We start from the raw sequence: 56,140 nt of genomic DNA, 5'->3' as shown, positions 1-56,140 counted from the left end.
GTCGAAGCAGCCAGAATGGCCGAAGCGGCCGGCTACGGCAGTTTGTGGACGTACGAACGGCTGCTCTTCCCGGTGCCCTGTGCCCTGATGCAGCTCGGTGTGCGTACCGAGCGGCGACGCTTCATTGCCGTGCCCGCCGAACCTGGGAGAACAATGCAGAGCAGACCGCCTTTGCAGGCGACTAGGGCACCGAGCGGATGGCGGGGCTACCGATGGGTGACCCTGTGGTCCGTGCCGATCGTGGCGGTTCCGGTGGCCGACTGGTTCCTGCCGCCGGACATCCACCTCGCCCATCTGCTGGTCATCCCGCTCGCGCTCGCCGCCGCCTTCGCCGATACCCGCCGTACTGCCGTCACCGCTCTGCTCGCCCTGGCGGCGCTGGTCGTCGCGGGAGCCGAGCGCAGCACGCTGACCACCGAGAACGTACTCGTGCAGATGCTGTCCATGGTGCTGTTCTCGGTGCTGCTCCTGACCGCCACCCGTCTGCGCGAGCAGCATCAGCGCCAGCTGGCCATTGTGCGCCAGGTCTCGGAAGCCGCGCAGTCCGTGCTGCTGCGGCCACTGCCGCGACGCGCGGGAGCGGTGTCCCTGGCGTCGACGTACGTGGCCGCCGAGGCCGAAGCCCGTATCGGTGGAGACCTGTACGCACTGGTCCGCGCGCCTGGCGCCACCCGGCTGATCATCGGGGATGCGCGCGGCAAGGGGCTCGGGGCCATCGGGGACATCGGGACCGTCCTCGGTGCCTTCCGCTTCAACGCGCACCGGCACTCCACACTGTCCGGGCTCGCGTCCGCCCTGGAGTCCGATGTGCGCTGGGACCTGGGCCAGGCACACTGCGGGGATCCTGACGAATGGCTCGGTGAACGCTTCGTCACGGCGGCCGTGCTGGAGATCCCGGACGACCAGCCCTGTGCCCGTCTGATCAGTTTCGGCCATCTGCCGCCGCTCCTGCTGCACGGGGGGCACGTCACGCCCCTGGAAGTCAGCGCTCCCGCTCCCCCGCTGGGTCTTGGCGCCCTGACGGAGACCGAGTACGCCCCATTGGCCTTCCGTTTCGCCCCGGGCGACCGGCTGGTGCTGTACACGGACGGAGTCACTGAGGCCCGGGACTGCATGGGCAGCTTCTACCCCCTCGTGGAGCGGGTGACGGCTTGGGCCGATCAGCGTCCGGATGCGCTCGTGCGCCGGATCGGCGCGGACCTGCGGGCGCATACGGGCGGGCCCCTCGCCGACGACATGGCCCTGATCGTGCTGCAGCGCGAGAGGGCGCGTGTCCGGGCCCGGCTCTCCGAGAACCGGTGGGTTTCGTGACGAAGGTGCGGCCCGTTTGAGGAAAAGTGGCGACGGCGCCTGGTCACCCGGCGGCCACAGGATCAAAGCGGAACTCGCGGAGAAGACCTGGGTATGCTGGGGTTCTGCGACCCGTCGATGGCCAGGCCGTCACGATGTCGCTTCCTCCGGCAGCAGGGCCTTCTACCAGCAGTTCCTGCAACAGATCGAGGATGCCAACCCGGGCGAGATCTGGGTCGTCACCGACAACCTGTCCAGTCGTAGCAGCATGTCCACGCGGGCCTGGCTCGAGGGCCGTTCCCGTATCCACCACGCCTTCGTCCCCGTCGGTGCGTGCTGGCTCAACCTGCAGGAAGGCTGGTGGCGCATCTTCCGCGAAGCCGCCCTCGCCGGCCGATCATTCGCCAACCGCGACGACATCACCTATGCCACCGCCCTGGCAAGCAACCAACTCAACTCCCGTGCGCACCCATGGATCTGGGGCAGACCCACACCACCAACTCGCCCATTACGGCGCCGATATGTGTACTCCGTTTGGGGAATCCAGCACTAACCGCCAAGCCACGCGGTGGGGGCAGGCCTCCCGAGCCCGGGAGGCCTGCCCCCACCCCCTTCCACGGCAGCCACACCATCCGCACACTTCCCTCCGGGCCGGTCCTGGGAATCGTGCCTGGCGCCGAGTACCTCGAGGAGACCTTCACTTTGGAAGAGGGCACCGCGCTGGTCATGGTCACCGATGGTGTGGTCGAAGGGCCGCGCCTGACCCTGGAAGCCGGACTGGAGCGAGCGGGAGCGCTGGCCGGTGGAGCCCTCCAGGACCGGCTCGGCGTCGAGGCGACCGCAGACCGGATACTCGACGCGGTGGCCGCGGTGGACCACCTCGACGACGTGGCCGTGCTGGTCATCCGACGCGCATGAGACTCGATGCGCCTCCGTGGGAGGGAAGCCGCCCTCCGGCCCGAAACGCCGGGTGGCCAAGCCTGTCTCACCCCTCCAGGGCGAAGCTGGCGAGCGCTCGGTGGGTTGCCGGGATGCTTCGAGCGGCCCGCCCGGCCCCGAGGTCCGAGAACGGAGGCCGACGCTCCTGCCCTCTTCCACAACGAGCAGAAGCGGCCGTTCTCGTCGACGGACCATGTGCCCTCTGTCTTGATGTCCGCCTTCGACGTAGCGGGTGGCTCCGTCGGGGGCGAAGAACTATCTCGCGCCGTCGCTGTAGACGAGGCTTCCAGCGGTGACAGCGGTCGGTATCTGCTCTGGTGGCGCCGGTGCGCCGTCTTCAGCGGACCGAGGTTCGTGAGCACTCTATGGTTCTCCTGTCGCGGCCCAGCACGCGGGGAGGGACGTTGGGCTCGTGCGGAGGGCGTTCGGGACCGACAGCGCTGCTGCCACACAGCTCGTGCGCGACGCCGGTACCTCCGCTCCCTGCCGGCCTTACTCTTCACGGGTGGGCCACTGGGTCAGCGAGACCCTGCCGGCGCTCGAGGCGACGCGCCGCCGAGGCTTCCGCGTCATGCCACGGTTTTAAGGGACCTTGGGCAGCCGCCATTCCGGGCGGATGCGGTGGCAGGTGTACCCGTACGGATAGCGCTGCAGATAGTCCTGGTGCTCTGGCTCCGCCTTCCAGAAGGCGCCGGCGGGCGTCACCTCCGTGACGACCTTCCGCGGCCACAGGCCGGAGGCGTCGACCTCGGCGATCGTGGCGTCTGCGACGCGCCGCTGCTCATCATCGAGATAGAAGATGGCCGACCGGTAACTCAAGCCGGCGTCATTGCCCTGCCGGTTCAGCGTGGTGGGGTCATGTACCTGGAAGAAGAACTCGAGGAGGGCCCGGTAGTCCGTCCGTGCCGGGTCGTAGGTGATCTCGATGGCCTCCGCATGGCTGCCGTGGTTGCGGTAGGTCGGGTTCGCCGTCTCGCCCCCCGTATAGCCGACACGACCAACGCTCGATCGGAACACCTATCGGGCTGAGGATGGGTTCACCAACGCCGATGTCGCGCTGGCCGTCGTCGCCAACGTTCAGCAGCAGACGGCCCAGCATGAGCAGGCCGAGGCTGGCGATCGCGGTGAGCCGTCGGCCCAGATGCTTGGACAGTTAGCAGGGCTCCCGTACCGGGCTCGGGCGGGTGTCCACCAGGGTGGGCGCATGTCGGGCACACAGTTTGGGCCGTCTCCCACGGGGCGCGACGTGGACCCGAGGTCTGACGAGGTCCGACAACGACCCGGGCTTCTTGGACCGGAGCGCCTATTCTGGGAATACAACGGATACAGCCTCTACGGAGATCTCTCGCAAGAAGAGCGAGAGGGTAGGCCTCATCCCGGGAATCAGGCGAACCCGGACGTGTACCGTCCCTCGAACGTCCCCCCGCGATTCACCGCCGGCGACATCGCCTTGGCACCTGTGAGCCGCGAGACGTCGTAGGTGGCACGGTAGGTGGGCGGGCAGAAAGACCAAAACCGCCCTTGATCGTCTACTCCCCCCTCTCTGGACGATTGGCTCCCTTTCTCGACGTAGGTGGTGCGCCCGTCGTGAGTGAACACCTGTGTTGTCCCGTCGGTGTAGGTGAATGGTGCTCTCGTCACCGCTTCCGCGATGTCGGCTGCATTGATGCGGTCGCCGTGGCTTACCGCAGGTCCCTCAGTCCTAGACATGACAGGCTCCAATCGGGAGGTGCGTCGCCCAGGAGCAGACAGGTGCAACGTTGACGACTTCAGACCCAGGGCGCGCTTCGCGCTGCTCGCACTGTCGAACCCTGCCGACCAGCGCCGCAACACAGGATCATCCGCTGATGCTTGTCGAACGGTGCTCCGCCATCCTAACGTGGACGCGATCGTCCAGTTCCGTCGGCTTCAAGCAGTGGCGCATCCATCGGCGCCACAGGGCGGAGCGCGCGGCAGCGAGCGGCGGTTGCAGGACGCGAGTGAGAAGCAAGAAACCCAAGTCTGCACAGGCCTTTCTCGTCGCGGACGGGGCGGGGTCGGCGTCGCGCGTAGATGCATCGGGGCTGTGGCCGGGCAAGTCTCTAACGACGATCAAGCCCGCCGGCCCGACCTGCCGGGCGACATGGCTCCGTTCTAATGTGGACTTGAAGGTCCAGTTACGACCGGACCGTGCATGCCGCGCTGGCAAAGACTGGATGCAGGGAGGTGCCGAATGAAGGCGATTGTGGTGACGGACCAGGCCGCGGGAACGGCCGGGATGATGCTGGAAGAGCGCCCGGAGCCGGAGGCTGGCGGGAATGACGTTCTCGTTGAGGCTCACGCGTCGGGATTCACCCCCGGTGAGCTGACGTGGCCCGGGACCTGGACCGATCGGCTCGGCCGTGACCGGACGCCGTCGATCCCTGGGCACGAGGTTGCAGGGGTGGTCAGCGCTCTTGGCTATGGCACGAGGGGCCTGTCGGTGGGACAGCGGGTGTTCGGGCTCGCGGAGTGGACTCGCGACGGCACCCTGGCGGAGTACGTGGCCGTCGAGGCGCGTAACCTCGCGCCGCTGCCGGGGGATGTCGACTTCACCGTGGGCGCGAGCCTGCCGATCTCGGGTCTGACCGCGTGGCAGGGGCTGTTCGTGCACGGCCGATTTGAGGTGGGGCAGAGCGTCCTCGTGCACGGCGCGGCCGGTGGCGTCGGCTCGATGGTGACGCAGCTCGCCCGTGAGGCCGGTGCCTACGTCATCGGCACCGGACGTGCTGCCGATCGGCAGACCGCCCTCGACTTCGGCGCGAAGGAATTCGTCGATCTCGACAACGAGGCACTGGAAGGCATCGGTGGAGTCGATCTGGTCTTCGACGTGATCGGCGGTGACATCGGCAAGCGGTCAACAGGCCTGGTCCGAGCCGGAGGGAAGCTGGTGACGATCGCCGGCCCGCCCGAGGTGCAGCCGAAGGAAGGCCTGGCGGTCGACTTCGTCGTCGAGGCCGATCGAACGCAGTTGGGTGAGATCGTCCAGCGGGTCCGGGATGGTCGGTTGCAGACGAACATCGCCCAGGTCGCGGACCTCGACGAGGCCGTTGCCGCTTTCAACCCCACCGAGCGGGTCAAGGGGAAGACGATCATCCGTGTTCGCCCGTAAGCGCACGGCGTACCCCCGAACCGGCAAGCAACGAAGGCACACGCCCATGACCGAGCCAACCGAACGGACCCGCTACGCCATCGAGTACCCCGACGAGGCCGGACACCCCGACGAGAAGGGCACCCTCGGTCAGGACCAGGTCGTCCTCGTCGACGAGGTGATCGATCATCCCCACGCCCCCGCGTTCGACTTCTACGTCGTCAACGACGAGAAAGCCGGTATCTACGAGGCCATCGTCGGCGACACCGAGATCGCCGGCCTGCCCTACAACGTCGCCGGCGACGACCGACTCGTGCTCATGGCCACCTCAGTGCTCCCCGAGTACCGCAGACAGGGCGTCGCCACCGAGCTGATCCGACGCGTCCTCGACGACGTGCGCGCGCGAGGAATGACAGTCACCATCACGTGTCCGATCGTGCGCACCTTCATCGAGCACAACCCCGAGTATGCGGACCTCATCGACCCTCAGCGCCCGGCGGCGACCACAGGGTCGCACCAGTCCTGAACCAACCCGCTGGGCTCCGCTGACAGAAGGTGTTCGACAGTGACGACCAACATCGAGGCCGAGGCGGCCTTTCGTGAAGAGAACAACGCGGCCCTCATCGCTGCTCTGGACGAGACCGGTCTCCGTGAGGCCGAGTCCGCCTGGGAGGTCGATATCGCCAACGACGCGGAGCGCGGTCGCTGGACCGCGTCCCTCGGTCCCGAAGCGATCGCAGAACTCCAATATCGGTTCGTCGGCGGCCGCGTCGTACTGTTGACGACCTGGGTCGACCCCGCCTACCGCCACAAGCGGGTAGCCACGGAGCTCATCGCTCGCGTGCTGAACGAGATCCGCGAGAGCGGAAAGAAGATCACCATCATCTGCCCGGTTGTGGGCGAGTTTATTGCCCGCCACCCGCAATACCTCGATCTCATCGACAAGGTTCATCCGGGCTCCGGCGCCCACCCACACGAACCCGCAGACGGGCTGGACCACCAGCACGGTCCCGCGGGCGGGCCGGACGACGAGAGGCAGATCGCCGCGCTCGAGCACGACTGGATGTAGCCGTCCGTCTTTCAAACGTGCTTCGAGTCGTCCAGCGAGTCCGGAGATGGCCGGCGCGGACGAGCATCGTCAGCGCCACGATCGCGCCGATGCCGTCGGCGCCTTCAACCCGACTGAACGAAATAAGGGCAAGGAAAACCATCCGGGTTCGTCCACCTGGACGCGGAGAGAACAGAGATCCCCCGTTATCTCGTGCAGGAGGTAAACGAGGGCTGTTACGGAGAGAGGTATTCAAATGAAAGCGATCGTGGTGACCGACCGTGCCGCGGGAACGGCAGGGATGAAGCTGGTGGAGCGACCCGATCCGGACACGGCGCGGCTCGCTAGTCTTGAAGGCGCGAACTACGGCGATGTCGTCATTGAGGTTCATGCGTCAGCATTCACTGGGGATGAGCTGGAGTGGCCCTCGACCTGGATCGATCGCCTCGGCCGTGACCGCACGCCGTCAATCCCGGGCCACGAGGTGGCCGGTGTAGTCACCGCCCTCAGCTATGGAACGGCGGGGCTGTCGGTCGGACAGCGGGTTTTCGGCCTCACCGACTGGACCCGCGACGGGACCCTAGCAGAGTTTGTCGTCGTCGAGGCGCGCAACCTTGCGCCGTTGCCTGGCGACGTCGACTTCACGGTAGGGGCGGGCGTCGCGATGACCGGCCTGACCGCGTGGCAGGGGCTGTTCGAGCACGGCCACCTCGGGGTGGGGCAGAGCGTCCTTGTGCACGGTGCGGCCGGCGCGGTCGGCTCGATGGTGACACAGCTGGCACGTGAGGCCGGCGCCTACGTCATCGGTACCGGACGCGCTGCCCATCGTCAGCTGGCGCTCGACTTCGGCGCACGGGAGTTCGTCGACCTTGAGAACGACGCGCTGGAAGATGTCGGCGGCGTCGATCTGGTATTCGATGTCTTCGGCGGTGCCATCGGGAAGCGGTCCGCGGGTCTGGTGCGAGCCGAGGGAATGCTGGTGACCGTCGCCGGGCCGCCCGAGGCGCGGCCGGCCAACGGTCGGGCGGTCGACTTCGTTGTCGTGTCCGATCGCGCGCAACTGAGTGAGATCGCGCGGCGCGTGAAGAACGGACAGCTACGGACGAACATCGGCCAAATCGCAACCCTCGACGATGCTGTCGCTGCCTTCAACCCTACCGAGCGGATCAATGGGAAGACGATCATCCGCGTTCGTCGGTGAGGTGGGTCCAGAGGCAGCGACCGTCCTTCCTCAGGTACGGCGCTTCGGCGATCTTCCCTACGTGCCCGCTCGTAGGGGAGATCGCGCACGTACTCGCTTCGGGGCGTGGCGGAGGACGTGAGCGCGCGGCAGCGCCGCAGGGCCGACCACCTCGGCTACGAGGCCGGCGATAGGTGTTGTCCCCGGCCCTGGTGTCGAAGATCACCGATGTGGTGGCCGATGAGATAACTGGCTGGCAGAACCGGCCCGTTGACGAGGTACTCCAACCGGAACGGACACGCCGAGCGGTTCGTGTGCTGGGCAGGCCCTCACCCGCGGCCCCTGCACCCCTGCGACACAGTAAGAGTCCGGGCGAGGCATGACGCGAATAGGGTAGAAGGGACACTCCAGCACGGTCTGGGAGGTAGTCATGCCGGAGTACAGCAAGAGCCCACAGCGCATCTCACAGCTCACCGACCAGCAGTATCGTGTGACCCAGCGAGACGAGACGGAGCCCTCGTTCTCCAACGCCTACTGGGACAACAAGGCACCCGGTATCTATGTGGACATCGTGTCCGGGGAGCCCCTCTTCGCCTCGGTCGACAAGTACGACAGCAGGACCGGCTGGCCCAGCTTCACGAGGCCTCTGGAGTCCGGCCACGTCGTCGAGAGGTCCGATACCAGCCACGGCATGGTCCGTGTCGAAGTACGGTCGGCTCAAGGGGACAGCCACCTCGGGCACCTGTTCCCGGACGGGCCCGACGACCGCGGAGGACTGCGGTACTGCATCAACTCCGCCTCACTGCGCTTCGTCCCCCGGCAGGATCTGGAGCAGGAGGGCTACGGCCAGTACCTGAGCGTCTTCGAGACGAGGGAAGAGGACGCCGCCGAGAGCCGATGACCGGCAACCAGGGCAGGGCCCCGGAGCCCGAACAGCATGGCGGCTCGGCGCCCCGTCCTGTGGCTCGGGGCCCAGCAGGGCCCCAGCCGATACCCGTGTACAGCAGTACGGAAAACGCTCATGTGCTGCGGCGCTCAAGGGGTCGGGTCACCTCCACGGAGCGGAGGCGGCCAGGGCAGTAGAGCAGACCCCCTCCCATGAGGTCATCTTCCGCCGCGCTGAGCCAGAAGACGCCCGCCGGACCTCACGAGCAACGGAACCGTCGGGCCCGGAAGAAGGACCGCACAGTGACCAGGAACATCGACAGCCTGCAACCAGAAGACGGCGCCACCGTGCAGCCTGAGCAGATCCCCACCGCTGTCACCGCAGGCCGCCTGGCCTACGGCGATGGCACGACCCAGATCTTCCAACCCGACGGGAGCACGTCCTACTTCGAGGCAGGACGCCAGACGGAGGGCACCTGGTCCGTCGACGAGAATGGGCGCTTCTGCTCCTTCTGGCCGCCCTCCTACCAAGCGTCCTACGATCTGCGCTGGGTGGTGGAAGGGGGAGCAGTCGTCGGCCTTCGGTTCTCCGACCTGAGGAGCGGTACCTGCTTCGACGGCCGTTTCCAGTAGCCCCAGGTACCGCTTGATGTGGCAGACGCGAGCGGTGGCCCACCAGCTTCCAGCGGCCCCGCCATCCGGTCGTGGCGGGCACCACCGAGCGGAAGGGATGGCCGTTCTTGCCGCCCCGACGGCGGCGACGGCGTGCCATCCGCGGGGGAGGCCTCTCTCACCGTAGGGACTTGTCAATGCCCCGGGCCCCGGTGCTCTGGGTCGATCAGGCGCTTGCACCGGGGTTCTCGTCGATGAACCGGTCGGCCACTGGGCGGTGGGAGGAGTTTTGCGGCCGCGGGCAGGCCCTGATCCGTCACGCCGTCGATGACCTCGAGGCCAATGGCTCGAAGATCACCGCCCGCACCGTCGTATGGGGTCAGGACACCGCGTGAGCGATCTCCTCGCACACGAGGATGCCCGCTGCCTCGCCATCGCAGCGGACCTCGTAGAACCGGCTGTCCGCATTGTTCACGGCCTCCTCACCCCTATGCGGGGCGAACTGCGACGGGCCGACGGCGTGGCGGGCGCACGTCGCCCCGAACTGGCATGGGGCCCGAAAGCCCCACTGCGGTCGGCCTCTCGTCACAGACTGCATGCCAGGCGGACGTCCGCAGACACCGGTCGGCGTCGGTCCGCGGCCAGGACCGCACCGGGCGAGGAGAGGGCGACCAGTCCGAGCACAGTGCCCGGCTCGGCCGGGAGCCGGGTCTCGTAGTACTTCTCGTGGGGCCGGCCGAGCCCAGGCCCGTGCATCCCGTGCAGGACCTGGGAGGTCGCTCCCGGGGCTGCGGCGACCGGCGGGCAGTGGACCGGCGCTCGCGAAGGCGATGTCGGCCATGATCGGGTCGTAGACGAGGTGCAGGCAGGTGCTGGTGACGGGCTCCCGGTCGTCCTGTGTGGCGGGCGCAAGGTCGGCGTCGAGGTCGTTGAGCCCGGTCGCAGCTCCTGGGGGGAGGTCTCCAGTCGGCCAGCGCCCGTACCGCCGAGCAGGGGTATGACGTCGTACCACCGGCCGTCGGCGCCGGGCGGGTCGAATCCGTGGCGCACCTCTAGTGCTGGGGTGGCCGGCAAGGAGCGAGGCAGGGCAGCGCGCCGCAAGGCCACTGCCATGTCCCGCTCGCGTATGTAGGCGCGGGCGTTCTCCAGGGCGGTGCCGGCCCGTCCCGCCAGCTAGGCTGCTGGAGCCCTACCGGGACCGGCAGCAGCCAAGCCCGTCCCGTCATAACAGCCGACGATCGGGGGTAGCGCGCCCGTCGACGGCAGGTCGCCGCGGCCTGGTTACTCGGCGGCGGGGGCTTCGTTACGGATCCTGTCGACGAAGGCTGCCTCGACCTGTGCGATGCGGTTGGCTTCTTCGAACACGCTGAGGACCTGTGCGGCGGGGATGACGACAGCGCCGGATGCGTCCGCGAACACGTAATCACCTGGGCGGATAGTCACGCCGGACACGACGACCGGCCGGTTGGCCTCGAAAGGTGTCACGACATCGCCGCCCCACTTGGTTGTCTGTCCCAAGCAGTAGGCGGCGAAGTCGTAGGTCGCGATTTCGGTGAAGTCCCGGAGACGCCCGTCGGCCAGGACGCCCGCAAGACCGTGTGCTGCCACCAGCGAGAGCTTTGATCCGCCTCCGAGCGATACCCCGGAATGCCCGTTGCCGGCCAGGACCAGCACCCGCCCCTGCGCGCCGTTTTCGATGGCGTCATGGAACAGCTGGGAGAAGTTGTAATGCTCAAGTGGGAGTGCTTCCTCGCACGAGGGGAGGAACGAGATCGTTATCGCGGGGCCCAGGAGGATACGACCCGGGGTTGGGGTCACCAGGTCGTTGATGTGACACCGGTGGCGGTGCATTCGTCCCATGGCGTCGGCGACGTCGGGGGTACCGACTCGCGAGGCGAGACCTTGCAGGTCGTTCTTGTGTGCCATGAGGTCTCCCGTCCGGTCATGCAGTCGTAACGTCAGGCCGGTGCGGGGATCTTGACGTAGTCCAGTCCGCCGGCGTCGAGCCACGTCTGGGTGGGGGAGCGGACCAGGCGAAGCAGGACGCTGTCGCAGCCGGGGCAGCGCAGCACCATCCCGGGACCACCGAGGTAGGCGTGCGTTTGGGCAAGCATCATCTGTTCGCCGCAGCCACGGCATCGTCCGGAAGCCATGGTCATGTCGGTTCCGAACAGAGACTCGAGGTCCCCGGCGGCGGCGTTGCCGTCAAGGAAGTCACCAGGGTCATGGAATTCACCTCGCTTTGTGCCGATGCACCCGGAGAGTCGTCACCACTGGTGAGCCAGGCCACTGGTGGGGTACCACCCATGGCCGCGCACGCCACCTGCCTCTCGTCATCTCTCCCCGCTGCTGGCGAACATCGCTCTGTCCGCGCTCGACGAGCACGTGATGGAGCCGTGGGAGCAGGGCGGGAGGATGTCCACCAGAGGCAGGCGGGCACACCACCGTCATCACGGCCGCCCGAACTGGCGCATCGTCCGCTACGCGGACGACTTCGCGCGCCACGAGGCGCCGCACAACCGGGTGGGGTGGAAGGACTCCACCGCCTGGCCGTCGCAGCGGCTGGGTGAAGCTGAGGGCAGCCTGATCCGGGAGACGCCGGGGAGGGTGGGAAGCAGCCCTGACAACGCCGAGACGCGTCGGCACTGCCAGACGGCGTGGGTTCGGCAAGCGAGACGAGAAGGTGTACGAGAGGAACCAGTGCCAAAGTTCCGTAAACGGCGTGCCAGCTCAAATCTGGTGGATATGGGTTGGTCAGCAGTGCGTGGGCGTCTTTCGGGTCGTCCAACTCCGAAGCCGGGGGAAGTCGCCGGTGGGGAGGCCATGGTGAATGACTGCGGCGTAGTCATGGCGATGCTGCCGGGGCAACAGCTGGGCACCTCCCTCGTCGATCGGTTGAGTGGTGAACGTGGGAACCGTCCCCGGTCGCCCTTCCTGCTGGCCATCCAGGACAGCAGTGGGCAGGTCCGTCGTCGGCTGACGGCTGTGGGGCGGGGCGGAGGCCCCGTAGTAGTCCGAGCGCGCGAGAGGCGCGTACATGGCGAAGGGGGCCAGCAAGTCAGCAGGGAGGCTGCTGGAATGCCGGGAGGTCGTTGGTGAATACCGACGAACTGGAGTGGGCCTTGATGAAGGCCGAACGCCGGGTACTGGAGATCCAGACCAAACTGCACCGTTGGGCGAACGCCGAACCTCATCGCAGGTTCGACGACCTGTTCAATCTCGTCACCGACCCAGCGTTCTTGCTGATCGCGTGGGATCGGGTGCGGGGCAACAAGGGAGCACGCACGGCCGGAGTGGACGGTCAGACCGCCTACTACGTGGAGTCCGTGCGGGGCGTCGAGGAGTTCCTCGGGGAAGTGCGGTCCGACTTGAAGAACCGCAGCTTCCGCCCGCTGCCCGTGCGGGAGCGGATGATCCCGAAACCGGGAACGGCCAAGCGCCGCCGGCTGGGCATCCCGACCGTTCGGGACCGGGTGGTCCAAGCGTCCCTGAAGCTGGTGCTGGAACCGATCTACGAAGCGGAGTTCCATCCGTGTTCGTACGGCTTCCGGCCAGAAAGGCGAACACACGACGCAGTCGCGGAGATGAGGCTGCTGGCGTCCAACTCCTATGAGTGGGTGCTGGAGGCCGACATCGCCGCGTGCTTCGACGAGATCTCGCACCCGGACCTGATGGACCGGCTGCGGCATCGGATCGGGGACAAACGGGTGCTCGCCGTGGTGAAGGCGTTCCTGAAGGCCGGGATCCTGTCGGAGACCGGGAACATCAGGGACACCGACACCGGAACCCCGCAAGGGGGCATCCTTTCTCCTCTGCTGGCCAATGTGGCCCTGTCCGCTCTCGACGAGCACTTCGCGGCGAAGTGGACAGACCGCGTGGAGCGGGCCAGGCGTCGCCGTCACGGACTCGCCAACTACCGGCTTATCCGGTACGCAGACGATTTCGCGATCATGGTGTCTGGCACCAGGGCGCATGCCGAAGCGCTCCTCGACGAGGTGGCCGAGGTGCTGTCCAGGCTCGGGTGAGGCTCGCGATGGACAAGACGAGGGTGGTCCATATCGACGAAGGTCTCGACTTTCTCGGCTGGCGCATCCAGCGTCACCGCAAGCGAGGCACCAGCAAGTACTACGTCTACACCTACCCCGCGCAGAAGGCCGTAAGGTCGTGCGCCGGGAAGATCAAGGCGATTTGCTGGCAGGACGTGAACCTGCCGCTCGAAGCTCTGATCAAGCAGCTCAATTCGCTGCTGCGGGGTTGGACTGCCTACTTCCGGCCGGGGGTGTCCCACCGGGCCTTCGAGTTCCTGCGTGCTGTCGTCTGGCGGCAGGTCTTCGGATGGCTCCGGCGAAAGCACCGGAAGACCAGTTGGAAGGAACTCCGCCGCCGATACTGCCGGGGCGGCTGGTGGCCCGTCGACGGAGAGAAGAAGCTGTTCAACCCGGCCGCGGTGCGGACAACCCGCTACCGCTACCGAGGAGCGGCCATTCCCTCTCCGTGGCCGAGTACGGCATGAGGAAAACCCGTGTGTCCGAAGGGATTTGTGGAGAGCCCGGTGCCTAGCAATAGGCACGCCGGGTTCGGAGGGCGGCCCGAGGAAACGGGCTGGTTGAAAGGCCAGTACCGCGCCTCGGGTCGACCCTACGTCGTCCTGGTCGACGGCAGTCGCGAAGACGTCGCCCGCCTGCGCGAGGACATCGCCGACGTTCTGCACCCTCTCGGGCTGAGGCTGTCACCGGCCAAGACACAGATCGTGCACATGTCGGACGGGTTCGACTTCCTGGGGTTCCACATCCAGTGGCGCCGCAAGCGGGGCTCGAACAAGTGGTACGTCTACACCTTCATCGCCGAGAGGCCCATCCGGCAGCTGAAGGACAAGGTCCGTGCCCTGACGAACAGAACGTCGCAGCAGGACCCGGGGACCGTGCTGAAGAGGATCAACTCGATTCTGCGCGGCTGGGTCAACTACTTCAAGCATGCGGTATGCAAGACCACGCTGAAAACCCTGGACCACTTCGTATGGCGACGGGTGACCAGCTGGTGGATGGTGCTGCACCGCTGGAGGTGGAAGGACGTACGCCGACGCTTCACCGACCGCCACGGCCGGTGGCACAAGCTCTCGGCGGACGGGATCGAACTGTTCCCCATGGTCTCGATCGCGGTCACCCGCTACCGCTACCGGGGCAACACGATCCCCAACCCCTGGACCCTCAACCACGCTTGAACGGCAGAGACCGTGGAGAGCCCGGTGCGGTGAGAGCCGCACGCCGGGTTCGGCGAGCGGCACGGAGAAACGGACCGATGGCAACATCGGCACCGCGCTCCGTGCCGACTCAACAGTACGGGGTGTCGGCGGCGATCCGGTCGATCGGCAGCAAGGTGCCGTCGAGAATCACGAAGGCCATTCGGCTCGCGGTCTGCATCGCCTGGGCCAGGCTGGGCGCGAGCGCAGCCATGACCTCTATCGCCTCACGGATGTATCGATAGACGGTCGCGATCCCGATGCCGAAACCGGCGGCGAGCTGGGCGTATGTGTCTCCGCAACGCAGGTGGGCCAGGACCAGCAGGGCCTGACGGCCCGGCGCGATGCGCCGCCACCGGGTGCCGATCTCGCGACGTCGAGCAGTCAAGTGCCGGGCGAGGTATCGCAGATGACTGCTGGACAGATCGATCGCCGATGAGTAGACAAGCACGCGAAGCTCCTGGTCGGCACGGGTGATCTTGGTCGTGAACCCGTCTACCAGGAGCTTCATCAGTTCGTACAGCCCACCAACCGCGCGCCGACGCAGTCAGGTTGGAAACAGCTCACTATATCGACCACGACCACCCGCTCTCAGCCTTGGGCGCGTTTCCCGGCAAGGGGCTCGTCGCCGGATGGCTGAAAGCCGGAGTGATCGAGAAAGGTTGGTTCACCCCACCGAGGATCGAGGGCACAATCCACCAGGCGGTCACAGCCGCCGGCGCACGCAGAACCCGCTACGCAGGACTGGGGAAGACCGCCCTCGCGCACATCCTCACAGCCACCGCCGTCAACCTAGTCCGACTCGACGCCTGGTGGAGCGGACAACCACTCGCCCCCACTCGGACATCACACCTCGCTGCCCTCGACCTCGCCGCATGAGCAATTGGGCAACGGGGTCATCGACGGCTTCTACAACAGCCGGCGCATCCAGAAACGGCTCGGCTACCTCAGCCCCGTCGAGTTCGAGGAGAAGCACTACGCCGAGCGGGCAACGGCCGAACGAACGAACCTGAAACCTGGTCAACCCGCCCTGACCAGCTGATCAGCACCTCCCGCACGCCGGGGGAACCTCACGGGTAGAGACCTTATAGAGCTGTTGTAGACACCGCTGTGGCAGGGTCTAAGCAGCACAAAAGAGAAATGTTCACCGCTCAATAGAGAGGGAACCGCGTGGCGATGGAATTCGAAGGCAAGAAACTCGTCGTGATCGGCGGCGCCAGCGGCATGGGTCTCAAGGTCGCCGAAGACGTGATCGGGGAGGGAGGCAGCGCGGTGATCGTCGGCCGCCCGGGTCAGAAGCTCGACGACGCCGTGGCAACCCTGTCGCGCTCCGGCAGCGCGTGGTCGATCGCGGCCGACCTGGCGGACCGGAACCAGGTCGTCGAGGCGCACAAGCAGCTGTCGGAGGATCACCCCGACGCCACCCTCCTCGTCAACTCGGCAGGGTTCTTCAAGCCCAAGCCCTTCCTCGACTACGAGGTCGCGGACTACGACGCCTATCACGACCTCAACAGGGCGACCTTCTTCCTGACTCAGACCATCGTCCGGGGCATGGTCACCGGGGGTCAGGGCGGCGCCATCGTGAACGTGGGCAGCATGTGGGCGCACCAGGCCCTCGCCGTGACACCGTCGTCGGCCTACTCGATGGCCAAGGCGGGCCTGCACGCCCTCACGCACAACCTGGCCATCGAGCTCGCCAGCGAGGGCATCCGTGTGAACGCCGTGGCTCCGGCCGTCACGAGGACCCCCCTGTTCGAGAAGGTCTTCCCCGCAGACCAGCTGGACGGCGCGATGGAGCAGCTGGGCGGGCTGCACCCCCTCGGCCGGGTCGGCACACCGCAGGATGTGGCCGCCGCGATCGTCTTTCTCCTCTCGTCGGCATCGAGCTGGACGACGGGCGCCATTTTCAACGTCGACGGCGGGGTCATGGCAGGCCGCAACTAGGGTCCGTCTTTAAAGATCATTAGATGATGGATCACGGTGTGGTGATGCGCCGCCATGAACTCACCGATCGAGAGTGGGAGTTACTCGCTCCGCTGATACCGCGCGCCGCTACGGGTCGGCCGCGTGTGGAGGACCGGCAGGTCATCAACGGGATGGTCTACAAGATCTGCACCGGGATCTCCTGGCGTGACCTGCTGGAACGCTACGGACCGTGGAAAACGGTGTACACCGGCTTCCGCCGCTACGCGATCGACGGCACCTTCACCGGCGCTCTGCAGCAGATACAAGCCCGCGCCGACGCCGCCGGCGACATCGACTGGCTGGTCCAGATCGACTCCGCTATCGTTTCCGCGCTCACCAGCACGCCGCGGACACCGGCCGAAAAGGGGGATGCACCGGCGGGACGAACCGGACGATCACGCCCTCGGCCGATCCCGAGGAGGCCCACACCGCTCGGCCGCCCTGGTCCGCCCCGGTGGCACGCTGGTCACCATCGTCATGCCGCCCAAGGTCCAGCCCAAGGACGGGCGGGCGGTCTTCTTCGTCGTCGAACCCGACCGCGCCCGGCTCATCGACCTCGCCCAGCGGGTAAGGGACGGCCGGCTCAAGCCGGTCGTCGGTGCTGTGCGGCCGTTCGCCGAAGCACCCTCCGCGTTCGCCCGCGGCAAGCGCACCCCCGGCAAGACGATCATCTGCGTCACCGAAGACTGAACAGGAGACCGATCATGATCGGAATGCGGATCGCCGGTGGCCTGCTGGCCGTCGCCACACTGACTGCGGCCACGGCCTGCTCGACCTCCAACCAGCCCGCCCACGCCACGCGGCCGGCCGCGGCCGTGGCATCGCCTGCGGCCATGGCATCAACGCCCCCCACCGAAACCCTCGAGCCGCTGCTCCAGCAGGCCCTTCCGAATGTGAAGGGCAAGACGTTCACCTCGGCGGTCGTCGACTTCCCGCCCAATGCACGCGCGCTGCCGCACCGGCACGGCCAGGCGTTCGTCTACGCCTACGTCCTCGAAGGCACCGTGCGCAGCCAGCTCGAAGGCAAGCCCGTGACCACCTACCACCAGGGCGAGAACTGGGTCGAGCAGCCGGGCGCCCACCACCTCCTCACCGAGAACACCAGCCGGACCAAACGGGCCAAGCTCCTGGTCGTCTTCGTCTCCAACACCGGAGACAAGCTCAAGGTCGACGACCCGAAGTCATAGCCCGGGGCACAGCGGGCGGCAACGCTCCGCACAACCTCTGCCCCTGCCGCAACACACACCACCGGCCACCAAGACGCGTCTGAAGTGCGCGACGCAGGCCACACCAACCGGTGGTCTACGACGGCTCGTAGGTCACCAGCCAGGCCCCGAGCGGCTTATCGCCGATCGGGCTGAGGGAGGTGATCGAGATGGCGTAGCCGGAGTCGACCTGGTCGAAGTACGGCACCATGGCCCCGTGCGGCCAGCGGGGGATGTAGTCCTCCTGGTTGGGAATGAACTGCGGCTCGCCGGGGCGGATCACATAGGGCAGCGCGCTGGGGGCGTCCAGCGGCAGGCCGTGCAGGGCGGCCACCGGTATCGGGATCCCGGCATCGGAGGAGACGCGCAGGCGGCCTTACGTGACGAGCCAGCGCGGCTCCGGTACCACCGAAGGTCGCGGCGAGCCGGGTCAGGACGACCTGCTGTACTTCTTGCTCCGTGACTGCGGTCATCAGGGCGGAGGAGAAGGCCGCGATCTCGTCGGCGCGCTGACGCTCAGCACTCAGCGCGTCCGTCGCTCTGCGTCGGCGCGCTTCCCTCTTGGTGTCGTCGCGGATCACTCCGAAGACCCGCTCAGGGCCGCCAAACCCCAGAATGATCCGACGGGCCCGGCAGACGAGAAGGTGCCAGCCATCGCGCTCGGTAAGGAACCGCAACCTGATCCAGGGGTCCGGGCGGCCGTCGAACGCACGAGCCGCCGCAGAGCCCCGCGGTCATCGGGGTGGACTCGCCGAACCACCTCGGACAACGACATGGAGGCCTCCGGGAACAGCGCCGCCAAGGCGGGTGCGCCACCCAGCCACTCCAGCTCGCACTCCTGGGGTGAATACATGCACAGACCGAGGTTGGCGGCCTTGGCCGCCAGACGGAACGGGATCAGCAGGCCGCCCCGGTCGTTTCCCGCGTCCAACGAGTGCACCCACACCAGCGGCTCGCCACCTATGGGATGAAGTTTCCCCAAGGCCGGGTAGTTAGCGTTTCCGCTGGTCACGCAAGGGGGGCGGCATCGTGATTGCCGCGTAGCGGCCCGTGCGGACTCTCTTGATCATTCCTCTCTCGGCCCAGCGGGCGAGTTGGCGATAGGTGGCGACGAGGGTGACGTCGCCGAGGAGCTCGGCGATCTCTCTTGATCGCCACAGCCGTTCGGGCTCTGCCTGCAGGATGGTCAGGACACGTGCCATGCGGTTGCCGGTGTTCTCCCGGTCGGTCGTCGCGGGCAGTGCGGGCTGTGGCGGTGGGGGCGGCAGGAGAGTGATCGTCGTCGAGGTCACGACCTTGCTGCCGTCGGGTCGGCCGTCCAGTTTCCTTTCCGCGTAACGGGAGATGGGGGACTTCACCTTGCGGGTGCTGACACGGGACCGCCGTGCGGGGGACAGCGCCGACAGGACTCGTCGGCCGATCTCCCCGATGCCTTGCTCGAAGACTCCTTCCGCGCATACCAGCAGGTCGCGAGCGGTTTGGAAGGCGACGGTGAAGCCACAGCGGTCTGGGTCGGTGCCTGGCCTGGACTCCGCTGCCTCGACCATGGTGCGGCGCAGAAGCTGGTAGAGAGTGAGCAGAGCCCACATCTCCTGCTCGACGCCGGCCGGATCGTGAGAGCGCAGGACCCGTGCGTGCAGGATGGTGTGGCGGAGCGCGTAGTAGGCGCTCTCGTGCTCCCAACGCTCGTGATAGAGGTGCACGAGGCGGTCGGCGGGGTAGCGGCGGGCATCCAGCAACGTGGTTGCCAGACGGTAGGAGCCCTCGAAGGTGCTGCCGTCCGTGCAGATGACGCTCACTCGGGCCTCGATGATGCGTACCCGGACGCCGCCGATGACCGAGAGGTAGGAAGAGTCGGCGAGTGCCTTCAGAACCGGTGGACGGCGGCGCTGATTGATGCGGCCCAAGACCCGTGCGCCGGTGGCGTGCACGGCGGCGAGGAAGTCGTTGCTGTCGAAGCCCCGGTCCCACAAGACCAGCATTTCGGGGACCAGATGCGGCAACAACCTGGTGGCGTACGAGGTCTCGCCCTCCCGGGTAGGGCCGAAGACCGCCCCGACCACGGCCCGGGTACCGGTCTCCACCAGCGTCATCAGCTCGACCTGGGGATAACCGCCGTGCGGGCACCGCCGCAGCCAGCTCCGATTGCGCTCACTGTCGGGCACTTTGATCGAGCTGCAGCCGTCGAACGACACCGTCCGATACGGGCCGAACCGTACCCCCGGCGTGGTTGGCTGGGCCAACGGCCCGGCCAGCACCTCGAACAACGCCCGCACCGGCGCGCTGCCGAGCCGGCGACGCAGATCACGTAACGCTTTCGTGCTCGGGCAGACGATCGGCATCCCCGACAGGCCGGCGGTCAGCTTGTCCCAGACCAGCCGGTAGCCGACCTCGGGGAACAAGCACATCGCCAGGAGGAAGTAGACGCCGACCCGCGAGGGCAGATCACGCAACCGCCGCTGCACGGTCCCGGTCTCCGACAAGACCGCGTCGACCAGCTCGAACGGCATGATCGGCGTCAGTTCCCCCAGATGTCCGGGAGCGAACCGGCCCGCGGCCACCGTGACCGTTCGGGTGATGGCCGTCAGCGCAGGCGGCAGGACACAATGAGAAGGCAACGGAGCTCCTTGCGGGACAAGCTGTCTTGGACGACTGCCTGTACCAACGAGCTCCGTTGCTCCATATCGGAAACTCGTCAACACCCCTTGCATGACCTGCGAGTTCGCTAACTACCCGGCCTTGGAAATTTCCCCGTGATCCTGGACACTCGATGGTTATGCCGCGAGGGCGTGTTGATGCCGCTGCCTAAGGGCCCGTAAAGAATCAACTTGCTGGTTTGGTCTCTGTCGTGAGGGTCGCGCCGTGTGCGGCGGCGTGAACGAGGAGTCCCGCCAGGGTGTTGAGGTGTGCTGCTGGGGGCCGGGGTGTGTGTGCGTGCTGGTCCATCAGTCGCCGGATCTCGCTGGTGGCGTGTCGGATGGTGTCCTTGCTGACGGCGAAGAGGTGGGCCAGCACGGTAGGCGGCAGGGCGAGGTTTTGTTGCAGCACGGTGACCAGGACCCGGTCGGCCAGGTCGAGTTTGGCTTTGCGGCCGCCGCCCGGGGCCCGGCGTCGCTCGCGGCCGTCGCGTCGGGTGACGGCGTCCTGTTTCTGCAGCGTCTGCCAGTCGGCGGTCAGGGTCTCGGTCAGCTCGGTCAGTGCGATGCTGGTCATGCCGGTCAGCGCGGGATGTGACAGAGCACCGCGGTCGAAGACCGCCGTCGGCCCGGGTGCTGGTCCGGTGGGGCCTGCCGGGCCGGCAGGGTGGGGGTGCACGGTGTAGTTCCATTCGCCGTGGAAGGCATGTCCGGTGACCGGCACCGCGTTCAGCTCGGCATCGCTGACCTTCACACCGGTGGGATAGGCGCCGGTGTCGAGTTCGGCGTGGACGGTGAGACCGGTGCGGGTGGTGGTCGCGGCGATGGACTTCACAACAACCTCATGACTGTTCAGCGGTCTGCCGCGCCAGTTCATGGTGATCGCGGAGAACAGCCGATGCTCGACCTTGTTCCACTTCGATGTGCCCGGCGGCATGTGGCAGACCGTGACGGCCAGGCCGGTCCGGGCGGCGAACGCAGCCAACTCGGTCTTGAAGGCCCGGGTGCGGTAGCCGTTGGAGCCGCCGGCATCGGCAGTGATCAGCAGACGTCTGGCCTGCGGGTAGTCGAGGCGTCCTTGCCCGTTCCACCAACGGCGGATCGATTCGACCGCGAAGGCTGCGGTGTCGTGATCCGTACCGACGTTCACCCAGCCGGTGTTCGCCGCCAGGTCGTAGATCCCGTAGGGCAGGGCCTTGCCCAGTGCATCACCGGGGAAGTCATGGACGTCAACCCGCACGGGTTCACCGGCCGGCCGCCATTGACGTCCCGCATTCTTGAACTCCCCGACGACTTCCTTCTTTTTCGTGTCCACACTGACCACCGGCTCGCCGTCCGCCTGGTGGTCCTTGACCTGGTTGTTGATGTACCGGAACTGCGCGTCCCGGTCGGGGTGTTGAGCGCCCTCAAGCGTCTTAGCATTGGCCTGCAGACTAAAACCGTTCTCCCGCAGCGGCCTGCCCACAGTCGGCGCCGAGGCGGCATGGCCCTGCCGCGTCAGCTCCCCGGCCAGAGACCGCAGCGACTTGGTCGTCCACCGCAGCGGCGACATCGGATCGCCCCGCTCATCCGGCTCGACCAGCGCCAGCAACGCCGGAACGAGGAGCGGGTCCAGCTCCTCGGCGCTCTTGCGACCGCCGCCGTCCCGGCGGACCCGGCCATCAGGCAGTGGGTCCTCACCGCCCTCCAACTCGAAGACACCCTTCCGCACCGTCGTCTCGCTCACCGCTGCGGCACGCGCGACGGCCCGGACCCCGCCGTGCCCCAGCAGCCGGGCCTCGGCGGCCAGCGCCAGCCGCTGCTGTCGCTCATTCAGATGAGGGAACAACACTCCGAATCTCAGGGCAAGTTGGTCACGAACCTCGCTCGGTATGCGCATACCCCACCAACGACAGGGAGACCACGAAGCAACGAGTTGATTCTTTACGGGCCCTAAGGACTTGCCGGGAATCAAGGTGTTGCTACCCGCTCTGAATCTCGTTGACGTGGTATGCGCATCCCGGATGAGACTCGTACCCAACTCGCCGTCAAGTTCGCGGTGTTGCTCCCGCATCTAGACGAGCGGCAGCGACGGCTGTTGATGGCCGAGGAGGCCCGAGGGCTGGGACACGGCGGCGTCCGAGCTGTCGCCCAGGCCGCCGCGGTCAGCGAGACGACGATTCGCAAGGGCGTGTTCGAACTTGAGGCGGGTGAGGAGCCTTTGGGGCGGGTGCGGCGTCCGGGCGGGGGTCGCAAACGGGTCGTGGATCTGAGAGTGCGGTACGTGATCTTCTGTCCGGCTTGTGATCGCTCGATGGTGTGATGTTGGGGTATCGCGGCCGGTCAGGCGTTCGGGGTTCGCTTGGGTTGTGGCATGAGCATGCGCAAGCCGTACGCGAGTGACGCTTCCGACGAGCAGTGGGCCCTGGTCGAGCCCGTGATCACAGCCTGGAAGGCCACGCATCCGTCGGTCAGCGGCCATCAGGGCAGATACGAGATGCGGGAGATCGTGAACGCGATCCTGTACCAGAACCGCAGCGGCTGCCAGTGGGACCTGCTGCCCCACGACCTGCCGCCCGCCGGCGCGGTGAAGTACTACTTCTACAAGTGGCGCGATGACGGCACCGACCAGACCGTCCACGATCTGATGCGGTGGCAACTTCGCGAGAAGAAGCGGCGATTAGCCGATCCGAGTCTGGTGGTCCTGGATACGCAGAGTATCCACGCCGCGGTCGGCGTCCCCGCCACCACGACCGGCAAGGAGGCCGCTAAAAGAGTCCCGGGCTGGAAGAGATGCCTGGCCGTGGACGTGTTGGGCCTGGTTATCGACTGCGTCGTGCTGCCCGCCTCCGCGCACGAGAACGCCGCCGGTATCGCCCTGCTGGACGGTGTCGCCGCACAGTGCGACACGGTGACCAAGGCCCTGGTCGACCAGGGCTTCAAGAACAAGGTCGTCGAGCACGGCAAGACCGTGGGCATCGACGTCGAGATCGTCGAACGCAACCCGGACCAGCGCGGGTTCGTTCCGCAGGCGAAGCGGTGGATCGTGGAGCAGACGAACGGGATCTTGATGTTCTACCGCCGTCTCGTACGCGACTACGAACACCGTCCCGCCTCCTCCCGCTCCCGCGTTCTGTGGGCGATGACCTCGGTCATGAGCCGCCGCCTCACCGGAGCCACCCTCGCCTCCTGGAGGACCGCATGAGCGACAACCCGCAGGTCAAGGCCATCCTGGAACACATCGAGAACCGTGAGCGCGAACTAACCGACCAGGCCGGGCAGTTGCGGGACCGCATCGAGGAACTCACCCGGCAGCTCGGCGAGATCGACACGGAGAGCGAGAACCTGCGCATCACCCGCAAGACCCTCCTCACGCTCCCGCTGCCCTCACCCGCCACCGAGCCGGAGGGCCCCGACATCCCGGACCACCCCGCCTACCAGCAGATCCTCACCGCCCTGGCCGACACAGGCCGGCCGATGCGCGCCCGCGACCTGTGCCAGGCCCTCGACCTGCCAATCCTCCCGAAGAACACCGAAGGCATCCGCTCGAAACTCAAGCGCCTGGTCAGCCGCGGCGTCCTCGCCGAGCCCGAACCCGGCCTGTTCGCCCGCCCCGGCGCTTGAGGACCATCTCGCGCCCATGACCAGCGATCCTTGTCCAACCTCAACTACGAAACGGACAAGAACTCACGTTCCGCACTCTCAGTTGTCGCTGTCCTTGACACCTCCTCGCAGGCCCCACTCATCCAGGCCGGAGTAGATCAACGCGGTTCGGCCTCGCGGAAAGGAGAGAGCCTCGGCCTCCCCCTGTATAGACCGCCACAAGTGAGTCGGCTCCTCGCCACCAGGTGTCGGCAACACCCATCACCTCGCGCACCTGCTCGTACCCGTCCAGCACGATGCCATTGACATCGTCACCGGTGACCTTGACGATCTGCTTCGCGCACGTGGACGCGTGGTCCGTCAGCGCGAGCGACTCCACCCAGCCCTCGACGGTGGCATGGAGGGGCACCCACTGATCTGCGTGGATGCCGAACTCGCCAGACGGTCCGATCATGAACGAATAGGGAACTGCGGTCCGCTGCATCCCTGCTTCGAACCACCATCCTTCGGATGCAGAGCCTTCGGGGGAGTCCGCTTCGAGGTACCGCGGGCCGCCGTCGTACTGCGATGCGGGTGGTAGAACCAGACCTCCCCAGCGCTCTTCATAAGCCACCATCCGGTCAAGGACCGCCGCCGGGATGTCTCGCTCAAGCCACCACTGTCTGTGCTCAGCGATGGGCCGGACATCGACCTTGACGCCGTGTGCTTGAACGAACGATCGGGCTCGTCGGGTCAGGCCGTCGGGCACATCGTTGAAGAGGTTGAGATTCACCAGGGAGACGCTACCCAGTGGGCCAGGGACCCCGGCCCCCGGCCCTTTGCGCTTCCCGCAGCACCACGACCGGTCCAGCTGAAGACATCGGTCCCGGCTGCCCTATTCCGCACGCCCGAATATCCGAACCTACCGATAGCCACGAAAAAGGTAACTGTGAGAGTGGAGCTGCGGCCCGGGTTGGGCTGCTGCCAGGATCGGCGTCGACGTTCCGGCATGACTCGCAAGGTAACTGACGGCCCGTCAGGGCTTGTCGTGCCCCCGAGATGTCTGCCGGACGTCGACGTCGACCTGGCCCACCACGTTGGCTTGATCAGCAGCTTGTCCGCCATCTCGACGTGACTCATCACAGTTCTGCCACGCGGTGACTCCACCCAGGCCGACGCCGACCACGGTCGTTTCGTCCATGAAGGAGAGCAACCGCGTGACCATGCTCGCAGAACAGGTAGACGGCGTCATCGGCGTCGACACCCACCGCGACACCCTCGCCGCAGCCGCTGTCAGCCCTATCGGCGCCGTCCTGGCCAGCACTGATGCCCCGGCCAACGCCCGCGGATACCGGCGGCTGCTGGACTTCGCTCGCACTCACATCCCCGGCCGCCGCAGCTGGGCCCTGGAAGGCATCGGCAGCTACGGCGCCGGACTGGCCGCCTTCCTCAACCAGGCCGGCGAGCACGTCGTGGAAGTCTGCAGGCCCAAGCGCCCCGCCGTCCGCGGCGGACGCAAGACCGACATGATCGACGCGATCCGCGCAGCCAAGGAAGCCCTGGCCAGCGAGCATCTGATCCAGCCCCGGCTCCGTGGCGGACGCGAAGCCCTGCGGGTCCTCCTCGCCACCCGCCACGGAGCTGTCCTCGCCTCCACCGCCGCGATCAACCAGCTGAAGTCGCTGATCGTGTCCGCACCGGACGACCTCCGCTCCGAGCTGCGGAAACTCAAGCGTCCCGCCCAGATAGCCCGTTGCGCCCAGCTCCGGGACCGACCGGCCCAGGACATCGAGCACCGGATGACCGTACGGGCCCTGCGCTCCACCGCTCAGCGGATCCAGGCCCTGCAGGCCGAGGCCAAGGAACTCGAGGACGAGATGCTCGCTCTGGTCCGTGAGGTGGCGCCGGAGCTCTTGGACCTGCTCGGCGTCGGGCCGATCACCGCGACGCAGATCCTGGTCAGTTGGTCCCATCCCGGCCGGTTCCGGTCCGAGGCCGCCTTCGCGTCCTTTGCCGGCGTCTCGCCGATTCCCGCCTCCTCCGGGCTGACCAATCGCCACCGTCTCAACCGCAGCGGCGACCGGCAGCTCAACCGGGCCCTGCACACCATCTCGCTGATCCGGATGCGACTCGACCCGATCACGAAGGCGTACGTCGCCCGCAGGGTCTCCGAGGGCAAGACCTCCCGCGACGCGCAACGCTGCCTCAAGCGAGCGATCTGTCGCCAACTCTTCAAGATCCTCGAACGCTCCGACCGAGACGCTGGGACGAACTCCGAGAATCTTGCTCAAGCAGCTTGACGCGATATAGCAGCCTCGGGGGGGACCACGCGGCCCGGGAGCGCTGGTTGCCGAGCCAGGCGCCGAGTTCTGTCCCGGCTGCCCGGCGGCCATGCTGCCGTCATGGTGGGGTACCGGGGACGGTGGGTGCGGTTGGGGCTGGCCCATCCGAGTCAGCCAGCGAGGTCGCATGGAGACCTTGGGTGGCGACCTGGGCGAGGTGGCGGGTCAGCTCGACACGGTCTCGCGCCGGGATCGTGTTCGTCGCTTCCAGAAGCTTGTCCGCGAAGTCGAACTGGCGACGCGTTTGGTACTGGTTGGCCAGGTAGCCGAGGACGGAGGGCACCACGCTGGCGAGGACACAGAGGATCACGATCGGCCAGGGCATGCTGGCGGCGGTGGTACTGAAGCCCGAGGCGAAGGCGGTTATGGGCGTAGGGATCTTCACGCGGTTCTCCGCGATATGAGAGCGGGCTGGGAGGCGGACACCTGTAGTGGTGTCGTCCGCGTGGGGAAGCCGCGCGGTCGGCCCGCCCTCACCAGGTGGGGGTACCTGTGTGAGGTGCAGGATCAGCGTGGCACAGATATCCCGTGGCATTGCCCCTGCTCCCTTCCGGCCGCAGCGGCACGTCTCGTGCCGCTGCGGTGACGGTGTCTTATCGGCTTCTTCACCCCCCTGAGGCCGGGAGCCGGGGCACGGACGGTCGGGCGACCTCGGCGGTCTGCTGCTCCGTGTGGCCCGTGGTCGGCGGCCGTGCGATGGCGTGGGGGCCGTGGCCGGTCGCGGCGATGCCGCTCTCGTCCGGTTCCACAGACCAGGGCACCGTCCGGGACAGCGCCGCAAGAGCCGCGTACGCGGCGTCGAGGTGGGCGGGCATTTACGGCAAGCCACTCGAATGCCTCGTTTCCGGCATGGAGGAAGATCGTTGTGAGGGCGTGACAGCAGATACGTCGTTTCCTTCCGCCGAGTCCAGCGCCCATCGAAGCTGTGCCTGCGCTACCAGTCCTACCGTGCCCCCAGAGCACCCCAGCGCTTCCACTTCAACGCGTACCCACCTGAACGCTCCCCAGGAGAGCAGCTTGCGACGAGAAAGAGTGCATCAGGAACTGCCTTTCCTGAAGGACTTTCTCAATACATTGGACCGACTGCAGGCCGACTTTCAGCAACGGCTCGGAGGTATCGAGCCGACCGTCCTACGCAGGCGGACAGAGCAGACTTCTTCCGTGCAAGAAGTTGAGGACTTCACACAGCCCTGGGAAGGTGCCGGATGTGAGCACCAGCTGGGAGTGAAGGCTGTCTGGAACATCCGTGATGAATCACTGTCTGTCTAGAGATCTTCAATGGCTGAGGTTATGGCGGTTGGAAGTCGAGGCCGGTCTTGGCGATGAGGCCGTCGAGGAGGCCGGGGCGGTACTGCATCCGTTTGAGCCGGGTCTTCACCAGAGCGGTGAGCTGGTCGAGGCTGTGTTTGGTGAGGTTGGCCAGGGACCGTTTCAGGTGCGACCACACGCCTTCGGCCAGGTTGAACTCCGGAGCGTATGCCGGAAGTTGGTAGACGGTCAGCCATAATCGCGCATCGACAAGCTGGCGCATGCGGTGGCTGACGTGCGTGTTCAGATTGTCCCAGACCAGGACGATCGGGCCGCCGAGCTGCTGGTGCGCGGCATCCAGCAGGCGGGCGTAGTCGGTCTCGGTGAAGCCCTTTCGCCGGCCTTTCGCGGGGCCGCGGTCGAGGTGGATACGGTAGATGAGCCGGGACCAGTGGCCGGGCTTGGTGCAGATCAGCGCGGCCATGGAAACGCATTTGGTCCCGCGGCGGTGACGCGCACGACGGGTGTGTGGCCTCGCCGGCCCCAGGTGCGGCCTTTGGGCGGCCTCGCCCCTGGCCGGCTTCGTCGCTGAGTAGGCCCGGGGCGCGGTGCCGGGATTGCTCCCGGTCCGTTTCCCCGGACCTCTCGCCGAACCCGCCGTGCGCCTCTCGACGCAACGGGCTCTCCACGGTCTCTGCCGTCAGGGGGTCGCAGGGGCCCAGGGTGTGGGGATCTTGTTGCCGCGGTAGCAAGCGGCAGAAGTTTGAAAGCCACACCCGACGCCCCTGGGTGGGCCAACCATACGAAGGGCTCGCCCTGTCCCGCAGACAACGTAGGGAAGTTTGAGTGGCACGAGTTCCTGGCAGTCAGGGCGGGGGCAGGCGACCGCACTGTCCGTCTCCGCCCGTGCGAGCTGGTGAAGGCCGGTGTAGACAGGAGTCATGCCGCAGCGCCTCGAAGGATTTCGACGGCCGGTGCGAGCGGGTCGGGCGTTGATCGCCATCCCGATCGCGTGGATTATTACGGTGTCCGTGATCGACGATCTTGCTCCGCCCAACATTCACCTGGGTGCGCTGCTCGTCGCGGCACCGGCGATCACGCCGTTGTTCGGCGGGCCCTGGACGGTGGGCCTGGTCGCTGCACTGGCGGTTATCGCGCAGACGGCCATCGGGTTGGTGCGCGATCCTGAGCAGTTACTCTCGTCCAACGACCAGGCACAGATCATCGCCCTGGTGCTGGTCGGCATGAGCCTGGTGATCTTCTGCGTAGTGCGGGAGCGTCGCGCAAAAGTGCTGGCGCAAGTGCGGTACGTGTCCGAGGCCGCCCAGCGTGTGGTTCTGCCGCCACTACCCAAGGAGATCGGGCCGCTGCGCGTCGCTTCTCTCTACCCTGCCGCGGAGGCTGAGGCCCGGATCGGCGGGGATCTGTATGCGGCGGCACGTACCATCTCCGGCACCCGGCTGATGATCGGCGACGTGCGGGGAAAGGGGCTGACTGCGGTCAATGACGCAGCCCTGCTGCTCGGAGCGTTCCGTGTCGCGGCCCACCGCCAGGCGAGCCTGGGCGAGCTGGTGTCCTACCTCGACCAAAGCGTGTGCTGGGACCTGATGGAGCCGGGGGAGACGAGCCGTTTCGGAGAAACCTTCATCACCGCCGCCATCCTGGACATCCCCGACCACGGCGGCCGGGTCCAGATGATCTCCTGCGGTCACCCGTCGCCGATCGTTCTCCGGGACGGCCGGCCGACGACCATGGACGCCCGCCGTCCCGCACCCCCCTTGGGGTCTCGGCGAACTGTCGCATCCGCGCTACCGCGTCGACAGCTTCCCGTTCGAGCCGAAAGGCCTTCTGCTGCTGTACACGGACGGCGTCACCGAGGCCCGCGACTCCACCGGCACCTTCTACCCGCTCGCCGAGCGCATCACAGGCTGGAGCGAGAACGATCCCGACGCCTTCCTCGACCGCCTGCGCCGTGATCTGCTGCACTATGTCGGCGGACACCTGAACGACGACGCCGCCATGATCGTCATACAACGCCCCACCACGCCCCGGGCCTGATCACCCGGCCCCCTCTTGCACCACTCAAAGAATCGATGGCACGTGCTCAAGGTTCGCTGTCACGGGGACAGCCATGTTGTCGTGGCCGGCCTTTGGCGCGGGCCGCGGGTCCCGCCCGGCTCCGGAATTTTCCGCGGAAAATCCGAGCGTCCCCACATGTTGCTGACATCACCTGACGCCACCGTTTCGCGGTGGCTATCAGGGGCGAACAGCGCCCGATGATGCACTTCGACTTCCAGGTCGGCGATCTGGATTCGGCGGTCGCCGAGGCGGTGGCCCTGGGCGCCACGGTGGCGGAGTTCCAGCCGCAGGAGAGCGTCCGGGTGCTCTTAGACCCGGCCGGACACCCCTTCTGTCTGTGCCTGGACGTGGGGTGAGCGACTGGATCGCACGTCACCCGATCCACAACTCTTGGCAATGTCTCGAACCGCAGGCTCCGAGGCTTCTTGGGGAGATGGCGTGATGTGGGGTCAAGTAGTGGCCAGCAGCAGGTCCTCCCCGCTCGACGGGCGAAGATCGTCGGTGCGGTCGGCGAAGTAGCGCTCGGCGAGCGATTGTCCCGGCACGTGCCGGGTGTCTTTGAAGCCGGCGTCGCGCGCCAGTGCCAGCATCTCGGGCGGGGTGTAGAAGCTGATGAACGGCGTTCCGGATGCTCGTGCGCCTTCTTTGCTGGTCCGGAGAGCGCCGTGGTCGGCGTCGTCGACAAGTTCGGTTGGCAGCAGGAAGGTCATGGCGAGGGTCGAGCCCGGTGCAAGCTCGGCGATCTGGTGCAGGGTGGCAGCGGTGGCGTCTTTGTTGAGATACATGGTGACGCCGGTGGAGACGATGACTGCTGGGCGGCTGGGATCGAAGCCGGCAGTGGACAGCTGCTCGGACCAGGACGTGCTGGCCTCGAAGTCGACCGGCACCAGGTGCAGCCAGTCGGGGATGCCGTAGCCGAGTTCGACCAGGCGGTGGCGCTTCCATGCCTGGGTGCCGGGCTGGTCGACCTCGAAGACGCGAAGGCGGGAGGCGAGTTCCGGCTTGCGCTGGGCGAAGGTGTCCAGACCCGCTCCCAGGATGACGTACTGGGTCACGCCCCGGTCGGCCTGCTCAGCGATCAGGTCTTCGATGTAACGAGCGCGGGCAACGATGGCTGCGCGGAATCCGCTGGTGGCCTGCGGGTCCATGTCCGGGCGGGCGCGCCAGTCATCGCCGGGGGCCGCCAGTTGCAGGCCGATCTCGTCCTCGATCACATGTGGGGGCGGGTCGACCTGGAGGTGCATCGCCCGCCACAGGGCGGTCCGCACTGCGGTGTTGTCGGGCGCTTCGGTCTGCTCGTGTGCCATGGTGCGTCTGCCCTTCGTCGCCGTCAGATCTTGGCGGGGGCCTGGAGGCTCCACAGGCGTCCGTCGGGGTCGCGGACGGTCATCTCCTTGGTTCCGTAATGGGTGTCCTCGAACGGCGTGACTACCTCGACGACAGGATCGGGACGGAATGCGTCTGCGTCGGGCACCTTCAGCACCAGCTCCGTCTGGGGCTCTTGGTTCTCGGGGATCTCGGCGATGAACACGTAGGGACCGTCGCCGTTGCGCAGCTGACCGGAGTTGTGGTCCGTCGCGAACTCCAGCTGGTAGCCCAGCTCCTGGAAGAACTTCGCCGCCTTGCCCCAGTTGTGCGTCGTCAAGAACACGGCCTCGATTCCTTCGGTCGCCATGTCAGCTCTCCTTCTCGGTCGATTGCGGCGTGTGCGAATGGGGCTCGTCGAGGTAGGTGCGCAGTGCGTCAGCGACCAGCGCCGACAGTGACATGCCCGACTCGATGGCGCGGTACTTGACCTGCTTGATCAGCCCGATCGGCAGGTACACGTTGAACTGCTTGACTTCCTCATCACTCACAAGGCAATGCTAGCATGCTAGTAATTTAGCGTGATGGAGGAACGCGCAGACACCGGCCGGTGTTGATCGCGCCGCGGCCCTCCGCTTGAGCCCTGCGGGCCAGTCTTCAAAGCTGTGGTCGAACCCCTCGAGCATGGGGTCCACTTCAGCCGTTACAGCCCATCCTCTACCTGTTGTTGAGGTGATGCTGTGGGAGCGCGATTGCAGAGGCCAGCGTCGCTGTCCGGCAGGTGCTGGCCTACAACCGTTCCGGATCCTCTCGTCCTGTGACGGTGGCAGGATGCTGGGCCATGGGAACGAGAGATGACAGTGACGAGGCGTATGTCGTCGGGCTGTGCAATCGGATCCTGGGTGAGGACGCCTCCACGCAGCACAAGTTCGACTGGCTGCTGGGCGACCCTGGCATGGGCGGCCGTTGTGTCAAACTGCCGGTCGATGCCTACTGGTCTGGTCACCAACTCGTAGTCGAGTACCGGGAATTGCAGCATGACCAGCCCATGCCGCACTTCGACAAGCCGGATCGCCTCACCGTGAGCGGAGTGCATCGCGGCGAGCAGCGGGCCCTCTACGACGCCCGCCGCGACACAGAGATCCCCGCACACGGGCTGAGGCTTGTCGTCGTCCGCCCCGCCGACCTCGACGCCGACGGCCGCGGACGGCTGCGTCGAAGTGAAGAAGCCGACATGGCCGCGTTGCAGCAGATCCTGGCCCGAGAGAGCGACGAGGGCCGCGTTAGCGACACCTTCCGGACCTGGCTCCTGGCACAGGGCTGGAAGCCGGTGAAGCCCACGGACCGCTGGACCGACCTGGAGGCTGTACGCGGGACGGAGCGACTGATCTGCGAGGTCAAAGGCCACACCAGCGAAAAGGGCATCGACGCCGACATAGCCTACGGGCAGCTGCTGCGCCGCATGACGAGCCAGGACCCCCACATCTGCTACGCGCTCGTTGTGCCCTCGGCATCGGTGAGCGCAGTCGAACGGGTTCCGGGCCACGTCCGTGAGCTGCTGCGCATCGCGGTGTACGAGGTGGCTGACGACGACAGGGTGCGCCGACTGGTTGAGTGAGGGCAACGGGAACGGTCCTGCCTGGGGCGCAGGGATGGTCTGCCACGGGGCGTGAGGCCGACGACAGTCCTTCGCCTGACTTGACTCCTCCCGCCGGGACTTGGGTGCCAGCCTCCGGCATACCGACGTGGTCGAACACCAGCAGTTCGGGAACGGCGCGATGCCGGATCACATATGCGGCGACACGGATTCTGGGTCGGGTCATCCCGGCATTGTCCGTGAACGACGCCGTTCGTGTGTCCAGCCTGGCAGCGTCCTCGGCTCAGGGCACCTGCGGCACGGTGGCTGTCGCGCCGAGGCCCTTTCATGATTCACATCTGACTGTCTGCCAACTTCGTACGCATCTCGGGAGGCTCAGCCTCATCTCGCCAGAATTCGGAGCGTCAGCTCCCACTTGTCTCACACCAAGCATCAATGGTCACGTCTCCGCGTAGAGTCACATGCGCCCCAATTCGAACGCCCATTCCTTTAGCGTGAAGACTCCCTGGAGGCGCACAATGCAGCGTGCATGGAAGCAACTTGCAAAGGTCCTCCCTGCCACACTCTTGGTCACGGTCGCCTCGACAGTCACGGCATCCGCCGATAACACCCCGAAGCCGCTCACTGACCCCGTCAAAGCGCAAGCACTGGAGGGCAGACTCGGGGCCGACCGGACAGGCGGCGTGTACTACAAGGAGGGGCGCATCGTGATCGCGGTCAGCGACCCGGCGGCGGCGCAGACCGTACGGGACGCGGGCGGGATCTCGAAAGTGGTGACGCGCAGCAAGGCTGAACTTGCATCCATCCACCGCGAACTCGACCGGCTGGGGGGCATTCCCAATACGGCCTGGGGCGTCAAGCCGGATACCAACCAGGTGTCCGTCAAGATCTTCGACGGAGCGCCCAGCGACAGCCGGGCCCGGATCGAAAAAGTGGCGGCTGCTCATCCGGGTGCGATACACATCGACCGGATCAGGAGCACGCTGAAGTTCAAGTCCACCGACCTCCGCGGCGGCAATGGCATTACATCCGACGGCTATCGTTGCACTGCCGGGTTCAACACCAAGAACTCCTCGGGAACGATCTACACACTCACTGCTGGCCACTGTCCAGGTAGCGACTACTACATGGACTGGAACAACCAAAGAATTGGCTACGTGGCCTATTCCCACTTCGGCGGTTCCGGCGGCGACCAAGCCACGATCAGGGCGAACGACCCCGGCATCAACCCACTCGGGACCGTCAGGTACTGGGGTGGCACCTACAAACAGATCGACAGCTCCCGTTTTGCGATAATCGGGGAGCACATCGACCGGATCGGAGTCTCCAGTCAAGATACGACGGGCAGCGTCACCAACCCGCGTATCACGGTCAACATCGAGGGCACCCAGGTGGAGGGCCTGTTCGAGTCGAACGTCTGCGCTCTAGGCGGCGACAGCGGGGGGCCGGCGCTCAACGGTTCAACGGCCCTGGGCCTGCTCTCTGGCGGCACTGGCGAGACGGTGTGCAACTCCTCCTCCAGCGGTAGTTACTTGAACTACTTCATGCCGGTGCAGAAGGTGCTGAACGATCACGGCCTACACGTCTACTGATGGCCCGTTGCCCGCTGCTGCCGCAACCAGAGGAACCTGTTTCGGATCGGCCGCGTCACACTGACAGGACGGCCGATCTCACTTCTCGTCCGGGAGTTCACATGCGGGTTGCATCATCGCGCTCCGTCAGCCTGCTTGCAGCCGTGGCCTTGGCTGCCGCCTGCCTGGGCGCAGTCTCCGGTTGCGGCAGCCAGCAGAAGGCCGGCGACAGTCATGAGGAGCCGGCGCACCGTGCTCGGAAAGTCGCCGCGGCCTGGGACGGGTCAGCGGCATCTGCCGCGTGGCGTGCTGGCTACCACCCCATGGGGGAAGTAGTCCAGCTGCCGCGGGGCGGCCTGCGAAGCAATGCTGATACGCGGGCCTACCAAATCCAGAGTTTCGTCCTGCGGGGCACGTTGCCCGCCACCCGGCCGAAGAGCGGCCGGGTGGCGTGGGCCGGGGGCGAATCACTCACGCGACCGCTGACGGGGGTGGACGAGTCGTACAACACCCTGGCTGGCGGCCGCAAAGGCGGAAAGCCACACCTGGCTGTGACGGGGGCGAAGCTGGGTGAGATGAGGGTGGACACCAGCCGCGGTCCGGCAGTGGTGCCGGCCTGGCTGTTCACACTCGAGGGTTACGACTCCCCTCTCAAGCAGGCCGCGGCCGTCCCTTCGAAGCTTCCCCAACCGCCGATCAAGCGGGCCAGCAACGTTCCCGGTTATCCGATCGATCGCCTGGTCAAGATTTCCGCAGACGGGCGAAGGGTATCCGTGGTTACCCTTCAGGGTGCCTGCGACAACAGCCCGAACGTGCATGCATGGGAAACACCCGACAGCGTGGTGCTCTCAGCTGACGTCACGGGCAAGAAGCGCGATGGCGTCTGCACCAAGCAGGGGAAGCTGCAGCAGGTGACCGTGAAGCTGGACCGCCCCATAAGGGACCGCGTCCTGCTCGACGCGATCACCGGCAAGCCAGTTGCCTTCAAGCCGCTGCACGGACCCTCGCCAAGCTGGAGCTGATCCGAACACATCTGCGGTACGGGCGATGTATCCACGCAGCGTCGTCTCTTGGTCGAGGCAGTGACCCTGTGGGCCGGACACGGAGCGGTGCTGGACGCATGGGTGAGGACTTACACCTGGTGAGACCGGAATAGAAGCCCACCGCACACGGGAGCTACCGCAGTAGCACTATTGCCGCCCGAGGCTTTCGCAACAGGCCCTCGGCGAACATCGGCCCGGGGGCGCTCCAGGGCCCCGGGGAGAGTCGCGTTCGCCCGGTTTGATCATGGAATCCCGTGGAGGGTGAGCGTGGCTGCGGCGTGTGTGTGGGCTCGCCGGCCGCTGGCGATGTTGGCCCATCCGGAGCGGTGGAGGGTGGCGCGGGCAAGATCGCGCAGGGCGCTCATGACGGCGGGGGTGCGATGCCGGCGGATCTGACTGGCGTCTTCGGCGAAGGTCACGTCTTTCGTCCAGTGGACGGTGTTCTCGATGATCCAGTGGCCGCGCGCCCATGCAGCGATCTCAGCGGGAGACGCCTGATGGGTCGCGAGATCGGTGACGGCGTAGACAGTCTCTGTCACTGCAGCTGTAGTTCTTGATCACGGCTGGTCGTGACGGCGGTGTCGTTGCTGGTGGCACGCTGTCGCAACGGCTTGGTGGCGGCGGCGCCAGGCGGTCCAGTGCAGGACGTGATCCCGGTCGCGGACTGGTGGGGGCAGCGCGAGGGCCCGCAGGAGACGGATGAGTTCGGGGCAGGTCAGCGGGACGAGTTCAGGCTGCTCCTCGGTGGCCTCGTGGACGGCGGCGGTCGTAAGGGCGAGGACAGCGGCGGCGATCAGGGAGAACAGCGACCAGCGCATCCAGGAGTTCCAGCAGGTCACCTGACCCTGGTCGAGTCCGGTGAAACCCTTGGCGAGTTGGAAGGTCTCCTCGATCCGCCACCTGCGGGAGATCACTTGGACCAGTGTGCCCAGCGAGACGTTGCCGGGAGTCCAGCAGCGGAAGTAGGACACCTCGCCGGTGTAACGGTGCCGCCGCGCGACCAGCACACTCGTCCCGGCCCCTACGCCGGCTGCGTTCTCGTTCTCGTTCTCGTTCTCGGCGGGAGCATCGTCAGGACGGACATCGAGCCAGGCCCAGTCGTACTCGCGGGTGCCCTTCGTGCCGTGTCCGGTCTGCCTTCGCATCCACTGCCCGGGCCGCACCTTGTTGATCAGTTTGCGGGCCTCCCACCGACGGCCGGACCCGTCGGTGACCTGATATGTAGCGGCGATCCCGACCGTGTAGCCGAGTCCCAACGCCCTTACCCCCTGGCGCAGTTCGCGTCCGCAGTACACCTCGTCGCCCGCGAACCAGCGGGCCTCGATCCCGGCCGCGAGCGCATCGGTGACCATGGTCAACGCCTGCTGCGGCTTCGTCGCGAACCCGATCTCCTCCGGCACCCCGGTCGCTCCGCGGCGTTCCTCGTCCGAGGCCCAGTCCGCCGGGAGATACAGGGCCCGATCGATGATCACCTTCGTCGTCGCGGTGACCACCGCCAAATGCACCGCCACCTGGCACAGTCCCACGCCGCCGATCGCACCGGAGTACTGCCGGCCGGCGCCCACACAGTCCGTGGACGACTTTGCGTCGCCCGTCTCGTCCACGACCAACACCACGTCCTGCCCGGCGAGTTCGCCAATCACCAGGCGGGTGATCTCCTTCCGGGCCTCCTCGTGGTCGAACCGGGCACGGGACAGCAGGTGCTGCAGCCGGTGCGGGCCCGGGTGTCCCAGCGCCTGCGCGAGCGTCCAGCAGTTGCGCGTGTCCACTTCCAGCAACAGTCCAGCGACCAACTCCGCCGCTGTCGTGCGCGTCTCGCATCGCGCGAAGCAGCCCGAGACCACCGCCATCGCCCTCCCGAACGTCTGGCCCCACGCCCGCTCGACTATCGTGGCCTCCACGGCCACCGCGTCTTGATACGTCGTCACAAACGTTCATGATCGCGGTGGCCGTACTTGCGCCCGCCCGCACCCCGGCAAGCCGCTGAACAGCGAAGACGACGGAACTACAGCTGCCGTGTCTGTCTGCCACTTCGATGTGCCGATTCGGCGGCGTTTGCGGTGGATGCGAACAACCTGGCGAGCCTGGGGGAACAGCAGACCGTCCACGCTCACCACCTTCGCCTCGCGGACCTCCTCCCGGCCGTGCCCGCGGTCGCGGGACTGATCGAGGACCGGTACCTGCTTCCAGGGCAGTTTGGTCAACTGACGGGCCAGGGTGGGCTGGTTGTTCTTCACCGACAGCAGGTAGTGGGCCTGGCGGCCCTCGACAAGGTAGCGAGCGTGACTCGGCTGGGCGTGCAGGGCGTCGACGGTGACGACGGAGCCGGTCAGATCCTGATCATCGGGGGTGTCCAGCAGCGGAGCGAACTCGGGTATCTCGTTCGTCTTCGCACCGATCTCGCGTAGAGCGGCGGTCAACGCATCGTGGTGGCGCACTGCGGACAGGACGAAGACGCGGCTGCCGTCCGCACGGACGGCTCCGCGTAGGCATTTGCCGTCCACGGCGAAGGCCGTACGACGTGGTTGCGGCGGGTCCGTCTCGTGCTGGGCGGTGCGGTGGGCGCGGCGCTGTTCGCGCTCTACGGTCCCGTCCGGGGTTGTTGCGGATATCGGGCGGGCCTGGAGTGTGGTGAGCCTGGTGAAACCGGCGGCGGTGAGTATCGCGGGGTCGACGCGGGCAAATACATCGCGCAAAGTGCGCTCGCCCGGAGCCTTGAACCGGCCGGTAAAGGGGTCGAAGGGGCAGCCCAGCCGGGCCAGGACATCCTGGTCGCAGCGGCGTACCCACTCGGCAATGGCGGTCAGGGAGTTGTGTCCGGCGCTGGTGAGTGCACATACGCCGACCGCGAGCAGCGTTGCCAGCCGGAACCGCACCCCACGCGGAGTCCTCGGATCTGGCACCTGGGCCAGTGCGTCGAGCAGACCGGACGGCACCACCACCTCGGGCCGTGACGCTCCGGACGCGGCCTGTGGCAGGTGCAGAGCGGACGGATCAGATGATGGTGCAACGAGCACGGCGACCTTACCGGAACCGGGCTGGTTCACCGGTCGGTGCCGTGAGTTCCTTGGTCATGAAGACGCGGCTGGTGCCTGGCGGATCGCAGGGCACCTCTCCGAGCCGCTTCCACCCGTGGTTCTGGTAGAAGCCGGGGGCCTGGAAGGTGATCGTGTAGAGCACGGCCATGCGGCAGCCACGGGCACGAGCCTCGTTCTCGGCCTGCCGGAGTAGCTCTGTTCCCAGCCCGCTACCACGCAGCCGGGGCGGCAGGTAGAAGAGGTCGAGGAAGAACAGCCCGAGCGAAGTACGCCCGGTCAGTCCGCCGACCACCTGGCGCGTTTCGGGATCACGGACCAGGACGGCCAGAGGTCTGCGGTCGGCGATTCCCGTGTGTTCGATGTTGAAGCGGTCCAGCGCGTCGGAGATTGCCGCGACGTCCTCCGATAGGGGGGAGTCGGTAAGCACCCAGTCCGTCTGGGGTTTGGGCTGGTGGGAGGCGGTGACGGCAGTGTCGGACGCAGGCATGGTTGCTCCAGTACGTGAGCGGATGCGGGTGCAGGGCCGGTGAGCCAGGCGCACGAGCCGACGCTAGGACCCGGACGCTTCGACGGACGTCGAAGGGACGTCGGCGACAATGGGTACCGTGGACATTCAGCGCGCAGACCAGGATGTGGGTGTGGACCTGGCGGGCGTGGCCAAACTGGTGGCCGACAACACCCGGGCCGCCTTCTGCCTTGCACTGCTCGACGGCCGGGCGTGGACGGCGAACGAGCTCGCGCGCTACGCCGGAGTCGCACCGTCCACCGCGACCTCGCACCTGAACCTGCTCGTAAACGGCGGACTCCTCGTCGAGGAGCGGCACGGACGCCACCGCTACGTACGGGTGGCCGACCTCAGAGTGGTCGAACTGATCGAGAGCCTTGCCGCGCTGGCCCCGAAGCACAGCCCCCGGCCACGCTCGCTGGCGGCCTCCGGCCGGCAGCAGGCACTGGCCGGCGCCCGGCTATGCTACGACCACCTGGCCGGAACCACCGCGCTGGCCATTACCGACGCGATGGTCGAACGCGGACTCCTGGAGTGGGGGCCCGAGCCGGGCCTGACCGGCAAGGGCGCCCTCTGGCTTGCCGAGGTCGGCATCACGGTGCCCGTCGGCTCACGCCGGCCACCGGTGCGCGCCTGCCTCGACTGGACCGAGCGCCGTCCCCACCTGGCCGGCGCGGTGGGCGCCGCCCTGTCCGCCCACGCACTTGCCACCGGGTGGATGACGCGCATCGGAACCAGCCGCGCCCTCCTCGTGACACCCGTCGGCCGCCGGGCACTGCACGACCACCTGGGCCTGCCACCAGCTGAACTCTGATCCTGAACCGGACCTGACCCTGCCACACCTACGCGTGATCAAGCCGGGCGAACAGGACTCTCCCCGGGGCCCTGGGGGGCGCTCCGTCGCAAGTCGTGGCGTCAGGCGGTCCGTTGCCACACCCGGAGCGGCCGCTTGCGCGGCCTGAGAGGGATGGCGCGGGCGCTGCCCCGGTTTAAGGCGAGGCCCACCCAGCGTTCACGGCCGGGTTGAACGGCAGCGGAGGAAGGAGTAGAGCTGTTCCGCCCGGGATCAGGGGGTTGCGAGGGCTGGAGGGGAAGCCATGGACTGGGGGCAGAAGCGGGTGTGGCGGCGATACGCGAAGAAGCAAGGGTGGTCGGTCGTTGCGGTCGTCTTGCTGTTCTGGGGCGCGTCGATCGCAGGGCTGACCTGGCTCGGATTCTTCAATTGGCGTCGTCTCCGGATGACGGACGATTTCGCGGCGATCTCCTCGGCGACGCTGGGCGCCCTTCTACTGCTCTGTTTCGTGGAGTTCTACATGCTCGCGAAGAAGGGCGTGGAGCGGATGGAGAAGTGGAAGACCGCAGTTGAGGCGTATATCGCGGATCCGGATGCTTCGGGGTCCGCGGCCGCATCGGGAAGTTCGGTCCTGTTCGACGGCATGAAGACCCTGATGTGGTTGGTGACTGGGGGCGCTGCCTTGTGTGCCCTGATGGGGAGCGACCTGGTCGTGGTGGGCGTCTGGGCTGCTGTTGACGGGCACGGGCCAGCTCGGTGGCTGGCCTGGGGAACCTGCGCCGTGGTCATCGTGGGGATCGGCGGGGTCCTCTCCTACATCCTCCTCAAGATGTACCTGTCGTTCCGGACGATCGCCGACGGGATCGCCGACGGGACTGACAAGATCGACAGCCGAGAGGCGAGCGAAAAGTTCGCGCAGAGGTATCGGGCCTGGCTGAAAGACCCGGAGACCGCGCCCTATCACCCCCTCTTCGGCATTCTCAAGGCTTCCCAGGACCGGCAGGCGAATGAGCAGGCAGCTGGCGCACCCCATGGCCCTGGCCAGCCGTAGCAACACCCACGCACCCGCAGCGTGTACTGCGCCGCCGGGCCTCGCTGCCCGGGGACAGGGCCGCCCTGGCGGAGGGGGCAGTCGCGGAACCTGTCAACGCGATCAAGGCAGGTAGTGCGGTCTATCCCTGTGCCGGGATCGTTTGATCGTCGTGTCGGAGGTCGGCGGGCTTGTTGATCCAGGCGGCCTCGGGGAGTTTCGGGGGTTCGGGGGCGGCGCGGACGAATCGTTCGGGGTGCTGGCGGTAGACGCTCGCGAGGACGTCGGCGCGCATCTCGCGGAGCTGGTCGGCGAGGCCGAAGTGCACATCGAAGGGGGTATGCATGGCTATTCCGGAGTGCCGGTGGGCGAGGTTGTACCAGTCGAAGAAGCCGGTGCACCAGGCGCGGGCGTCCTCGATGCAGCCGAACCGCTCGGGAAAGTCATGCCGGTATTTGAGGGTCTTGTACTGACTCTCCGAGTACGGATTGTCATTTGACGTCTTCGGCCGGGAGTGCGACTTGGTGACGCCCAGGTTGTTCAGCATCTGTGTGACGTTGTGGGCGATCATCGGCGAACCGCGATCGGAGTGGATCGTCAACTGGCCTTGCTCGATAGGGTATTTGGCGATCGTCGAGGACAGGAACTGCTCGGCCAGCGCCTTGTTCTCGGATGCGGCGATCATCCAGCCGACGGTGTAGCGGCTGTAGATGTCGATGATCGTGAAGAGGCAGAAGTAGCTGCCTTTGACCGGGCCCTTCAGCTTCGTGATGTCCCTTGTGTCCTGAACATGGAAAGGAAGCGTATAGGTAGCTTTCTGTAAGTGGTGCTGTATGGATGATGAAGGATTGCTGGCCCTTCGAAGTCGCCCTGCGGGGGGAGATTTCAAACCACCTCATGCTGCGTTGGCTGAAGACCGTCGTGGTGAGCGATGAGGAAAAGGCATCGGAAGAGATGTCAGGTGGGGACCGGGAAGGCGAACGCAAGTGAATCGCTGCTGACGTGTCGTAAAACAATCAGGTGGCGTCGAAACCGGGGTGTGGGATAGATCCCGGGATGAGCCTGGCGGGAGCCCGTCTATTGGCCAGGTGGCGTCCGGCATGTAGGCGACGTGAGCCCGGTCTGCGGCATCCGTATGGAACAGGAGAAGGCAGGCCTCGGTACTGTCCACCGCCCGACGGTGGACGAGAGGGAGAACCCCGAGCAGCAGAATCTGCGAGGGGCCGAGTACCGATCCGGGTCCTGCTGGCGGACCGGTCCGTAGTAGTGGTGAAGCCCCTGTAACGGGGGTGGAGCGAAGGGGCCGGGCCGTCCGTGACTGTGTTGATCGCATCAACCGGAAGTGCTCCGGGAGGAATTCGGTGGGCCAGTTGAAGTCGAAGACCAAGCCGTTCGAGGTCTCCAAGTGGGAGATCAGGGATGCATGGGAGGAAGTCAGGGCAAACAAAGGCGCCCCGGGTGTGGACGGGCAGAGCGTCGAGGACTTCGAGAAGGACCTCAGGGGTAACCTCTACAAGGTCTGGAATCGGATGTCTTCGGGCTCCTACTTCCCGCCCCCGGTGCGTGCGGTGGAAATCCCCAAGTTGCACGGAAGCGGCACGAGAATGCTCGGCATTCCCGCTGTTGCGGACCGAGTTGCACAGACCGTCGTGGCCAGGCATTTGATGCGACGGGTGGACTCAGTGTTCCACCCGGACAGTTACGGATACCGACCTGGACGGTCCGCCTTGGATGCTGTGGAGAAATGCCGGGAACGCTGTTGGAAACGAGGCTGGGTCGTCGAGTTCGACATCACCCGGTTTTTCGACAGCGTGCCCTGGGACCCAGGGGCATTGCGTGTTCGCGATCGGTCCGGTTCGCCGGTCTCGCGTGTGACGTGACGTCATGTTCCGGTACCAGGTGGGATGTTCCCGGGAAGCAGGACAGGCACGGCGCTGGTGATCATGTGGTTGTCGAGACCCATGAGAACCGAGCGAGACCGTGCCTGCCCGAACATCATCTCCCATGCCCGCCAGGCTGGACCAACTGGCCCTCCCGAACCTCCGCGTCACCCAGCAGGACGCCGCCGACCTGCGTCGCTTCCTGATCTGGGTGCCCGATCCACGCGGCCTGCGAGGACGGCGCTATCCCATGCTCCCGCTGCTTTGTGCGGCCGCCGCCGCAGTCCTGGCCGGCGCCCGCTCCCTCGTCGCGATCGGCGAATGGATAACAGACGCCCCGCAGTCCGCCCTGAGGCTCCTCGGCTTCCCGGCCGACCCGCTCACCGGCATCCGGCCGGTGCCGCACGCGGCCACGGTCCGCCGCCTGCTCCAACGCGTCGACGGCGATGCCCTCGACGCGGCCATCGGCGCATACCTGAAGGCCCGAACGCCATCGTCACAGCTGTCCGAGCCGCCGCCGAAGCCGTCGTTGCGGGCGATCGCGGTCGACGGCAAGACCGTGCGCGGCTCCCGCACCACCACGGCCACCGCGATCCAGCTGCTTGCCGCGATGGACCACCACGGCGTGGTCCTGGCCCAGCGGCAGATCACCTCCAAGAGCAACGAGATCCCCTCCTTCCAGCCCTTGTTGGACACCATCGATCTGGAGAACACCGTGCTGACCACAGACGCCCTGCACACCCAGCACGCCCACGGCGCCTACCTCCGCATGCGCGGCGCCCACTACCTGGCCGTCGTCAAGAAGAACCATCCCGCTCTGTATGCGCAGGTCAGGAAGCTGCCGTGGGCCGACATCCCGCTGGAGCACCGCACCCGCGACAAGGCCCACCACCGCGTGGAGATCCGCCGGCTCAAGGTCGCAGCCTTCCGCCACCTCGACTATCCCGGCGCCCGCCAGGCCATCCAAGTCGTCCGATGGCGAAGGGAATTGAGTACCGGCAAGCTCACCATCGAGCGGGTCTACGTGATCACCAGCCTGGACATCTACGACGCCACCCCGGCCCAGCTCGCCGCCTGGATCAGAGGCCACTGGGGCATCGAGAACCTCCTGCACCACGTCCGTGACCGCACCTTCCGCGAGGACGACTCCAAGGTCCGCACCGGCCACCTGCCCCGCACCATGGCCGGCCTGCGCAACCTCGCCGTCAGCCTCTTCCGCCAGAACGGCGAGACCAACATCGCCGCCGCCCTCCGCCACACCAGCCGCGACTACCACCGCCCGCTGTCAGCCCTCGGCCTCACATGACCAACCCGGACAGATCGCGATCATGCAATGGCCCTGCCCTGGGACCTCCTGGTCAAGGCGGTGGGGGCACACACCGACGCCGTCTGGGTGAAGTTGTACGTGCGCAGGTGGCTCGCCGCCCCGCTCGTCATGCCCGACGGTTCCCTGCTGCATCGGGAACGCGGAACCCCGCAAGGGGCTCCGGTCTCACCGGTGATGGCGAACCTGTTCCTGCACTACGCGTTCGACATGTGGATGGACCGGGAGTTCCCGGCCGTCCAGTTCGAGCGGTATGCGGACGACGCGGTGATCCACTGTGTCACGGAGCGACAGGCTCGCGAGGTCCTGGACGCGCTCCAAAAGAGGATGGTCGAGACCGGGTTGGAACTGCACCCGGACAAGACCCGGATTGTGTACTGCAAGGACGATAAGCGTCGCGGCTCGTACGAGCACGAGGCGTTCACGTTCCTGGGCTATACCTTCCGCGCCAGAAAGGGCCGGGATCGACGGGGAGTTCAGTTCCTGTCGTTCACGCCGGCCGTCAGCAAGGAAGCCCTGAAGAAGATGGGACGGGAGGTGCGGTCCTGGCGGCTACACACCCGCTCGGATCTGTCCTTCGTGCAGCTCGCCCGCAGGATCAACCCTGTGGTGGCGGGCTGGGTCAACTACTACGGCCGTTTCCGGCCGTGGGAGATGAACCCCGTCCTGCGGCGCATCAACGCCTATCTGGTGCGCTGGATCCGACGGAAGTACGAACGGCTGGCGCCGAAGCGCAAGGCCATTGCGAAGCTCCAGGAGATCGAGAAGCGATATCCGCGGATGTTCGCGCACTGGCGGGTGACGATGGCGATCTCGGTGGTCTGACGATCAGGGCGGCAAGAGCCGTGTAACGGGAGACTGTTACGCACGGTTCTGTGAGGGCCGGGAGGTGAGATTCCTCCCGGCTACTCGGCACGACCACACCCGGTTCGGTGCGGTGGCGATCAGCTCGGGTTTCTTGCGTGGCGGATGCGTGGCCTGCCGGCGCCGTTCGCGCACCTCGCCGTGCTTACGCAGGATCCGGTACATCGTCGCCTCCGAGCACAGGTAGACGCCGCGGTCCAGCAGTACCGCGCAGATCTCGGCGGGCGCCATGTCGACGAACTCGGCCGAGCGCAGCACGGCCAGGACCTTCGCCTCCTCCGTCTCTGTCAGGGCCCGCGGATGCCGCTTGCGCTCCCTGTTCGGCCGCGCCGGGGCCGGGGACTTGCGGTGGTGTCGATACCAGGTCGCCCGGCTCAGACCGAGTGCGGTGCACGCCTGCACCCGTCCCACCAGCAACGACAGCGATTCCAGGGCCTTGGTGCGGGCGGCCTCGAAGGCCTCTGCCGGTCTCGTCTGCGGCGGCTTCCTGGTGGCCGTCACGGCTTCTCGCCCGTCGTCTCGTCGCTGCCCGTGGCGAGTTGATCCAGCAGCGCGGAGAGTTTTCCCTGCACCTCGATGACGGTGCGGGCCTTGCCCAACTCGCTGCGGAGCTTGGCGTTTTCGGCTTCGAGCCGGGCGATCTCCTTCTCTCTCGGATCCGCCTTCGGCCGGCCCGCAGGAGCGGCGAGCGCCGCCTTCGCGCCGCTGTCTCGCTGCTGGCGCCAGTTCGTGATCAGCGACGAGTACAGGCCCTCGCGCCGCAGCAGGGCACCCTTGCCCTGCTTGTCGAGCGTCTCGTACTCGGCCAGGATCCTCGCCTTGTACTCCGCCGAGTACCGCCGCTGCCCGGTCGATCGGGGTGTCACCTGCGGATCCGGGGCCCCGTGGTCGTTGGTGCTGGTCACTACGGGCACTCCTCCTTCTCCGCCCTCGACTCAATGAATCATCCAGTATGCCTGGCTTGAGTCACATTGACAGAGAGGGAGCTCTAGCTCCTGGCCGTCTGCGCCCTTTTGGGGCCGGGGAGAGGCCAGGATGCGCGGGGTCGCGGTCAGGTACAGGCGGAAGTCGGCGGGGATGCGGGCGTTGTCGTGGATCGCGGCCCAGGGCCGGCCGACGTCCCCGGCCGTACCGTGAGCCTCGTCCGTTTTACCGGACGCTGAGCTGAGCGTATGGGGGCTGAGATGGCGTTTTATGTGTCGTACATGTGCGTGATGCGTGGCATGGGTTCGGTCTATCGGTTGAAGCGGCTGGGTTGGCTGTCGATGTCGTCGAAGGTGTTCCGGTGACGCTCTGCTGTGCCGGCGCAGCACGCCGAAGCGCAGAACGAAGCGATGCCGTAGCTGACGGGACGGCAGAATAAGGTCGGTAAGTCACCCGTCAATGAGTCCGTTGTGCAAGGCCGCTCGGGGGAGATCGATGACGACACACCATGGCCTGGACGGTGAGGCACTGGAGCGGCTGCGAATCCTGACCGAGCAGAATGTCGTGGGCATCTGGGCCGGCGAGGCTTTCTGCGGGACCGGGTTTTTGGTGACGCCTGACACCGCCCTCACGTGTGCGCACGTGGTGGCCGGGCGCGAGGAGGGCAGCGTGACGGCGACGGTCGGGGGACGCACCGTCGCGATCGAGGTCATGCGTCTTATGCCCGAGGCGAAGGGTGCAGGAAGCACCTACGGCTTTCCGGATCTCGCCGAGGTGCGGCTGAGTGAGCCCGCACACGATGTGCAGGGGGTCTGGCTTGGTAGTGCGGGTCCAACGCAGGCGGCGTCTGTGTCCATCCACGGATTCAGCGGTCACACGTTGGAACCGGGCGTCCAGCCCGACACTCTGCACCTCACGGTGGCCGGTCGGAGCGGGCGCTTCGTGCGGCTTCAGTGGGACCAGGTGGTCCAGGGATTCAGCGGCAGTCCGGTGCTCGATACGACGACGGGGCGTGTGTGCGGGGTGCTCAAGGCGTCACGCCACGAGAAGGGAATGTCGGGGGGATGGCTGATTCCCGTCGACGCCGTGGAGGAATGCTCGCCGGGGCTGCTGGAACGTAACCATGCCGCGCACCGGCCCGGGACGGTCTGGTTCGATCTCGCCCGCAACCGCAGGGGACGGCAGGCAGACCTCTTCGGTCCCGAGCCCGGCGGTCCGAGTTCGGGAAACACGCCAGCGCAGATGCTGGCACGCGGAGCAATGCCGTTCGTGGACCGCCCAGAGCTCAGCGAGCTCCGGAACTGGTGCTATGAACCCGACGAACAGTTGCTGCGCCTGTTGTACGCGCCGGGCGGTTCGGGCAAGACCCGCCTGTCCGCCGAACTGTGCCACCGACTGCGGCACATGGGCTGGATCGCCGGATTCGCAGACAGGGAGTTGCTCGGCAACACTCTGTGCCGACACCAGTGGCTGGAAGGCCTCACCGCCGCGCTCGGCGCAGGTTTCCCCTGCTTGGTGGTGTTCGACTATGCCCAAGCACGGCTCGACGACATCAGCGCTCTCATGGCGCATGTCCGCCGGCACCGACCTGATGGCATCACCCTGCGTGTGCTGCTGCTGGCACGTTCCGAGGAGCCGTTGTGGCGTGCGCTGAAGGAGGAGTTCGAAGCACGCTACATCGAGGACTGGGCTTTGAGGGGCGCGAGCTCACAGAGGCTGCCCAACACGCTGAGCGCCAAGGATCCCGGCACCCTGGTCACCGAGGCGTTCGGGGAGTTCGCGCGCCTGCTGGAATGCCCGCGGGTGTTCATGCCGCCGTCTCTCGCGCGCCGGGCCGGCCGGCAGGACTCGGTTCTGGGAATGCTTGCGGCTGCCCTCGACGCCGTCCTTACCCTGCGCCAGGGCGAGGAGTGGAAGGAAAGTGACGATCCGCTGGCACGGATCTGTCAGCATGAGATCACGGGGTGGTACACGTTGCTGGAGGACCGTCTCGGGACGGGCGGTGTCCTGGCGGGGCGTACCGGCCGGATGATGGCAGAAGGCCTGTTGCTGGTGCCGACCCTGGCCCAGCGGCGAGACTGGGGTGAGCTGACCGCGCTGCTGACGTCCGTGCGCAGGACTGCCTTCCCCGGGCAGCCGCCTGTCAACGCCGCTGCAGTGCATTCCTCCTTACGCGCGCTGTATCCCGCAACGGAAGACGACCACGTCGCGCCCCTTGAGCCTGACCGGCTGGGCGAGATCCTGGTGCGGCGTGTGCTGGCGGAGCCCGAGAGTTCAGGCGACGTCGGCGCCTACCTCGGGGCTGTTCTGGATGTATCCGCGCTTCGGAACAAGCAGGCGCGGACCAGGGCCGTGTTGGAGACACTCGACGTCCTGGCTCGGGCCCGTGGCTGCACGACCGTGGGCCGGGTTGCGGACCATCCTGCCCACACGGTCCTCGACCGGGCGCTTGCGCAGGTCGTGCGCGACAATCCCCGAGTCCTGGTGCCGGCCCTCGTGACAGTCGGTGCCCGCGTGCCGCACGCCGAGCCCCTGGTGGACCTGATCCAACCAGTGCTGGAGACCTGCGAAACCGACCTGCTTTGCCTTGTCGAACCCCGTCTTCCCGGCTATCCGTCCAGCCTTTCCGCCCTCTCGGCGCTCGTGCTTCAGCGGCTGCTCCAATTGCCTGACGCGGAAAGCGACGACACCAGTCGGCACATCCGTCTGAGGCGCTTGCGTAGGTACAGCCTGCGACTGGAGGAGAGCGGACACCGGGAGGATGCCGTGCGGGCAGCTGACGAGGCGGTCCTGCTCAGCCGCGATCTTGTCCGCAGGTCCGCGCAATATCGGTCCGACTACGCCGCGGCGTTGCACAACCTGAGCCTGCTGCGGCACCGGTCCGGGCAGACGGAGTCGGCGTTGGAGCTCAGCGTCGAGGCTGTGTCCCTGTACCGGCAGCTCATCGGCAGCAATCCCGATATGCGGCATCGCACCCTCATGGACATGGCAGGTGCGCTGAGCATGCTGGCCTTGCTGCGGCTTGGAGATACGCAGGTCAACGGCGCGGCCCGTGATGCCGCCGAGGGCGTCATGCGGTGCGAACAGGTGCCGGAAGGAGCTCGTGATAACGAGGTGTACCTCGCCTGCCTGGAAACCCTGGCCGAGTGCCGCCACCGCATAGGCAAGACCGAGGAAGCACTCACCTCCAGCATGCAGGCGGTCGAGCGGCTGGAGGAACTGATCAGGCTCCGGCCCGGCCGCTATCTCGCCCGGCTGCCTGAGACCCTGCAGCACCATGGCTTCGGGCTGATCCGGGCCGGGCATTTCAGCGAGGCCTACCAGGCGCTGAGCCGGGCGGCGACGGAGCGCGCGGCGCTACCGTTGCGTACCTCGCCGCGACTGCGTGAGCAGCAGGCGCTGGTGCTCCAGGTGCTGCTCCAACTCAGTGACCAACTCGACGAATTCACACACGAACACTCATCATGGGTGCAGATGAAGACTGTGCTGGACGGTCGCACGAGCTGAGAGGAGCCCGGCGCCGATGGACAACGAAGCGTCTGCCCACGCCGAACCCCCACCCATCCGGCGGCAGCGGGCAGTGGAGGTCTTTCGGAACCGCTTCGGCGCGCTGTTCAACGATGAAGTGCTCTCGCCGTCGGGCAAGCAGGGCCGCTATCTGCGCTGGCAGTGGTCCCACAGCGGAGTGGTGATCGTCCCCATGGGGCGGGACGGCTTCGCGTTCGTTCCCACGTACCGATACCCGATCGGCGAGGTCTCCCTGGAGTTCCCCCGGGGCGGTTGCGAAGCGGATGAGGATCCAGCTGTGGCGGCCGTACGGGAACTACGGGAGGAGACCGGCTTCGACTGCGCCCCGTCCGCACTGCGCCCACTGGGCGTCATTCACGCCGAGACAGGCCTGATCGAATCGGACGTGCACGTTTTCGCCGCCGAAGTCCGCCCCACCGGATCGGCAGGCGCCCCGTCGGCCGCCGAGCCGGAGGCCATGGAGTCGGTGGCCGAGCCGGTCTGGGCCTCGCGTACGGAGGTGGTGAAGTGGCTGCAGAGCGGCAGCGTCACCTGTGGCGTGACGCTGGCTGCCCTGGCGCTTGCAATCGCAGATGGCTGCGGCACCGGCTCCGGGTCGCCGATGTGAGCGGCATTCGGCTCAGCCGACATACGCACCCGTGATCACGCGCTGCCGCATCTGCTGTGCGTCGAGTTGTCCGATGTCGGCCGCGCCGTCTGCGGCCGGCACACTCCGGTCGACGACCTGCAGGTCGAGGTAGTCCTCGTCCCCGTCGGCCGCCGGCACATCGAGTCCGGCGCCGAGCGCGCCGGTCAGAGAGTCCTGGGAGATGCCGAAGCGCATCAAGTTGTGGTTGCCGTCCAGGACCGCCCGCGCGCGTTCGTCGGTATCGCGGAAGGCACGGACGAAGGCCTCCTGCATCCACGTGCTGAACTCGGCCATGGCCTCCACCAGTTGGGACAGGTCTGGTTGGCTGCCTCGACGCAGCAAGCCCAGTTGGCGAACGAGGACGCTGCGGGACGGCTGCTCGGTGGCCTCCAGGAACACCTCGACCGGCAGTCTGCCCAGCAAGAAACCGTCGAGAATGCTGGCGGGCAGCGTGGTGCGCTCCAGGACCGTGCGGGCGGCAGTGGTGGCGGGTAGTTCGACGCTGCGCGGGGCAGCGGTCCCGGCTCCCAGCACATGGGGGAGTGCCTGGCGGTACGACTCGCCCGCGGCACGGTCCACGGCGGCCAGGGCGAGCACGACTTCCGTGCTTCCCGACGAGCCGGTCCGGAAGGAGTCCTTCCAATCTCTGAGGGTTTTGAAGTACAACGGCTTCTGCCCCCTCACGAACTCCAGCGCGGCTTCAACCGTTGCGCGCGTCTTTCCCCCGGCGTTTTGCGTCTGCTCCTCCAGCAGCCGGATCACTCCAGACTTGAAGGCAGCCGATACGGTGTCAAGGCGGTAGGTGACCGCGCGCGCATGCGTCATGCGGTCCATCAGCTCCGCGTATGCGGCACTGGGCACGTGTTCGACTTGCCGCAGCTTTTGAGCATCTCGGACGGCCGTCAGCGTCTGCCCGTCCCGGCACGCGACCCGGATACGGCCGCTGTCCAGGAGCGGCGCGAGATCCGATCTTACGGCGTGGCCGACGGCTTCCTGAGAGGACACCAGAGCACGGAAGAGGGGCGTGTTGAGCGACTGCGAATCGCCAACGAGCAGAGTGTCGGAAAGTAGAACGTGGAACAGCACACGTGCCCGGAGATCCTCGGCGCTTGCGATAGGGGACTGCCGATGGATCTCGACGTCGGAGAGGTAAACCCTCTCTGACGACAACCAGGCATGCTGGTCGACCATGATCACTCCCCGCCATAACCGTTAGGTGATTGTAGGTGACCGATCGCCGGACGTCCCGGAACCGGGCATCCTCTCCCAAGAGAGTCGACGAGCCAAACAGGAGGAGGGCACGTGTCCGATGCGGTCCAGGCAGTCATGCCGGACGGAACCTCGATATGGGTGCGCGTCAACGACGAAGACGAGGGACCCCGGGACACCGGCTTCGGTGACCGCCTATCACGGCAGCTCGGCGATCTCCCCCAGACCCTGGAGACCGTCACGCGCAGCGTCAGGTCCGGACTGCGGCGCGCGGCCCCGGACGAAGTGACGCTCGAATTCGGCATCGAAATCGCAGCCAAGAGCGGCCAGCTGGTGAGCGTCGTGACGGAGGCCGGAGGCAAGGCCACCCTCAAGGTGACAGTTACCTGGCGCAAAGGGGAGCCCGCAGTGAGCGCCGTGACGGAAACACCCCGCGAGGATCCCGAGGAGGACCCCGAATAACAGGCCTGCTGCTCGTGCCGTGCGGTACGCCGATGGCCGCTCCGCGCCCGGCGTACCACCGGCGCCCTCCTGCACCGTCTCCGATGAGAAGAACGGTCCGGCGTCGCAGCCGCCAGCAAGCTGGCGCTGTCGCGGACCATGCCGCGCAGCTGCCCCTCTGCAACCCCGTGCAGAACCGGAGCCGATGGTGTCCTCGGCTGATCTTTCACGGCCGTTCCTGGAGCGGCTGTACGCCCTCGTCGCCGATGCTCGAGCTATTGTGGATCTGCGCGGTGGCGGAGACCGCCCGAAGATCGCCGATCGAATCACGGCGGAGGACCTGGTCGCGGTGCAGACCTTGTCGGTGACCGTTCCGGCGTCTGTCGCACTGGACATTCTGGAGGGCCCTCTCGGCGCGCGGCTGTCTGGTCTGCTGCACGCCATACCCAGGGACATCAACATGGTCGACGCCGACGCCGACGCGGATGTCGTGGCCGACGGCTCGCCGGCAGACCAGGCCTGGCACCTCCTCTGCGACCAGTACGGAGTTGACTGGGTGATCGCTGGGAAGCTCCTGGCTCGTAAGCGTCCGCGGCTGCTTCCGGTCTACGACAAGGTGGTGCGTTGTGCGCTGGGCCGCCCGCGTCCCTCGTTCTGGCTTGCGCTGCATGCCGCGCTGCGCGAGGACGGTGCTGCGTTGCACCGCCGACTGCTGGAATTGAGGCGGGTAGCGGGGGTGCCGGAGACGGTGAGTGCCCTGCGGGTGTGCGATGTGGCGGTGGGGATGGGGCACCGGGCGGAGGGGCACGCCTGTCCTCGCTGACTTCTGCAGCGAGGTTGCCCTTCCGGCGTTCTGGCGTGTGAGGGTGACGGACTTTACCAACCGTCACCGGAGTGTGTGTGACGTTCGCATGGACTGCTGCGGGGGCGCGGGCGTTGCTTGTGGACTGGGATAGCAGGTGCCGTCCCGCCGGGTACGGCCCGGTGATTTCGGAGGGGGCGGCAGGTGGTGGGTGGCCGGTTGATGGTGGGTCAGGTGCGGGTGCAGGAGATCGTCCGTGCCGGTGGTCGGGTCTGTTACACGGTCGTGGACGCGGACTGCTCGGTGGTGGCGGAGGCGGACGGGTTCCTGCGTACCTGCGCGGCGGGTACGGACCGTACGTACGCGTATGTGCTGGTGGATCATCTGCGGTGGCTGCGGTTCGCAGGCCTGACGGTGGAGGCGGTGTCACGAGGATCTGCGGCACTACATGGCGGCTTTGGGCGCGGACTATCCGGGGCCGTTCGGTCTGCCGTGGCGGGAGGGGAAACGCCCTTACGGGCACAGCGCGTTGAAGACCGCGGCGGCCTGCCTGAAGGGCTTCTACCTTCACCTGGGCACCCTCGGCGTGAACCCCGCACTGGCGGAGGCACTGCGTGTGACGCGGTTGCCGACGCGGACGGACCGGCGGCGGGCGATGCTCGGGCATGTCCTGCACAGCATGCCCGCGAACCCCCTGGCTCCGGCGGAGCGGGTGCGCCGGCATCCGAAGATGCTGCCGGAAGGCGCCCGGGATCTGCTGCTGGGGGCGGTGTCGTGCGCGCGGGACCGGATGGTGGTCACGTGGCTGGCCGACGGCGGGTTCCGGGTCGGTGAGCTGTGCGGGCTGCGTCTGGTCGACCTGCACCTGCGTGAGCAGGCCGCGTGCGGTCAGTGCCGGGGGCCGCACGTGCACATCTGCCATCGCGAGGACAACGCCAACCGGGCCCGGGTCAAGACCAAGTCGCCCTGGACCTGGCAGGACAACACCGTGTGCGGCGGGACGGTGCGCCGGGCGAGCCCGGCGATGATCCACACCTACTTCGAGTACATCACCACCCAGCACCCCGCCCAGGCTGTCCACGGCATGCTCCTGGTCGGCCTGCACGGCCCCTCCCGAGGCCAGCCGTGAACCACGGCCGCGGCCCGCGGCATGCTGCGCCGCGCCGCAGCCCGTGCGGAGATCGGCCGGGTGTTCCCGCACACCTTCCGGCACAGCTTCGCCACCGCAGTGCTGGACGCCGCACGGGGCAACGCGGTGATCGCGCGGGAGGCCGGCGGCTGGGCCTCAGCGGCGACCGTCGAGCAGGTCTACGGCCACGTGGACGTCCACGACCCGGTCTTCACCGCAGCGCTGGAACAGGTGTGGGGGACACAGCCGTGATCCCGCTGACGCTGCTTCCCGGCCGCACCGACACCACCCGCATCGGCCGTGACCGGCTCGAACTGCTCACAGCCCTCATCGAGGCCCCCGCATTCGACCCGCTCTTCCGCGACACGCTGATCTTCATCCCGCCTCAGCACCCGGTGTTCGCCTGGCAGTGCGGCGTCGACGGCTGTGAACGCATCCGCCGCGTCAGCCACAACCTGTGCGGTTCCCACTGTCTGGAGTGGGAACAGGCTGAGCGGGCCGGCCAAATCAAGCGCGCACCGCCTGCGGGCCGCGCTCAATGTCCGGTGGGCCAGCGCCGCCGTGCGCAATTACATGCGGCTCAACCACAAGCTGGGCCAGGCCGCTCCGCTGTCGGGGACCTTGCCTGCAAGAAGGTGCCCGGCGGGCAGGGCTGTGACCGTCTGTTCGGCGTGGTGCGATCGCCTGGGGACGGAGTGAGTGAGGGCTGGGGCGGGTGAAGGCTCTGGTCTTCGTCTTGTCGTGCAGTTGTTCGTCGGCGGCCGACGGTGAGTGTTTCATGCGGTCAACTCACACCGAAGAACGCATGGGTGAGTGAATTCCTCGATTCCAAGTATGAAGTTTACCAAGTTACTGAGTGGATTCTGTTACGATGATCGGTAGTTGAGCGTAATGGGGAGGGTGAGTGGGGCAGGGCCGGGAACCGCTGGCGGGGACGGCATTGAACGTGTCCGAGGCCCGTGCGGAGCTTTTCGCCCTGGTGAAGCGCGCCGAGGAGGACGGGGCGGTGACGCTGATCCGTAAGCGGGAGGATCGTGCTTTGTTGGCGCCGTTGGACCGGTTTCCGGCGGCCCGGGAGGCCGACGCATACCCGTCCCACGCGCTGAGTGCGGCACAGAAGGACTTCGGTGAACTCATCGCGCTGGCGGCTCAGGGCCGGCCGCAGGTGCTGCGGCGAAGCCGCACGCCCGTCGCGGTGCTGCTGCCCGCGGGCACGGACTTTCGGACCCACTTGTCTGATCCGGCCGCTGCCATGGGCGCGGCATCTGCGGGAGGTGCGGTGAACAGCCAGGGCCATGAGCAACGCGGCGGCGCGCCGCGCAGACTTGTTACCCTGGGCGACGCCATCGGTGCTGTGCTTGCCTCGGGCCCGACCGGCGGCCCCACGTTCGCACTGCCCGGGCTTGACGCTGCGACAGGTGGTCTGCAGCCCGGCCGGCTCACGCTGGTGGCCGCCGCCCCGAACGTGGGTGGGAGTCTGCTGGGGCTGGCTGCCGCACGGCAGAGCGCGCTCGTCGACAACCGCCGGGTCCTGTACGCGGCGTCGGGGCCGAACCAGGCCGACATTATGCGCCGGATCATTTCCGCGCAGACCGGAGGTGACTACCCGCGTCTGAAGCAGGGACACCTGACCGCTCACGAGCAGCAGGTTGCCCGGGAGTTGGTCCAGGCGCCGTTGCTGATCGACGACGGCAGCGAGCTGACCGCCCAGGCGATCGCGGAGACCGCCCCGTATGTCCAGGACCTGGCCCTGGTGGTCGTGGACCGGCTCCAGGCCGCCCACAATCCCCGGCTTCCCCTGTCCGGTGACCGCCTCCCGGACGCCTCCCAGGTCCTGGCCTGTCTCGCGCGCACCCTGCACGTGCCGGTCCTCGCTATCGTGGACAGCGCCGACCCCGCGCTTTTGGGTCTCCTGGACGCCGACGTCCTGGTGACGCTCGCGCCGACCGGGGACCCTGCCAGGGTCCAGGCGACGGTCGCGGAGCGTGACTTCGGCGCGATCGGCTCGGCATACCTGTGCCCCGATCTGCTGCACGCCCGTTTCCTCGACACCGCCCCCGCCCCTGTGGGCCGTGCGGCGGGTGAAGAACCCGCGCGGAATCTGGGCAGCGTCATGGAGCGGGAGTTGGCCGACGCGGCGCTGCCTTACACCTCCGGCGCCCAGCGGGGGCTGCCGGCTCCGGTCACGCATGTCCTGTCCGCACTACGCACCGCGCTGGCCCACAGCAGCCAGGAAGCCCTTGACGAACTCGGTCCGGAGCTGGCCGAGACTGCTGCGGCGCCCCTGCAGCTGCCGGACACCGCCGAGGGGCGCCGCCTTGCCGCTGCGCTGTACGCCTACAACACCGCCGTGTCCGCCGCGACCACCGGGCAGCCCGCCGCCTCCCAGCCTGCCGTGGACAACGGACACGGTCTGGACGGCGAAGACGACGCAGAAGCAGAAGTAGAGCTTCAGCCGGGGGACGAGGAAGACGAGCCGGAAAGCGCGCCCTTCCCCGCGCTGAAGCTCCTCAAGGACGCGGTCTCCCGTTCGAAGATGCACCCGATCAAGGTCATCCGCACCGAGGAGCGGGAGAGTGGTCCGTGGCCGCTGATCAGTGAGCACATGGACGGCGAACCGCGCTGGGTCCACCCCGACGTCACCAGCACACGGGTGCCCTACATCCGGGAGAACGGGAAGCGGGTCCGGCGAGATCAGCTCGATGTGCCCGACGCGTTCGGCGAGGGGGCACTGTGCCTGATCGACCGCAACGGCTCTTACCCGTCCGCGTGTTCAGCCGTTCCCCTCGCACCGAACAAGCTCCTGCACACCGGGCCCCTCGAGGCCTTCGACAAGGCCGGTGCCGGTATCTACCTCATCGACCTCCCCCAGTGGCCGCGCACGGACATGCCGCACCCGCTGGGGCGGATCATCGAGCGGCCCGACGAGCAGGGCCGCGTGTGGGTCACCACCCCGCACATCAAGCAGTTGGCCAGGCTCGTGCGCGAAGGCCATCTCGCTGCGATGCCGGCCATCCACGATTCCTGGACGGGGAAGGCCAACGAGTCCCTGTTCAAGCCCTTCTACGAAGCGGCCCGCAAGGCGCGTATCGAGCTCGTGCAGACCGGCGGCGACCCGTACAAGGCGTACAAGACGCGGCTGTCCATCGCGCTGCGTCTGCTGTGGCCCAAGCGCCCGGAACAGCGGTCCC

General features: G+C 67.0%; 54 protein-coding genes and 10 pseudogenes. 41 read left to right on the top strand and 23 right to left on the bottom strand.

Translation table 11 applies throughout. The features are described from left to right. The first annotated feature begins 231 nt into the window (after positions 1-231). Genes OG456_RS37620 through OG456_RS37610 form a run of 3 tightly spaced genes read left to right on the top strand, consistent with a single transcriptional unit; the run spans position 232 to position 2,208 of the window. Positions 232-1,311 carry a PP2C family protein-serine/threonine phosphatase gene (locus OG456_RS37620; RefSeq protein ID WP_266569622.1) on the top strand — a complete coding sequence of 360 codons (1,080 nt, stop codon included), beginning with the start codon at positions 232-234 and terminating at the stop codon, positions 1,309-1,311. A gap of 16 nt (positions 1,312-1,327) precedes the next feature. After that, positions 1,328-1,843: a transposase gene (locus OG456_RS37615; RefSeq protein ID WP_323136424.1), complete on the top strand. Its 516-nt coding sequence runs from the start codon at positions 1,328-1,330 to the stop codon at positions 1,841-1,843. Continuing rightward, positions 1,762-2,208: a SpoIIE family protein phosphatase gene (locus tag OG456_RS37610; RefSeq protein ID WP_266569620.1), complete on the top strand. Its 447-nt coding sequence runs from the start codon at positions 1,762-1,764 to the stop codon at positions 2,206-2,208. Before OG456_RS37615 ends, OG456_RS37610 begins: the two co-directional genes overlap by 82 nt. A 603-nt stretch (positions 2,209-2,811) precedes the next feature. Here OG456_RS37610 and msrA read toward each other — a convergent pair. Further along, positions 2,812-3,225: pseudogene (msrA, locus tag OG456_RS37605) on the bottom strand (peptide-methionine (S)-S-oxide reductase MsrA); the annotation flags it as partial. A 1,216-nt stretch (positions 3,226-4,441) separates the two neighbouring features. Between msrA and OG456_RS37600 the strand changes: the two are divergent. From OG456_RS37600 to OG456_RS37575, 6 genes are all read left to right on the top strand, one after another. Then, a complete protein-coding gene (locus OG456_RS37600; protein WP_266569618.1) occupies positions 4,442-5,359 on the top strand; it encodes an NADP-dependent oxidoreductase in 918 nt (305 codons plus the stop codon). A 46-nt stretch (positions 5,360-5,405) separates the two neighbouring features. Continuing rightward, positions 5,406-5,864: a GNAT family N-acetyltransferase gene (locus OG456_RS37595; protein WP_266569617.1), complete on the top strand. Its 459-nt coding sequence runs from the start codon at positions 5,406-5,408 to the stop codon at positions 5,862-5,864. A gap of 39 nt (positions 5,865-5,903) precedes the next feature. Further along, entirely contained in the window at positions 5,904-6,407 is a 504-nt protein-coding gene (locus OG456_RS37590; RefSeq protein ID WP_266569616.1) for a GNAT family N-acetyltransferase, read from the top strand. A 235-nt stretch (positions 6,408-6,642) separates the two neighbouring features. Then, complete coding sequence (locus tag OG456_RS37585; protein ID WP_266569615.1) at positions 6,643-7,587, top strand: NADP-dependent oxidoreductase; 945 nt, start codon at positions 6,643-6,645, stop codon at positions 7,585-7,587. 409 nt (positions 7,588-7,996) lie between these two features. After that, complete coding sequence (gene msrB / locus OG456_RS37580) at positions 7,997-8,467, top strand: peptide-methionine (R)-S-oxide reductase MsrB (protein ID WP_266569614.1); 471 nt, start codon at positions 7,997-7,999, stop codon at positions 8,465-8,467. 287 nt (positions 8,468-8,754) lie between these two features. Further along, on the top strand, positions 8,755-9,084 hold the full coding sequence (locus tag OG456_RS37575; RefSeq protein WP_266569613.1) for a hypothetical protein: 330 nt from the start codon (positions 8,755-8,757) through the stop codon (positions 9,082-9,084). Between the two features lie 1,260 nt (positions 9,085-10,344). On the opposite strand, the gene OG456_RS37570 is transcribed toward OG456_RS37575, so the two are convergent. After that, positions 10,345-10,989 (bottom strand): RraA family protein, encoded by a 645-nt coding sequence (locus OG456_RS37570; RefSeq protein WP_266569612.1) that lies wholly within the window; start codon positions 10,987-10,989, stop codon positions 10,345-10,347. Positions 10,990-11,021: 32 nt separating this feature from the next. Beyond that, entirely contained in the window at positions 11,022-11,315 is a 294-nt protein-coding gene (locus tag OG456_RS37565; protein WP_266570717.1) for a DUF6510 family protein, read from the bottom strand. Positions 11,316-12,158: 843 nt separating this feature from the next. Here OG456_RS37565 and OG456_RS37560 point away from each other — a divergent pair. The 3 genes from OG456_RS37560 to OG456_RS37555 all read left to right on the top strand — a co-directional run bounded on the left by OG456_RS37560 (position 12,159) and on the right by OG456_RS37555 (position 14,284). Then, the gene (locus OG456_RS37560; protein ID WP_323136423.1) at positions 12,159-13,088 is read left to right on the top strand and encodes a reverse transcriptase domain-containing protein; all 930 of its coding nucleotides are present in this window, start codon (positions 12,159-12,161) and stop codon (positions 13,086-13,088) included. Positions 13,089-13,096: 8 nt separating this feature from the next. Then, a complete protein-coding gene (locus tag OG456_RS50575) occupies positions 13,097-13,576 on the top strand; it encodes a group II intron maturase-specific domain-containing protein (protein WP_323136422.1) in 480 nt (159 codons plus the stop codon). Between the two features lie 93 nt (positions 13,577-13,669). Beyond that, on the top strand, positions 13,670-14,284 hold the full coding sequence (locus OG456_RS37555; protein ID WP_266569611.1) for a group II intron maturase-specific domain-containing protein: 615 nt from the start codon (positions 13,670-13,672) through the stop codon (positions 14,282-14,284). 115 nt (positions 14,285-14,399) lie between these two features. Here the strand turns inward: OG456_RS37555 and OG456_RS37550 are convergent. Further along, positions 14,400-14,753: pseudogene (locus OG456_RS37550) on the bottom strand (transposase family protein); the annotation flags it as partial. A gap of 230 nt (positions 14,754-14,983) precedes the next feature. On the opposite strand from OG456_RS37550, the pseudogene OG456_RS37545 reads away from it, so the two are divergent. From OG456_RS37545 to OG456_RS37525, 6 genes and pseudogenes are all read left to right on the top strand, one after another. After that, positions 14,984-15,181: pseudogene (locus tag OG456_RS37545) on the top strand (transposase); the annotation flags it as partial. Positions 15,182-15,185: 4 nt separating this feature from the next. Next, positions 15,186-15,344: an IS3 family transposase gene (locus tag OG456_RS37540; protein WP_266569610.1), complete on the top strand. Its 159-nt coding sequence runs from the start codon at positions 15,186-15,188 to the stop codon at positions 15,342-15,344. Positions 15,345-15,472: 128 nt separating this feature from the next. Further along, positions 15,473-16,246, top strand: coding sequence for an SDR family oxidoreductase (locus tag OG456_RS37535; RefSeq protein WP_353963597.1), 774 nt, complete (start codon positions 15,473-15,475; stop codon positions 16,244-16,246). Positions 16,247-16,269: 23 nt separating this feature from the next. Next, positions 16,270-16,500: pseudogene (locus OG456_RS50895) on the top strand (transposase); the annotation flags it as partial. 196 nt (positions 16,501-16,696) lie between these two features. Next, positions 16,697-16,957: pseudogene (locus OG456_RS37530) on the top strand (zinc-binding dehydrogenase); the annotation flags it as partial. A gap of 14 nt (positions 16,958-16,971) precedes the next feature. Continuing rightward, positions 16,972-17,454, top strand: a complete 483-nt coding sequence (locus OG456_RS37525) for a cupin domain-containing protein (protein WP_266569608.1) — start codon at positions 16,972-16,974, stop codon at positions 17,452-17,454. A gap of 115 nt (positions 17,455-17,569) precedes the next feature. On the opposite strand, the gene OG456_RS37520 is transcribed toward OG456_RS37525, so the two are convergent. From OG456_RS37520 to OG456_RS37510, 3 genes are all read right to left on the bottom strand, one after another. Further along, positions 17,570-17,806, bottom strand: coding sequence for a hypothetical protein (locus OG456_RS37520; protein ID WP_266569607.1), 237 nt, complete (start codon positions 17,804-17,806; stop codon positions 17,570-17,572). Between the two features lie 658 nt (positions 17,807-18,464). Further along, entirely contained in the window at positions 18,465-20,090 is a 1,626-nt protein-coding gene (locus OG456_RS37515) for an IS4 family transposase (protein ID WP_266569606.1), read from the bottom strand. 205 nt (positions 20,091-20,295) lie between these two features. After that, positions 20,296-21,987 (bottom strand): ISAzo13 family transposase, encoded by a 1,692-nt coding sequence (locus OG456_RS37510; protein WP_266569605.1) that lies wholly within the window; start codon positions 21,985-21,987, stop codon positions 20,296-20,298. A 111-nt stretch (positions 21,988-22,098) separates the two neighbouring features. On the opposite strand from OG456_RS37510, the pseudogene OG456_RS37505 reads away from it, so the two are divergent. From OG456_RS37505 to OG456_RS37495, 3 genes and pseudogenes are all read left to right on the top strand, one after another. Beyond that, a pseudogene (locus OG456_RS37505) lies at positions 22,099-22,347 on the top strand (ISAzo13 family transposase); the annotation flags it as partial. Between the two features lie 114 nt (positions 22,348-22,461). Then, positions 22,462-23,292 carry an IS5 family transposase gene (locus tag OG456_RS37500; RefSeq protein WP_266569604.1) on the top strand — a complete coding sequence of 277 codons (831 nt, stop codon included), beginning with the start codon at positions 22,462-22,464 and terminating at the stop codon, positions 23,290-23,292. Further along, entirely contained in the window at positions 23,289-23,711 is a 423-nt protein-coding gene (locus OG456_RS37495; RefSeq protein ID WP_266569603.1) for a hypothetical protein, read from the top strand. Before OG456_RS37500 ends, OG456_RS37495 begins: the two co-directional genes overlap by 4 nt. Positions 23,712-23,829: 118 nt before the next feature. On the opposite strand, the gene OG456_RS37490 is transcribed toward OG456_RS37495, so the two are convergent. Beyond that, positions 23,830-24,462, bottom strand: coding sequence for a hypothetical protein (locus OG456_RS37490; protein ID WP_323136421.1), 633 nt, complete (start codon positions 24,460-24,462; stop codon positions 23,830-23,832). Positions 24,463-24,892: 430 nt separating this feature from the next. On the opposite strand from OG456_RS37490, the gene OG456_RS37485 reads away from it, so the two are divergent. Beyond that, complete coding sequence (locus OG456_RS37485; RefSeq protein ID WP_266570716.1) at positions 24,893-25,969, top strand: IS110 family transposase; 1,077 nt, start codon at positions 24,893-24,895, stop codon at positions 25,967-25,969. A gap of 100 nt (positions 25,970-26,069) precedes the next feature. On the opposite strand, the gene OG456_RS37480 is transcribed toward OG456_RS37485, so the two are convergent. The 3 genes from OG456_RS37480 to OG456_RS37470 form a co-directional block, all read right to left on the bottom strand. Next, positions 26,070-26,396 (bottom strand): hypothetical protein, encoded by a 327-nt coding sequence (locus OG456_RS37480; RefSeq protein ID WP_266569602.1) that lies wholly within the window; start codon positions 26,394-26,396, stop codon positions 26,070-26,072. Positions 26,397-26,616: 220 nt separating this feature from the next. Continuing rightward, positions 26,617-26,826: a hypothetical protein gene (locus OG456_RS37475; protein WP_266569601.1), complete on the bottom strand. Its 210-nt coding sequence runs from the start codon at positions 26,824-26,826 to the stop codon at positions 26,617-26,619. 473 nt (positions 26,827-27,299) lie between these two features. After that, positions 27,300-27,743 carry a transposase gene (locus tag OG456_RS37470; RefSeq protein WP_266569600.1) on the bottom strand — a complete coding sequence of 148 codons (444 nt, stop codon included), beginning with the start codon at positions 27,741-27,743 and terminating at the stop codon, positions 27,300-27,302. Between the two features lie 457 nt (positions 27,744-28,200). Here OG456_RS37470 and OG456_RS37465 point away from each other — a divergent pair. Then, positions 28,201-29,317, top strand: a pseudogene (locus OG456_RS37465) (PP2C family protein-serine/threonine phosphatase). 191 nt (positions 29,318-29,508) lie between these two features. Next, complete coding sequence (locus OG456_RS37460; RefSeq protein WP_266569599.1) at positions 29,509-29,694, top strand: VOC family protein; 186 nt, start codon at positions 29,509-29,511, stop codon at positions 29,692-29,694. Positions 29,695-29,787: 93 nt separating this feature from the next. Here the strand turns inward: OG456_RS37460 and OG456_RS37455 are convergent, their stop codons facing one another. The 3 genes from OG456_RS37455 to OG456_RS37445 are packed head-to-tail and all read right to left on the bottom strand — an operon-like array spanning position 29,788 to position 31,194. After that, the gene (locus tag OG456_RS37455; RefSeq protein WP_266569598.1) at positions 29,788-30,645 is read right to left on the bottom strand and encodes a class I SAM-dependent methyltransferase; all 858 of its coding nucleotides are present in this window, start codon (positions 30,643-30,645) and stop codon (positions 29,788-29,790) included. Positions 30,646-30,668: 23 nt separating this feature from the next. Then, positions 30,669-31,013, bottom strand: coding sequence for a glyoxalase/bleomycin resistance/extradiol dioxygenase family protein (locus OG456_RS37450; protein ID WP_266569597.1), 345 nt, complete (start codon positions 31,011-31,013; stop codon positions 30,669-30,671). Position 31,014: 1 nt separating this feature from the next. After that, a complete protein-coding gene (locus tag OG456_RS37445; RefSeq protein WP_266569596.1) occupies positions 31,015-31,194 on the bottom strand; it encodes a CopG family transcriptional regulator in 180 nt (59 codons plus the stop codon). A 290-nt stretch (positions 31,195-31,484) separates the two neighbouring features. Here OG456_RS37445 and OG456_RS37440 point away from each other — a divergent pair, with 290 nt between their 5' ends. Further along, positions 31,485-32,261 (top strand): hypothetical protein, encoded by a 777-nt coding sequence (locus OG456_RS37440; RefSeq protein ID WP_266569595.1) that lies wholly within the window; start codon positions 31,485-31,487, stop codon positions 32,259-32,261. A 70-nt stretch (positions 32,262-32,331) separates the two neighbouring features. Here OG456_RS37440 and OG456_RS37435 read toward each other — a convergent pair. Then, positions 32,332-32,466 (bottom strand): annotated as a pseudogene (locus OG456_RS37435) (DNA mismatch repair protein MutT); the annotation flags it as partial. 292 nt (positions 32,467-32,758) lie between these two features. Here OG456_RS37435 and OG456_RS37430 point away from each other — a divergent pair. Further along, a complete protein-coding gene (locus OG456_RS37430; RefSeq protein WP_266569594.1) occupies positions 32,759-33,832 on the top strand; it encodes a S1 family peptidase in 1,074 nt (357 codons plus the stop codon). Between the two features lie 101 nt (positions 33,833-33,933). Next, positions 33,934-34,833, top strand: a complete 900-nt coding sequence (locus OG456_RS37425) for a hypothetical protein (protein ID WP_266569593.1) — start codon at positions 33,934-33,936, stop codon at positions 34,831-34,833. 263 nt (positions 34,834-35,096) lie between these two features. On the opposite strand, the pseudogene OG456_RS37420 reads toward OG456_RS37425, so the two are convergent. From OG456_RS37420 to OG456_RS37405, 4 genes and pseudogenes are all read right to left on the bottom strand, one after another. Continuing rightward, positions 35,097-35,390, bottom strand: a pseudogene (locus OG456_RS37420) (transposase); the annotation flags it as partial. A 21-nt stretch (positions 35,391-35,411) separates the two neighbouring features. Then, a complete protein-coding gene (locus OG456_RS37415; RefSeq protein ID WP_266569592.1) occupies positions 35,412-36,782 on the bottom strand; it encodes an IS701 family transposase in 1,371 nt (456 codons plus the stop codon). An 87-nt stretch (positions 36,783-36,869) separates the two neighbouring features. After that, positions 36,870-37,793 (bottom strand): annotated as a pseudogene (locus tag OG456_RS37410) (ISAs1 family transposase); the annotation flags it as partial. Positions 37,794-37,878: 85 nt separating this feature from the next. Beyond that, the gene (locus OG456_RS37405; protein ID WP_266569591.1) at positions 37,879-38,379 is read right to left on the bottom strand and encodes a GNAT family N-acetyltransferase; all 501 of its coding nucleotides are present in this window, start codon (positions 38,377-38,379) and stop codon (positions 37,879-37,881) included. A gap of 109 nt (positions 38,380-38,488) precedes the next feature. Here OG456_RS37405 and OG456_RS37400 point away from each other — a divergent pair, with 109 nt between their 5' ends. Next, positions 38,489-39,211: a helix-turn-helix transcriptional regulator gene (locus OG456_RS37400; protein ID WP_266569590.1), complete on the top strand. Its 723-nt coding sequence runs from the start codon at positions 38,489-38,491 to the stop codon at positions 39,209-39,211. 283 nt (positions 39,212-39,494) lie between these two features. After that, positions 39,495-40,241, top strand: a complete 747-nt coding sequence (locus OG456_RS37395; RefSeq protein ID WP_266569589.1) for a hypothetical protein — start codon at positions 39,495-39,497, stop codon at positions 40,239-40,241. A gap of 121 nt (positions 40,242-40,362) precedes the next feature. Here OG456_RS37395 and OG456_RS37390 read toward each other — a convergent pair whose 3' ends face one another. Further along, the gene (locus tag OG456_RS37390; protein WP_266569588.1) at positions 40,363-41,109 is read right to left on the bottom strand and encodes a DDE-type integrase/transposase/recombinase; all 747 of its coding nucleotides are present in this window, start codon (positions 41,107-41,109) and stop codon (positions 40,363-40,365) included. A gap of 472 nt (positions 41,110-41,581) precedes the next feature. Here OG456_RS37390 and OG456_RS37385 point away from each other — a divergent pair, with 472 nt between their 5' ends. The 3 genes from OG456_RS37385 (at position 41,582) to OG456_RS37375 (ending at position 44,249) form a co-directional block, all read left to right on the top strand. Further along, the gene (locus tag OG456_RS37385) at positions 41,582-42,100 is read left to right on the top strand and encodes a reverse transcriptase domain-containing protein (protein WP_266569587.1); all 519 of its coding nucleotides are present in this window, start codon (positions 41,582-41,584) and stop codon (positions 42,098-42,100) included. Between the two features lie 124 nt (positions 42,101-42,224). Further along, positions 42,225-43,406: an ISAs1 family transposase gene (locus tag OG456_RS37380; protein WP_266557116.1), complete on the top strand. Its 1,182-nt coding sequence runs from the start codon at positions 42,225-42,227 to the stop codon at positions 43,404-43,406. Between the two features lie 27 nt (positions 43,407-43,433). Beyond that, positions 43,434-44,249: a reverse transcriptase domain-containing protein gene (locus OG456_RS37375; RefSeq protein ID WP_266569586.1), complete on the top strand. Its 816-nt coding sequence runs from the start codon at positions 43,434-43,436 to the stop codon at positions 44,247-44,249. Positions 44,250-44,285: 36 nt separating this feature from the next. Here the strand turns inward: OG456_RS37375 and OG456_RS37370 are convergent, their stop codons facing one another. Continuing rightward, positions 44,286-44,789 carry a hypothetical protein gene (locus tag OG456_RS37370; protein WP_266569585.1) on the bottom strand — a complete coding sequence of 168 codons (504 nt, stop codon included), beginning with the start codon at positions 44,787-44,789 and terminating at the stop codon, positions 44,286-44,288. Then, positions 44,786-45,193, bottom strand: coding sequence for a transposase (locus OG456_RS37365; RefSeq protein WP_266569584.1), 408 nt, complete (start codon positions 45,191-45,193; stop codon positions 44,786-44,788). The genes OG456_RS37370 and OG456_RS37365 overlap by 4 nt, the downstream gene beginning before the upstream one ends. 514 nt (positions 45,194-45,707) lie before the next feature. On the opposite strand from OG456_RS37365, the gene OG456_RS37360 reads away from it, so the two are divergent. Then, positions 45,708-48,719, top strand: a complete 3,012-nt coding sequence (locus tag OG456_RS37360) for a serine protease (protein WP_266569583.1) — start codon at positions 45,708-45,710, stop codon at positions 48,717-48,719. Positions 48,720-48,735: 16 nt separating this feature from the next. Then, complete coding sequence (locus tag OG456_RS37355; RefSeq protein ID WP_266569582.1) at positions 48,736-49,347, top strand: NUDIX hydrolase; 612 nt, start codon at positions 48,736-48,738, stop codon at positions 49,345-49,347. Positions 49,348-49,359: 12 nt separating this feature from the next. Here the strand turns inward: OG456_RS37355 and OG456_RS50890 are convergent, their stop codons facing one another. After that, positions 49,360-49,563: a hypothetical protein gene (locus tag OG456_RS50890; RefSeq protein WP_353963598.1), complete on the bottom strand. Its 204-nt coding sequence runs from the start codon at positions 49,561-49,563 to the stop codon at positions 49,360-49,362. A gap of 6 nt (positions 49,564-49,569) precedes the next feature. Here OG456_RS50890 and OG456_RS50885 point away from each other — a divergent pair, with 6 nt between their 5' ends. The 7 genes from OG456_RS50885 to OG456_RS37320 form a co-directional block, all read left to right on the top strand. Next, a complete protein-coding gene (locus OG456_RS50885) occupies positions 49,570-49,863 on the top strand; it encodes a hypothetical protein (protein WP_353963599.1) in 294 nt (97 codons plus the stop codon). An 807-nt stretch (positions 49,864-50,670) separates the two neighbouring features. Next, entirely contained in the window at positions 50,671-51,039 is a 369-nt protein-coding gene (locus tag OG456_RS37345) for a CU044_2847 family protein (protein WP_266569580.1), read from the top strand. Between the two features lie 184 nt (positions 51,040-51,223). Beyond that, positions 51,224-51,841: a DUF6308 family protein gene (locus tag OG456_RS37340; protein ID WP_266569579.1), complete on the top strand. Its 618-nt coding sequence runs from the start codon at positions 51,224-51,226 to the stop codon at positions 51,839-51,841. 427 nt (positions 51,842-52,268) lie between these two features. After that, positions 52,269-52,949 (top strand): hypothetical protein, encoded by a 681-nt coding sequence (locus OG456_RS37335; RefSeq protein WP_266569578.1) that lies wholly within the window; start codon positions 52,269-52,271, stop codon positions 52,947-52,949. Between the two features lie 21 nt (positions 52,950-52,970). Then, on the top strand, positions 52,971-53,201 hold the full coding sequence (locus tag OG456_RS37330) for a tyrosine-type recombinase/integrase (RefSeq protein WP_266569577.1): 231 nt from the start codon (positions 52,971-52,973) through the stop codon (positions 53,199-53,201). Then, complete coding sequence (locus tag OG456_RS37325) at positions 53,183-53,668, top strand: hypothetical protein (protein ID WP_266569576.1); 486 nt, start codon at positions 53,183-53,185, stop codon at positions 53,666-53,668. Before OG456_RS37330 ends, OG456_RS37325 begins: the two co-directional genes overlap by 19 nt. Positions 53,669-53,895: 227 nt before the next feature. After that, positions 53,896-56,140: DnaB-like helicase C-terminal domain-containing protein (locus tag OG456_RS37320; RefSeq protein WP_266569575.1), on the top strand; the 2,245-nt coding region annotated here is incomplete at its 3' end.

The organism is Streptomyces sp. NBC_01446, from assembly GCF_026340095.1.
GTDB classification, from domain to species: Bacteria; Actinomycetota; Actinomycetes; order Streptomycetales; family Streptomycetaceae; genus Streptomyces; species Streptomyces aureus.
Note: the sequence above shows the minus strand (reverse complement) of the source record. Positions and strands in the feature narration are given on the sequence as shown.

Bases quoted from the DNA above. Each gene is read 5' to 3' on its own strand.
- OG456_RS37610 (WP_266569620.1), top strand. From the start codon at position 1,762: ATGGATCTGGGGCAGACCCACACCACCAACTCGCCCATTACGGCGCCG.
- OG456_RS37600 (WP_266569618.1), top strand. From the start codon at position 4,442: ATGAAGGCGATTGTGGTGACGGACCAGGCCGCGGGAACGGCCGGGATG.
- OG456_RS37595 (WP_266569617.1), top strand. From the start codon at position 5,406: ATGACCGAGCCAACCGAACGGACCCGCTACGCCATCGAGTACCCCGAC.
- OG456_RS37585 (WP_266569615.1), top strand. From the start codon at position 6,643: ATGAAAGCGATCGTGGTGACCGACCGTGCCGCGGGAACGGCAGGGATG.
- msrB (WP_266569614.1), top strand. From the start codon at position 7,997: ATGCCGGAGTACAGCAAGAGCCCACAGCGCATCTCACAGCTCACCGAC.
- OG456_RS37570 (WP_266569612.1), bottom strand. From the start codon at position 10,989: ATGGCACACAAGAACGACCTGCAAGGTCTCGCCTCGCGAGTCGGTACC.
- OG456_RS50575 (WP_323136422.1), top strand. From the start codon at position 13,097: ATGGACAAGACGAGGGTGGTCCATATCGACGAAGGTCTCGACTTTCTC.
- OG456_RS37525 (WP_266569608.1), top strand. From the start codon at position 16,972: ATGATCGGAATGCGGATCGCCGGTGGCCTGCTGGCCGTCGCCACACTG.
- OG456_RS37510 (WP_266569605.1), bottom strand. From the start codon at position 21,987: ATGCGCATACCGAGCGAGGTTCGTGACCAACTTGCCCTGAGATTCGGA.
- OG456_RS37500 (WP_266569604.1), top strand. From the start codon at position 22,462: ATGAGCATGCGCAAGCCGTACGCGAGTGACGCTTCCGACGAGCAGTGG.
- OG456_RS37495 (WP_266569603.1), top strand. From the start codon at position 23,289: ATGAGCGACAACCCGCAGGTCAAGGCCATCCTGGAACACATCGAGAAC.
- OG456_RS37485 (WP_266570716.1), top strand. From the start codon at position 24,893: ATGCTCGCAGAACAGGTAGACGGCGTCATCGGCGTCGACACCCACCGC.
- OG456_RS37475 (WP_266569601.1), bottom strand. From the start codon at position 26,826: ATGCCCGCCCACCTCGACGCCGCGTACGCGGCTCTTGCGGCGCTGTCC.
- OG456_RS37470 (WP_266569600.1), bottom strand. From the start codon at position 27,743: ATGGCCGCGCTGATCTGCACCAAGCCCGGCCACTGGTCCCGGCTCATC.
- OG456_RS37455 (WP_266569598.1), bottom strand. From the start codon at position 30,645: ATGGCACACGAGCAGACCGAAGCGCCCGACAACACCGCAGTGCGGACC.
- OG456_RS37450 (WP_266569597.1), bottom strand. From the start codon at position 31,013: ATGGCGACCGAAGGAATCGAGGCCGTGTTCTTGACGACGCACAACTGG.
- OG456_RS37440 (WP_266569595.1), top strand. From the start codon at position 31,485: ATGGGAACGAGAGATGACAGTGACGAGGCGTATGTCGTCGGGCTGTGC.
- OG456_RS37430 (WP_266569594.1), top strand. From the start codon at position 32,759: ATGCAGCGTGCATGGAAGCAACTTGCAAAGGTCCTCCCTGCCACACTC.
- OG456_RS37425 (WP_266569593.1), top strand. From the start codon at position 33,934: ATGCGGGTTGCATCATCGCGCTCCGTCAGCCTGCTTGCAGCCGTGGCC.
- OG456_RS37405 (WP_266569591.1), bottom strand. From the start codon at position 38,379: ATGCCTGCGTCCGACACTGCCGTCACCGCCTCCCACCAGCCCAAACCC.
- OG456_RS37400 (WP_266569590.1), top strand. From the start codon at position 38,489: ATGGGTACCGTGGACATTCAGCGCGCAGACCAGGATGTGGGTGTGGAC.
- OG456_RS37395 (WP_266569589.1), top strand. From the start codon at position 39,495: ATGGACTGGGGGCAGAAGCGGGTGTGGCGGCGATACGCGAAGAAGCAA.
- OG456_RS37380 (WP_266557116.1), top strand. From the start codon at position 42,225: ATGCCCGCCAGGCTGGACCAACTGGCCCTCCCGAACCTCCGCGTCACC.
- OG456_RS37375 (WP_266569586.1), top strand. From the start codon at position 43,434: ATGGCCCTGCCCTGGGACCTCCTGGTCAAGGCGGTGGGGGCACACACC.
- OG456_RS37360 (WP_266569583.1), top strand. From the start codon at position 45,708: ATGACGACACACCATGGCCTGGACGGTGAGGCACTGGAGCGGCTGCGA.
- OG456_RS37355 (WP_266569582.1), top strand. From the start codon at position 48,736: ATGGACAACGAAGCGTCTGCCCACGCCGAACCCCCACCCATCCGGCGG.
- OG456_RS50890 (WP_353963598.1), bottom strand. From the start codon at position 49,563: ATGCGCTTCGGCATCTCCCAGGACTCTCTGACCGGCGCGCTCGGCGCC.
- OG456_RS37340 (WP_266569579.1), top strand. From the start codon at position 51,224: ATGGTGTCCTCGGCTGATCTTTCACGGCCGTTCCTGGAGCGGCTGTAC.
- OG456_RS37335 (WP_266569578.1), top strand. From the start codon at position 52,269: ATGGCGGCTTTGGGCGCGGACTATCCGGGGCCGTTCGGTCTGCCGTGG.
- OG456_RS37330 (WP_266569577.1), top strand. From the start codon at position 52,971: ATGCTGCGCCGCGCCGCAGCCCGTGCGGAGATCGGCCGGGTGTTCCCG.